Below are 55,684 nucleotides of genomic sequence, written 5' to 3' on the forward strand. Positions count from 1 at the left end.
ACACGCTCCTCCAGACAAGGCTCATCAGGATCCAAGGCGCGGACAGCCGCCTCGCCCGCGCGATCCGGAGCGACGCGAAGGGCAAGTGGTCCCTCGCGATCTACGTGGTCGGGTGTGCGGGGGCATTTGTCTCCGTGTGGATCAGTGCCGCGGCCTACGTGGGGGTGGCGGCCATGTGGATCATTCCCGACAGGCGCATCGAGCGGGCCGTCTCGGGGCAGAGCGAGACCGAGGGTTAGACAGAGGCGGGGCTCCGGCCTGTCCCCCCGGCCTGTCGCCCGCTCCGGCTTATCCCCCGCTCCAGCCCGTTTCTGGGGCGCCCGAACCCGTTTCTGCCGCGACGCGCCGCGCCCCCGACCGATTGGGAAAACACAACCGGGCGGGAGCGCGGCCTGGGTGTGGCCGGCGCCGAGGGTGGCCGGCACCTCGCGCGGTCAGTGCTGCGGGAGAACCTTCGTCCCCTCGATCTGGACTGCCTGGAGCGCGTTCACGTTGAGGCCGAGCTCGCGCAGGATCGTCGGAGCGATCTGAGTGGTCTCAACAGTGCTGCTCACGGTCGAGGCACCGGAGTCGGAGCCCTGCGAGACGACGATCGGCACGTGACGGTCCTGCGGATCAGCGCCGCCGTGCTCCGCGATCTTGCCTTTGCCGCCCGTGTAGACGACGCCGTGCTGGACGATTCCGAAGATGTCGGGAATGCGCGAATCAGAAGCGGCCGTGTGGAAGAAGTCCGCGACCTGCGAGCCGGCGTAGACCGTGGCGAGGCCGGAGTTCTGGACAGTGAGCGGCGACCCTGCGACGTTGTTGCCCGCGGCGGAGTGCGAGAGGAGGTACTGCTTCGCGAAGTCGGCAGCCGCCTGCGTGTGCTGGGTCAGCCAGAGCTGCATGACATCGTCATCAGTGGAGAAGGCGACGAGGTTGCCCGTGTGGCCCGCTGCCTGCCAGGCCGCGTTGAGCCCGTCGATGATCGGCCCGTCGTCGACGCGCTTGAGCGAGGCGGAGTCGGTGGGCGACTGGCCGTGCTTCGCGGAGAGGATCACCGTGGTCTTCTTGGCGTCCGGGGTCTTCGCAATCGCTGCGGTCATCTGGCCGACCTCGGTGTTGATGTAGTCGAGCGCCCGCGTCAGGAGCGGGCCCGGGGTCACGCCGTCGGCGAGGTAGCCACCGGCGAGGCCGTCAGAGGCGGGGAGCTTCTGGGCGGTCGAGACGGTCTGGAAGTTCATGCCGAAGATGCCCGGTTCGCCCACGCTCTGCGTACCCGAGTGGCCCTTGCCCGCGATCTCGTTGAGCACGGCCTGGACCTTGTACGTGTCGTACTGCTGGGTCGCGGCGTTGTCCGTGGTCCAGTCGCCCGAGTAGCCCGCGATCGAGGAGTCGGAGTTGATCTCCGGCGCGAAGAGGTCATCGATGCCCGTACCGGACGGCCCGCTAAGGATGTCGTACGCGACGTGCTTGTCCGACCATGCGGTGTTCAGTCCGGCCTGCTTCGCGACCTCGAAGACCGTGTTCACCTTGAGGTACTGGTTCGGGTACACCGGCTTGCACGTCGTGGGGTCCACGGGCAGCGCGGCCGGGTTGAGGAGCGACTTCGCATTCCCGGTCATCTGGAGGATGCTGTTCGGCAGGCCGGCGAGGCCCTGGCCGGCGTCGAGCGCGTTCTGGTTGAGGTCGGCCGCCTCGGTGAACGCGACCTCAGCGCCGGGCGTTGCGCCCGCGCAGTTGGTGGTGCCGGCCGGGAGGAGGGCGCGGTTGTACGTGTCGTCGTAGTAGACGCCGGTCGTGCCGGGGTTGCCGCCGGTGACCTGGGCGACCATGCCCGGGAACGAGTCCGACGGGATGGGCGTCTGCGCGTTCGTGTAGCTCGTGCCGTGGCCCACGAGGGCGGCGAGTGCGGAAGCGGGGTGCGTCCTGACGTACCAGTCGAGGTCCGACTGGTGCAGGCCGTCCACCGAAAGGAGGAGGACGTGCTTGCCTGCGTTGGCACGCTGCGCAGTGGCCGCGGCAGGTGCCGCGACGGCAGCCGTCGCGGCACCGCTTGCCACCGTCGCCGCAGTGAGCGCCGCGCCGAGCACGGCCGCGGCGGCACGTTTCGTAGTGCTCTTCATGATTCTCCGTTCCGGCGCCCGCAGCGCCTCATGCCTGACGGCCCTCGCGATGGACCCGCCAGAGATCGTGCCAGCCGTGAACGAAGGGACGACGCCGGAGAGCGCCTCGGGCGGGAGAGTTCTCCCAGACTTCGGCTCCGTTTTCCCGTTCTCCCAGAAAACTCTCGGGAAATTCCGAGCAGTTTCCCCTTTTCGCTGGCCTTACCGCGCTGGTGGCCAGGCGCCGCGAGCAGTGAGGACCTCCCGCAGTATGTCCGCCCGGTCGCTCATGAGCCCGTCCACGCCGAGGTCCAGCAATCGAACCATGTCCGCGGCATCGTTGACGGTCCACACGTGGACCTGCCGTCCGAGAGCGTGGGCCCGGGCGAGGAACCGCGGGGTCATGACGGGGAGCCGCCCCTGCCGCTCCGGAACCTGGAAGCAGTCGACATCGCGAAGTGCCCAACGGAGCAGGCCGGGCGGGAAGGCTGGCCCCCCGTAGGCGAGGAGCGCGACCGTCCGCATGCCGGCCGACGACGGGACCCGGCGCGAGAGCCGAGCGAGGACGCCCCGTCGTCGTGCGTCCGAGGACGAGGCGACGAGGACGCGGTCGTGGAGGCACATCCTCTCGATGGCAGCGGCCAGGGGGACCACGGCCGCGGCGCTCTTGACGTCGACGTTCAGATACGCGTCCGGGAGGTCCTCCGCGAGCTCCTCGAAGCGCGGAACCCGCTCGCCGCCGCCGACCCGGGCGCGTGAGACCTCCGACCACGCGAGGCCAGCGATCGGGCCCGTCCGGTCCGTCACGCGATCGAGCGTGTCGTCGTGGAAGACGGCCAGGACACCGTCCGCAGTTGCGTGCACGTCCGTCTCGAGGTGGGTGAAGCCGAGGTTCCATGCCGTGCGGAAGGCCGTGAGCGTGTTCTCTAGACCCTCGGGCGAGAAGCCGCGGTGGGCGAACGCTAGTGGAGGCAGGTCCAGGTAGCTCACGCGCCTCACGGTACCGCGGGTAGGCTCAAATCCATGGAAAAGCTGGAGGATCTCAGCCCGGTCAGCCGGGAGTACTTCCGCACTCTCCCCCGCCGCCGCGTGGCCGCCGGCCTCGTGATTCGCGACGAGGAAGGCTGCGTCCTGGCCGTGAAGCCCAACTACAAGGAGGGGTGGCTCATGCCGGGGGGCACAGTCGACCCCGGCGAAGCGCCCCGCACGGCGGCGCGGCGCGAAGGCCGCGAGGAGCTCGGGCTCGACATCGAGCCGGGCTCCCTGCTGCTCATCGCGCATTCGGCGTTCCCCGACCCGGTCGGGGACGGCCTCGTCTTCCTCTATGACGGAGGGAGCCTCCCCGACGCCGCCGAGATCGTCCTCCAGGAGGAGGAGCTGACCGAGTGGAAGTTCGTGCCGCCCGGCGAGTTCGAGGACTACTTCGGCGAGCATGGGGCGGTGCATGTGAGATCCGCGCTCACAGGGCTCGCGGAGGGCCGGACGCTCGAACTCGAGGACGGGGTCGAGCTCGTATGAGCCGCAGGTTCAGCCAAGTCGACGTCTTCACCTCAGAGTTCCTGCGCGGCAACCCCGTCGCGGTCGTCCACGACGCCGCGGGGATCTCCGACGAGGATATGGCGGCGTTCGCCCGCTGGACGAACCTCTCCGAGACGACGTTCCTCCTCCCGCCGGCCCAGCGGGGCGCCGACTACCGGCTCCGCATCTTCACGCCCGGCGGCGAGCTGCCCTTCGCCGGCCACCCGACGCTCGGCTCGGCGCGGGCGTGGCTCGAGGCGGGCGGGGTGCCTGCCGCCCCGGGGCGGCTCGTCCAGGAGTGCGGCGTGGGCCTCGTGACCATAGCCGACGACGGCGGGAGGCTCGCCTTCGCGGCTCCGCCGTTGCTGCGCTCGGGACCTGTCGACCCGGCCGAGCTCGCCGTCGTCGCGCGCTCGCTCGGGCTTACCGCGGACGACGTCGTTGACGCCGCGTGGGTGGACAACGGTCCAGGTTGGGTCGGGCTGCTGCTCCAGGACGCTGAGGCCGTCCTCGGTCTGCGGCCGGACTTCGCCGCGATGGGCGGCTACCAAGTGGGCGTGATCGGGCCCTATGGCGAGGCTGCTCGAGCCGAGAATTCCGGGCCGGCGTTCGAGGTCCGCGCCTTCTGCCCCGACCTCGCGGTTCCGGAGGACCCCGTGACGGGCAGCCTCAACGCGGGGCTCGCCCAGTGGCTCATCGGGAGGGGGCGCGCGCCGTCGTCGTACGTTGCCCAGCAGGGGACGGCGCTCGGGCGACGTGGCCTCGTCCGAGTCAGCGCGGATGAGGCGGCCGGGGACGGCGGGGAGATCTGGATCGGCGGAGACACCGTTGTGGGGATCCTCGGCGAGGTCGCGTTTTAGGAGAACCTAGTTCTCGAAGGACCTAGTTCTAGAAGAACCTAGTCGACGAGCTCGGCCGGCTCGGCTACAACATCGACCATCGCCTCGCCGCGGAGGACCGTGATCTCCGTCCGGCGCCCGATCGCGTCCTCGAACATGTGCTTCTGAAGCGATTGGGCGTCCGCGAGCGGCGCGCCGTTGATGGCGAGCAGCAGATCGCCGGGGCGGATGCCGCTCAACGCCGCCGGGCTTCCCGCGACGACCTCGGCGACGCGGAGCGCTCGCCTCCGGCCCGTCCGCGCTGCCCACCGGTCATCCAGCGGGGTCGGGACGCTCACGAGCCCCAGGTACGCGCGCCGCACCCGTCCGTCCTCCCGGAGCGCCCCCAGAATGCGACGCGTCGTCGCGTTGATCGGAACGGCTAGTCCGAGCCCGACTCCTGCCACCGCCGTATTGATGCCGACCACCCGGCCCTTGGAATCCGCGAGCGCGCCGCCCGAGTTCCCTGGGTTGAGCGCGGCGTCCGTCTGGATCACGTCCTCGATGAGGCGGGAGGCGGTGCGTCCTTGCGCGGGCATCGAGCGACCGAGCGCGCTCACGACGCCGGCCGTCACGCTGCCTTCGAGTCCGAGAGGGCTTCCCACGGCTACGACGAGCGAGCCGACGAGGAGGCGGTCCGCGTTACCGAACTCGGGCGGCTGGGGAACTGCGATCGTGGTGCGCAGGACGGCAAGGTCCGAGAGCGGGTCGCGGCCCACCACGTAGAAGCGACCGGACGAGCCATCCGCGAAGGCGACTTCGCCCTCGGAGAGCCGCCCGACCACGTGCGCGTTGGTGACCAGGTGGCCCTCCGAGCTCATCACGACGGCCGACCCCGAGCCGCGAACGGTCCGGACCGAGGCAACCCGGGGCGTCAGATGCCGTGCCACACCCGTGACGACCTCGGAATAGGCGTCCAGGACTTCGTCATCGCTCACATGAGCAAAACGCTCAGGATGCCAAGGCCGATTCCCTTGATCGCCGCAGGCGAACCCAAACCTTCGAAGGTCCTCCCGTTTGAAGAAAAACAATACGGGTATCAATTGGACACGTATCCACTAACCGAACCGAGGAGGCCACCGTGCTGCTGTGGATCGCTATTATCCTTTTCGTCCTCTGGCTTCTGGGCTTCATCGCCCTCCCGACGCTGGGCGGATGGGTGCACATTCTGATCGTGCTCGCCGTGATCGCACTCATCGTCCATTTGGTGAGGGGGCGGCGCGCGGTCTAGCAGCGGCGCGCTGACTGCCCCGGCCAGAACGGCCCGCCGAGGTGCTGCCAGACGGCACCTCGGCGTTGCCGTGTCTGGGACCATTCGAAATATGGTCTCAGGGCCGGGAGAACGCGCACAATGTGCGTGAACATGTAATCCGCACAGGAGGTTTCACGTTGCTCTGGACCGCGATCGTGCTTTTTGTCATCTGGGTTCTCGGCGTCATCGGAAACGTCGGGCCTGGTATCCACTACTTTCTTTTCATGGCCGTTGGCTTCTTCATCGTCTGGTCCATGAAGCGGGCGGGTGCGCACCGCTACGAGGAGGTCGAACACACCGTAGTCACGACGCAACCCGCCGTGGGCGCGGGGGGCCCGCACCGGACTCGCGGAATCAGGAAATAGGGCCTTATCCCGCCTTGCGCAGCCCGGCGAGCTTGCGCTCGAGGACCTGCGCAACGCCGTCGTCCTCGATGCCCGGGGCGTGGAGCTCCGTGGCAGCGAGGGCGCGGGGGTGGCCCGAGGACATCGCGTAGCCCTCGCCCGCCCAAGTGAGCATCTCGACGTCGTTCGGCATGTCTCCGAACGCCACGACGTCCTCCGCCGGGACGCCGAGCGCGTGCGCGTATTCGGCAAGCGTCACGGCCTTGTTGACGCCGAGGGGCGCCATCTCGAGCATCGTCAGGTCGAGCGCCGAATGCGTGACGGACACAAGATGCCCGATGTGGGGGGCAACCGCCCGGAAGTAGTCCTCGGCCGACATGCCCTCGATCTTGGCCATGAACTTCACAACCTCGTCGCCCGTCACGAGGTCCTCGAGCCTCCCGTGGCGCACCTCCCCGAGGAGATGGCGGTGGCGAGGCTCCGCGAATCCCGTCTCCATGACGAACTCTTCGGCCGTCTCCGCGGCGAATGACGTCTTTGGGAACAGGCCCCGGACAATGTCCCGCACCTCGAGCATTGTGTGGCGCGAAATGCCCTGCGATGAGACGACGGACATTGTCGAGAGGTCGTAGACGAGGGCGCCGTTCGAACAGATCACGGTGCCCGTGTGCTGGAGCTGCTCGCTCAGCGGAGTGAGCCAGCGGGCCGGGCGCCCGGTCACGAAGACCACGGCGATCCCGGCCGCCTCGCAGCCTTGGAGGGCACGGATCGTCCGCTCGGAGATCCGCCCCTCCCGGCTCAGGATCGTTCCGTCGATATCGCTTGCGACAAGCCTCACTGGACCTCGAAGTGACCGGTCAGCTGCGCCCGGCCGAGCGTGTGGAAGAAGAGGTTGAAGCCGAGGAAGGCCGGCGTCGCGTCGGGGCCGACATCGAGCCGGTCGACGTCGACCGCGTGCACGGTGACGATGTAGCGGTGTGGGCCGTGCCCCTTCGGCGGGGCGGCACCCACGAAGCCCGCGTATCCGGCGTCGTTCTTGAGCTCGATCGCTCCCTCGGGGAGGCTCGCATCGGAATCGGACGGGCCCATCCCGTCCGCGCTGCCGCCCGCTCCCTCGGGGAGCTCGTCGACAGTCGCGGGGATGTTCGCGACAGCCCAGTGCCAGAAGCCGCTCGCGGTCGGGGCGTCGGGGTCGTAGACCGTGACGCAGTAGCTCTTCGTGCCCTCGGGCGCGCCCGACCAGCTGAGCTGGGGTGAGAGGTCCTTCCCGCCCGGCACCTGGAAGACGCCGCTCACCTGGTTCGGCGCGAGCGTGCCTCCGTCCTCGATGTCCCCCGAGGTGACGCTGAAGGACTCGACCTGAGGCAGATCGTCATACGGATTGTGCTTGGCCATGAACACTCCTTGCTCACGTTGCCCCGCTACAGCGGGAGGATGTCCCTCACTTCGGCCCGGGTGGGCGGGTTGGCGCCCGGCCGGGAGACGGTGACCGCGGCGGCCCGCGCCGCGAAGTCGAGGATACGCCGCAGCTCGTCGGCGTCCACCCGGCGCAGCTCCGAGCGCCGCTGCGCGCCGTCTAGCTCGCGGTCGACGACGCCGCTCAGCAGCGCCGACATGAACGAGTCACCCGCGCCGACAGTGTCCGCGACCCGGACCTTCGCTGCGGGGACCTCTGCCTCGCCGTCCGCGCAGATGCCCCATGGCCCGTCGCCGCCGCGCGTGACGACGACGATCGAGGGCTCCTCGGGCGCGCCGAGGGTCTTCCAGCGGCGGGCGGAATCGAGCGGGTCGACGCCCGGGTACAGCCACGCGAGGTCCTCGTCCGAGGCCTTGACGACGTCGGCGAGCGCCACGAATCGTTCCACGAGCGGGCGGACCGCCTCGCGGTCTGTCGTGATGGTGGGGCGGCAGTTGGGATCGAAGCCGATGGTCGCGCGGGGCCGGGCACGTTCGACGGCGGAGAGCACCTGGGCGGCCCCGGGCTCGAGGACCGTCGCGATCGACCCGGTGTGCAGGAGCGTCGTGGCGCCGAGGATCGTGGAGAGGCGGTCCCGCAGGTCGGGGAGATGCCAGTCGAGGTCGAACATGTAGGTCGCGGCGCCCTTGTGATCCAGCTCGGCGATCGCAGTGGAGGTCGGCGTCTCGTCCGGAGGAAGGGGTACGAGGACGCCCGAGGATTTGAGGTGCTCGGTGAGGAGGCGGCCGTTCGCGTCATCGCCGTAGCGACCGATGAACTGCACCGGATGGTCGAGCCTTGCAAGCCCGATCGCGACGTTGAGGGGACTGCCGCCCGGATGCGCCTCCGTGCCCGTCGGCTTGCGGACGACGTCGATGAGGCCCTCGCCGATGACAGTGAGCATGGGGCCTACGGTAGCAGTCTGTCGAGGAGCGCGCGGCACGTTTCGTAGGCCTCCTCGCCCGGGCTGATGAGGGCGGAATGATCACCGACTGTCTCGAGGAGCTCGGCCGGATCGCCTGCCGCTCGCGCGGCCTCGACGTACGCCTCGGACAGTTCGAACGGCACGGCGTCGTCCGCGCGCGAGTGGACGGCCAGAACCGGGACGCCTGTGGGCAGCCGGCGCATCGGATCGGCGAGCGCGTACTCCTCGGGAAGCGCGGATTCGGGGCCTCCCATAAGGTTCACCGCGGCGTCGTTGCTCAGGCGCAGGCGGTGAGCGGCGGAGAGATCGAGGACGCCGGCCTGGCTGACGACGCCGACGAGCGGCACTGCCGGCGACTCGCCGCCCGCCCGGGCGGCCTGCGCTGCGCGGCCCGCTGCCCAGACCGCGAGGTGGCCGCCGGCGGAGTGGCCGAGGGCGGCGACGCGCCGTGGGTCGATGGCGCCGTCCGTGAACTCCGCGAGGTTCGCAAGGTGATCGATGCCCATGGCGACGTCCCGAAACGTGGCCGGCCAGCCGCCGTCGCCCGCCTTTCCGCCGCTGCCAGCGCGCCTGTATTCCAGGTTCCACACTGCGTAGCCGCGCTCGACCAGGTCGAGAGAGGCTGGTACGCCCAGCTCCGCCGTCCATTGGTCGCGCCAGTAGCCCCCGTGGATCACGACGACGGTGCCGCGCGCCGTTTCGGTGTTGCCACTGGGCAGGAAGAGTTCGCCCCACTGGTCGCGATGGGGCCCATAGGGGATACGTTCGCGAGTAGCCACGCCCATCACCCTACGTTGCACAAGGGAAGAGGCCGTGGGTGTCGGTGCCGATTGCTACCGTGAAGGCATGGCCACCAACTATGACCGCTTGGACGCGGGGCAGCGCGCGATCGTCGATGCGTCCGTCGAGACGTATGCCCGGGTGCGCCCGGCTCTCAAGGCGGTCACGAGCGACGTCCTGCACACCCTGCGCGACATGTTCAAGGACAGCGAGGAGGCCGATCCCCTCTTCGTCACGGGCCGCACCAAGACGGTGGAGTCGTTCAAGGAGAAGATCTCTCGCCTCGATCCGCCGTCAGAGCCCGGCGGGACCCCGACCCTCAAGTTCCCAGACCCGTTCCGCATCCTCAACGACATGGTCGGCGTCCGGGTCATCACGCGGCTACCACGCGACAACGCGATCGCGGCGAACCTGATCAAGCGGCAGCGCGACATCTTCGACTGCCGTGGCGACCGTGAGAAGGCGATCGGCTCGATCGAATCCGGCACCTACGGCTATTCGAGCCGGCACCTGATCCTGCGCACCCTGCAGAACGACGCCGTCAAGGCCTACCAAGCGGTCTTCAACCCTGAGCTGCCTTCCAACGGCAGCTACTTCTTCGAATGCCAGATCCGCACGATCTTCGCCCACGCCTGGAGTGAGATCGAGCACGACATCCGCTTCAAGAGCAGCGACCCGCGTGCCTGGAGCCCGCAGTTCGACCGCCAGTTCACTGCGACGGCCGCGATGCTCGAGGTCGTCGAGAAGGAGTTCGCTGAGCTGCACGAACGGTACGAGAAGGTCCGCAGCTTCTGGAACGAGGCCGGCGAGGGCGGGCAGCCGCTCACCCCGGACCGGATCCGCGATGTGTGGCAGACACTCCTCCCGCACGTGGACCGCAAGGTCGACGACGACTGGGGCTGGGCCGCGGAGCTCGTTGCCGCGCATGGTTTCACGCACACGTGGCAGCTCGTCGAACTGCTCGACGCCGAACGGATCACGGAGGTCCGCAAGGCGCTGGACCACCGCTACTCCCCCGGTCCGGACAGGCTGCTCGACGACCTTCTGCTGTGGCGGTTCGGCCGCGACCACATCGACCTCACCGCCGAGCCCGCCGAGTCGCCGGTTCACCCCCGGCGGGACAGCCTCCAGCGGCGGCTGAAGCAGATTGAGCGGTACAGGCTCAACTGACGGGCGGAGAGGTCGAATTCTCGGTGCGGCACAACGTCTCGGGAGCCGTGGTCGCGGCGTGGCTCGCGCGGAGTCCTGTGCGATGAGCGCTACGTGCCGTAGATGAACGCCTCTGCGTGGGCGACTGCCTTGCGGAAGGAGTCGTTGCGCAAGGCGATGGCGTGCTCATTCGTCGGACTCCCATTGGCCACGGCCTCGATGTAGCTCGAAAGCCCTGGGGGTCTGAGGACCCAGATTCCGCCATGCGGCGGCAGGTAGAAGACTGCGAACGAACGCGCAGAGGAATCGTCCTCCCAGACGGGAACGACGGCGACGGCCGCGCCGGTGTCCACGTTGATCCACTGGGCGCGGGGCCTCGGCTGCTCCTCGTCGTAGACGCTCGGATCGAGGAACGGCGCCGTCCCTTCGCCCCATTTCTCCTCGAATCTCTCGTGGAAGACCGGGAACAGCGCGTGGTCGTAGCGGCGCCAGCCGCCGCCTGTCGGGCTCACTGAGCTCCTCCTTTCAGGGGAACCACGGGAACAGGATCCTCAAGAGGTCTGGTTCGTCGAAGACCGAACGGGCCGGCCATGCCTCGCGTCGCGGCTCGGGCAGGCCGAGCCACAGGTTGAACGTGGCCTCGGCGCGGCGCAGCGCCTGGTCGTAGGCGGCGCGGCGGTGAGGGTGGCCGAGGACCGCGTACGCCTCGAACACCGCTCGGAGCCTATCCTCGTCGGCGCTACCTGCCTCGGACGTATCCGGATGAAGCTCCCTCACGAGACGGCGGTAGGCGCGCCGGATCTCCTGCTGGCTCGCCGAACGATCGACGCCCAGTATCTCGTAGAAGTCCGCATGAGCCATTGGACCCACCACCCATGCGGCTGGGCGGGCGCTCCGGCAGGGCCCAACTGCCAGCCCTGCCGGAGCGCGGGGACTCAGGCCGCTATCTCTCGCTTTGACTTCGATGTGCCGACGCTGATCTTGCGCGGCTTCGCCTGCTCAGCGATCGGGATGCGCAGCGTCAGCACGCCGTCCTCGTAGTTGGCCGTGACGTTCGCGGTGTCGAGGGAGTCCCCGAGGATGAGCTCCCGGCCGAACACGCCGCTCGGACGCTCCGCCGCGACGACCTCCGCTTCCTCAGGCCGGTGCGACTCTCTCTGCGCCCGCACCGTCAGCACATTGCGTTCGACGTCGACATCGATCGAGTTGGGATCGACGCCGGGAAGGTCGAATTCGACCACGAACTCGCCGTCTGCGCGCCACGCCTCGAGCGGCATCGTCGTAGGCCGGGAAGTGTTACCGAAGACCTGTTCGGTCAGGCGGTCAAGTTCGCGGAACGGATCAGTACGCATCAGCATCGTTGCCACCTCCAAGGGTTCGATATAGGGTCAAGTACCTACTGTCTTCTCGACATCTAATCTGTTTCCGAAGACGTAGATATCATAGATCCAACCCCATAGATCAACGCAAGAGGATTTTCTTCCGGAGAGGAGCTGGCGGTGGCGTCGAAGCGTGATTCGTCGGACGGCGTCTACGCCATCTCGGTAGCGGCAGAGCTCTCCGGCCTGGGGCTTTCGAGCCTCCGCCTGTACGAGCGCAAAGGCCTCATAGCCCCCGCCCGCACCGAGGGCGGCACGCGCCGCTACAGCGAGGACGATATGCAGCGCCTCGAGCACATCAGCGAACTCGTGGACGCAGGCCTGAACATCGAGGGGATCAAGCTCGTCCTGGAGCTCGAGGCTGAGAACGCCCGGCTACGCGCTCAGCTCGCGAAGGCCCGGGCCGCCCCACCTCGCTGAGGGGTCGTTCGCGCCCACCCTTCCACGACGGCCGTTTGTGTGCTGGGCTGGCAGGGTAGCGACCGAGCGAACCGAGGGAAAGGTAGGCGCATGAAGGCTTCCGACGAACTCGCCCACGGGCTGCAGGCCATTCTCGTGGACCTCATCGACCTCTCACTTGAAGGCAAACAGGCTCACTGGAATATCGTGGGCAGCAATTTCCGCGACCTCCACCTCCAGCTCGACGAGGTGGTCGCCGCCGCTCGCCTGCACGCGGACGAGGTTGCCGAGCGGCTGCGCGCTCTCCACTCAGTTCCCGACGGCCGGGCGTCCACAGTGGCAAAGACGACGAGCCTCAAAGAGGGCAGCGAAGGTCTCGTGACAACAAGCGACGCGATCGATCGTGTCGTCGCCGCGCTCGAAGCCACCTGCTCGACCGTGCGGGGAGTCTACGATGCCGTCGAGAAGGACGACGCCGCAACAACGGACATCCTCAACCAGATCATCCTCCAGCTGGAAAAGCTTGCCTGGATGGTCTCGGCCGAGAAGGCCAACACCGCGACGGCATAGTTCTGGGCCCGGCCAGCGCAGAGCCCGCGCTCTGGCCCATTTCTGGAGCTGCCAAACCGCGCCCTTCGGCGACACACCGGGATCCGGACTGATTGGGAAAACACAACCGGGCGGGAACGCGGCGGAGGCGGCCTCGCTCACGGCAGGCGGCCCCTCGCTCACGGCAGGCGGCCCCTCGCTCACGGCAACAGCTCGCGGGCGGCCTCTTCGAGCACCGTCCGGACGGCCACGGTGACCGGGTGGCCGGTGCTCGAGGCCCGCATCGACGTGAAGACGGTGCGCTGGGGGGAGCCAGCAAGCTCCACGAGACGGGCCGACGGCGTGCGGCCCACCCAAACGAGGTCAGGGAGGAGAGCGACGGCATTGCCCGACTCGACGAGCCCGACGTGGGCCTGGAGGTCCGCCGTTTCGTACCGCACGTCCGGTTCGAACCCGGCGGAACGGCAGGCCTGTTCGGCCCAGTGGCGGGAGGCCGCGTCACGAGGCTCCATGACCCACGGAAGGCAGGCGGCGTCCGAAAGGCTCCGCACACGGTCGAATCCCTCTCCGTTCCCCGCGGCCGGGACGGCGAGCCGAATGGAATCGCTCGTGAGCGGCTGCCGGTCCAGGCTCGGGTAGTGGGGCGCGGCATGATGCGGATACTGCTCGGCGACGACCAGATCGAAGTCGCGTGCCCACGTCTCGTGCAGGGCGGTTTCGGGCTCGTGCTGGACCATCTCGACCCGCAGGGCGGGATGCCGCTCCCGAAGGGTGCGCAAGGCGGTTGGCATCAGGGCGAGCGCGGCAGTCTGGAAGACCGCGAGCCGGACCGTCCCGCGCACCTCGCTCTGGCTGGCTGCGAGCGCCGTTTCGGTACGTTCGAGGGCGTCGAGCAGTTCGCTCGTGTGTTCGACGAGCACGAGGGCCTGAGGCGTGAGGATCACTCGACGGCCCGACTTGCGGAGCAGCTCGGCGCCGACCTCCTTCTCAAGGAGCGCAAGCTGCTGCGAGACCGACGACGGACTGTACGCGAGCGCGTCGGCCACCTCGGCGAGGGTCCCCCGGATGCTGAGTTCGCGCAGGAGCCGCAGGCGTCGGATCTCGAGCATGAGGACCACTCCATTCGTTCAGTTTTCCTCACGATTATGCGTCGAAAAACATCGCTTCTGCTTCTGTAATTCACGGCACATACTGGCAGAAGACCCCGCAAGACCGACGAGACCCGTCAAACCAACCGGACAGGACCCACAACGATGACGACGCCGACCCGCGCAACTGGCACCGAAGGAAACCGCGCCCCTCACGTGCGCCCGCAGGATCTCGCGGACGAAGCAGTCGCCCAGGTGCGGCGGTGGCTCGCCGCAGCGGCGACATTCCCGGTCGACCCGGCCGCCGAGCAGCTCGCCGCCGTCCTGAAGGACCCGCACGGGCTCGAGTTCACGGTCGGGTTCGTGGACGGTGTCGTCCGCCCCGAGGACCTCGGTGTCGCGGCCCGAAACCTCCGTGCCCTCGCGCCCAAGGCGCCGGGCTTCCTGCCGTGGCCGCTCAAGCGCGCCGTGCAGCTCGGGGGATCGCTCGCGCCAGTGGCCCCGGGGGTCGTGGTGCCCGTTGCTCGCCGTGTGCTTCGCGAGATGGTGGGGCACCTGATCGTCGATGCGTCGGACGCGCGGCTGGGCCCGGCGATCGCCAAGATCCGCAAGCCTGGCATCCGTCTGAACATGAACCTCCTCGGCGAGGCGATCCTCGGCCAGGACGAGGCCTCCCGCCGCCTCGAGGGGACCCGCCGCCTCCTTGCCCGGGACGACGTGGACTACGTGTCCATCAAGGTCTCGGCGACGGTCGCGCCCCACAACCACTGGGCATTCGATGAGGCCGTGGGCGACATCGTCGAATCGCTCGCACCGCTCTACCGCCTCGCAAGCGAGAGCACGCGGGCGGGCAGGCCGAAGTTCATCAACCTCGACATGGAGGAGTACAAGGACCTCGACCTGACGGTCGCCGTCTTCACGCGCCTCCTCGAGCGCGAGGAGTTCCGCGACCTAGAGGCCGGGATCGTGCTCCAGGCCTATCTCCCCGACTGCCTGGCCGCGATGATGAGCCTCCAAGAGTGGGCGGCCGGGCGGGTAGCCGACGGCGGGGCTCCGATCAAGGTCCGCGTCGTCAAGGGCGCGAACCTCCCCATGGAGCAGGTCGACGCCGAGATCCACGACTGGCCGCTCGCCACGTGGGGCTCGAAGCGTGAGACGGATACCTCGTACCTCGCAGTCCTCGACTACGCCCTTCACCCTGATCGGCTGGCCAACGTGCGCATCGGCGTCGCCGGGCACAACCTCTTCGACATCGCCCTCGCGTGGCTCCTCGCAAACGCTCGCGGAGTGGAGAATGGAGCCGCCACGGCCGACGCGAATCGGCTGGTCGAGTTCGAGATGCTCCTCGGCATGGCCTCGGCCCAAGCCCAGGCTGTCCTGGCCGACATCGGCCACCTGCTGCTCTACACGCCGGTCGTGCACCCGAGCGAGTTCGACGTCGCGATCGCCTATCTCATCCGGCGCCTCGAGGAGGGCGCGAGCCAGGACAACTTCATGAGCGCCGTCTTCGAACTCGACACGAACGATGTGCTGTTCGAGCGTGAGAAGAAGCGCTTTATTGCCTCGCTCGAAGCGCTCGACAAGCCGCCGTTCGCCGGCGGGCAGGTCCCCGAACCCCGCCGAAACCAGGACCGTCGCCAGACGAACAAGGGGCTCGCAGCGCACGACGACGGAGACGCCCCGGGCGGTTCCCGCGCCTTCTCGAATACTCCTGACACAGACCCTGACCTGCCGGGGAACCGCGAATGGGGCCGCGCGATCCTCGCCCGCGCCGAGCATTCGACGATCGGCGCAGAGGTCGTCGAGCGCAACACGGTCTCCTCCGCATCCGAGCTCGATTCGATCATCGCCGCGGCCCTCGACGGAGCCGCGACCTGGCATGCGTTCACGGGCGAGGAGCGGGCCGCGATCCTCGATGAGATGGGACGCTCGCTCGAGCGGCATCGTGCGGACCTCATCGAGGCGATGGCGAGCGAATGCGGCAAGACGATCGACCAGGGCGATCCCGAGGTCTCGGAGGCGATCGACTTCGCCCACTACTACGCGACCCTCGCCCGGGAGCTCGACACGATCGACGGCGCGCAGTTCGAGCCGAGCCGCCTCACTGTCGTGACGCCGCCGTGGAATTTCCCCGTGGCGATCCCCGCGGGCTCGACGCTCGCCGCACTCGCCGCGGGCTCCGCCGTCGTGATCAAGCCCGCCAAGCAGGCGCGCCGTTCGGGCGCGGTCATGGTGCAGGCCCTCTGGGAGGCGCTCGACGCCGTCGACATCCCGCGCCGTGTGCTGCAGTACGTGCAGCTCGAGGATCGGAGCTTGGGGAAGCAGCTCATCGCGCACCCCGACGTGGAGAGGGTCATCCTCACTGGCGGGTATGAGACCGCGGAGCTGTTCCGCTCGTTCCGCCATGACCTGCCGCTCCTCGCCGAGACCTCGGGCAAGAACGCCATCATCGTGACGCCGAGCGCGGACCTCGACCTTGCCGCGAGGGATGTCGCCCAGTCCGCGTTCGGCCACGCGGGCCAGAAGTGCTCGGCGGCGTCGCTCGTGATCCTCGTCGGGTCGGTCGCGCACTCGAAGCGCTTCCGCAACCAGCTCATCGACGCGGTGCGGTCGCTGCACGTCGGCTACCCGTGGGATCCACGGAGCCAGATGGGGCCCGTGGTCGAGCAGCCCGGCGAAAAGCTGCAGAGGGGGCTCACGCAGCTCGGCGAGGGCGAGCACTGGGTGCTCGAGCCGCGCCAGCTCGACGATTCGGGGAAGCTCTGGAGCCCCGGCATCCGCGCGGGCGTCCGCCCCGGTTCCGAGTACCACCTCGTCGAATACTTCGGTCCCATCCTCGGCGTCATGACCGCGTCCTCGCTCGAGGAAGCTGTGGCCCTCGCGAATCAGGTCGACTACGGACTCACCTCCGGCCTGCACTCGCTCGACCCAGCGGAGATCGGGTACTGGACCAAGCACATCGAGGCCGGAAACCTGTACGTGAACCGCGGAATCACGGGGGCGATCGTGCGGCGGCAGCCGTTCGGCGGTTGGAAGAAGTCGGCCGTGGGAGCGGGTGCCAAGGCTGGGGGTCCCAACTACCTCATCGGCCTCGGTTCGTGGGCCGACGCGCCAGTGCACGACGGCGCGAAGGCGGCCGTGTCGGGGGCTGCGGCGGAGCTGCTTGCGGCCGTCAGGGATGAGCTGACAGAGGACGACGCCGCGTGGCTCGCCGATGCGCTCGCCTCCGACGCCGCTGCTTGGGCTTCTGAATTCGGGGTGTCCAAGGATGTGAGTGGGCTCGAGTGCGAGCGGAACGTCTTCCGCTACCGCCCGGTGCCTGTGACGATCCGCTTTGACGGGCAGACGTCCGGGCACGGGGAAGCGGAGCTTCTCCGCGTGGCGGCCGCCGGACTCCGTGCTGGCTCCCAGGTCCTCGTGAGCTCCGCCGCCGCCCTCCCGGGCAACGCCGCCGCCGTCCTCGAGCGTCACGGTGTGCAGCTTGTCCGCGAGGAGACGCCGCAGTGGCTCGGACGCGCCCGGAGGATGCAGTCGGGACGGATCCGCCTCATCGCCAGCCCCGTCTCGCCGACGGCTGCTGAGCTCTCGGAGGTGCTCGGCGGCCGCCCGGATGTGGCCGTCTATCGCCATCCCGTGGTCGGATCCGGCCGGGTCGAGCTCCTGCCGTTCCTGCACGAGCAGGCGGTGTCCCTCACGATGCACCGCTTCGGCAACCCGAACCCTCTCCTAAACACCGTGACGCTGTAGCAGGTGACGAAGGCAGGCGGCCGCGGGAGGACGGCCGCTTGCCTTCGGGAAGGCGCGGCCTCACTGGACGCGAATGGCCCAGGAACAGCTGAAGTGGCCGGATTCCACTCGCTTCGGCCGATCTCGTTAACCGGAATCTGCGTCTCGTCCTCCTCGCGTAAAGTCCGAAACTGCCCATTAACCCACCACAGCGCGCTGGCCCGCTCGAGAACGTGGTCACCGATGCGGGCTCCGGGGGGACTCGCGGGCGGAGGGACATATGGACGCAGACCAACTGAGGACGATGATCCCGTCTCCGTTGAGGAACTGCTGCCAGACGGTGAACAAGAAGCGAGGGTCGCTGCTCCAGCCGCAATCGCAAGAGTCTTGAGTAACCCTAGGCCGTCAGCAGGAGAAGCGGCCATCACTTGTCGTCCTTCCCACGTGGTTTCGTCCACCCACGAGTGCCGAATGGTTGGAGACCGCCCGCCATGTCTGGGTGCAGGAAGCAGAGGAGCGGAAACCGCTCGTTGACGTAGGGACGTCGGTGGGAACCAGCGACGTCCCGGGAGCTCCTGGTGGGGCTTCATCTGAAGAAACTGGGGCTCCGGGAGCCGCGGCAGAGGCAGCCGAGAGAGAGGAATCCTATAGCCAAGGCTGTAACAATGATGGGCTTCTTCGTGCTTTTCACACTCTCTCCGTTTCTCGAAACGATCGACAAGCGCTCCGGTGGGTCGTGGCTTGAGGGTAGGCAGTTTTCGTGGCACGTAGATCCCCGTTCGCTGCCACCTAGGTGGGGCGGCGTCCGCGATACGCACGCTCCCTATAGCCTGTGTGCATGGAGAAAGCATGACCGCGCGGAGTGCCGGCCTCCTGCTGTACAGGCGCCATACCCAGTCCCCGTTCGAGGTGTGGATCGCCCACATGGGAGGTCCCTTCTGGAATCGCAAGGACGCTCGTGCGTGGTCGATCCCCAAGGGCGAATACCTCGACGGCGAAGACCCGCTGGCTGCCGCAGTGCGTGAATTCGCCGAGGAGATGGGCACTCCCCCGCCTCCCGTCGACTATGCCCACCTCGGCGACTTCCGGCAGCCGTCCAGAAAGGTCATCACGGTCTATACCGCGGAGGCCGAATTCCAGCCGGATCGGATCGAGAGCAATACGTTCCCCCTCGAATGGCCGAAGGGGTCCGGACGGATCCAGGACTTCCCCGAGATCGACCGAGCGGAGTGGTTCACCGAAGAGGTCGCACGTACGAAGCTCGTCGCGGGCCAGCTGCCGATCCTCGACGCGCTCGCCCGGCGCCTCGAGCCCTGAGGGCCTCGGGGCCTAGGACTTCAAGGCCTAGGACTTCAAGGCCGCCTGAGGGCGACTCGAGTCCCGAAGGCCCAATCAGATTGGCTCCCATCCCAACTTCTTGCACCATTCTTGTTCCGCCGCCCAAGCGAGAACGGCTCGGCCGCGCCTACGATGGAGCACATCCCGCCCGGCAACGTCGCCGGGTGGGCTTCGAACTTCAAGGCATCAACGAGGGACACGATGGGTTCAGTCAACGTCGACGACATCCTGGAGGACCTCCCCGCTGGACTCGGCAGGCTCGCCACCCGGCCGCAGCCCACGGACACCCCGGTCTCCCAAGTACTCATCCTCGACTCCGAGGACTCGGACCGAGACGTTTCAGGCGCACTCGTGTGCCTCATGGGCGTGCGCGGCAGGGAAGCCCTGCCCATGGTGCGGCGCCTCGCGGTGAGCCGACCGGTCGCCGTCGTCCTCAAAGCAACGGCAGGCGAGGCCCAGGAGGTCGAGGAGCTCCTCCGCCCTGCCGGCGTCGGGCTCTTCCTCATCGAGCCGAGCGCGGGATGGGACACGGTCCTTTCGGTCGTGAACGGCCGCATCCAGAACACGGACTACCACAGCGACGTCCTCACGCTCATCGAGGAGGACCTCTTCGCCATCGCGCAGACGACAGCGCGCCTCACGTCGAGCCACGTCGTCATCGAGGACGCGGCGAACAAGGTCCTCGCGTACTCGACGGTCTCGAACGACATAGACGAGCTCCGCCGGGCCTCGATCCTGGCCCGCCGCGGTCCACGGAAGTACGAGGTGCTCCTCAAGGACCTCGGGGCGTACCGCGAGCTGCACCGCACCCGCGGCGTCATCCGCGTCCCCGAGCGCCCCGAAGACGGGCTCAAGGAGCGGGCCGCAATCGCGATCTTCGCGGGGGACCGCATCCTCGGGTACATCTGGCTCCAGGCAACGGGCTCGGGGTTCACTCCGAACGTCGATGACCTCCTCCTCGGAGCGGCCCGCCGCACCTCGGCGGAGCTCGTCCGCCACCGCAATCAGCAGTCGGTCCACCTGCGCGAGGACCGAGTCGCCCGCCTGCTCTCCGGCCCCGACGAGGTCGCCGCGAGCGCGCGCTTCGCCCAAGTGGATCCGGAGCGTCCGGCGTGCCTGCTGCTCGTCGGGCTGGCTCTCGAGGACGCGCGGGCAGCCGAGGCCGAGCTCAAGCGCGGTGAGCTCGCGAACCTCGCCGCCCTCCACGCCGCGGCCTTCAAGGACTCCGCCGTCGTCGGCCAGTACGGGGGCGAGACGACCGTAGTGGTGCCCGGACTGCGGTCCGGCGACGCCGCAGGTGGGCTGCGGCAGCTCGCGGAGGCGATGGTGAAGGACGCGCGGCGGCTCGGTGTTCGCGTCTACGTGGCGATCGGATCGGTGGTCCCGAGCCTCTTCGAGCTGCGTTCGACGGCGGGCGAGGCCGCCGCGGTCCTCGCGTGCGCCCGGCGCGCCGGTGGACCGCAAGTGGCCACCCTCGACGACTTCGAGGCCGAGGTCCTGCTCGAAGCAACGGTCCGCAGCTTCGAGGCCTCTCCCTTCCGCCACCGCGCCCTCACGAGGCTCTTCCTCGAGGACGAGGAACTTGCGAGCACGCTCGAGGAGTACCTGGCGGCCGGGCTCGACGTCACCGCGTGCGGGCGGAGCATGAACGTCCACAAGAACACCGTGTACTACCGGGTTGCCAAGGCCAGCCGCCTCACGGGCCTCGACTTCGGCAATCCCGTGCACACCGCGATTGCGCTCCTGCACCTCGAACTCTGGAAGGCCAAGCGGTTGACGACGACGGGCGGTGCCGCATGAAGGCGCTCCTCGACGAGCTCGTCGCAACGCACCGCCCGCCGTCGCCCGTCGGCCGCCTCCCCGAGTCGATCCCCCACCTCGCCGACGTCGACCCGCGGGCCTTCGGCATCGCCGTCGCGAGCGTGGACGGCACGATCGCAAGTGCAGGTGACGCGGACGTCCCGTTCTCGATCCAGAGCATCTCGAAGCTCTTCTCGCTCGCCCTCGCCCTCCGCGAGGAACCGCGGGAAGCCCTGTGGGAGCGGGTGCTGCGGGAACCGAGCGGCACCGCGTTCAACTCGCTCGTCCAGCTGGAGGCGGAGGCAGGGATCCCGCGCAACCCGTTCATCAACGCGGGCGCGCTCGTCGTCACCGACTTCCTCGCCGAGCTCCTCGGGGACGCCGCCGGAAGCGTGGTCGGCTTCCTCCGCGACCTCTCGGGCAGCTCCCGCCTCGCAGTCGACGAGAGCGCGGCGCGAGCCGAGCTCGCAAGGAGCAGCCGCAACCGTGCGCTCGCGAACTTCCTGGCCGGTTTCGGCAACCTCCACAATCCGGTCGAGACCGTTCTCGAGCACTATGTGCGGCACTGCTCGATCACGATGAGCTGCCGGGAGCTCGCGCGGGCTGGGCTGTTCCTCGCCAACTCCGGCGAGGGCGGGCCGGGGGGCGCGCCGGTGCTCCCGGCGGCCCAGACCAAGCGGATCAACTCGGTCCTCCTCACGTGCGGGATGTACGACGCCGCAGGGGAGTTCGCCTACCGGGTGGGGCTGCCCGGGAAGAGCGGTGTGGGCGGCGGGATCCTCGCGGTCGTGCCGGGCCGCTACACCGTGTGCGTGTGGAGCCCGGGGCTCGACGCGAAGGGCAATTCGGTCGCAGGGACCGCGGCCCTCGCGGAGCTCACCGCGCGGACGGGATGGTCCATCTTCTAGCCTCTAGTCCGCGAGCGGCAGGCGAAGCGTGAAGACGCTCCCCACGCCGAGCTGGCTCGTCACCTCGAGGTGACCACCGAGCAACTCGGCCACCTCCTGCGCGAGGGCGAGGCCGAGGCCGGTTCCGGGAACGCCCGAGCGCAGGGCCGCGTCTCCGCGTTGGAAACGGGTGAAGACCCGGCGTTGGTCCTCGGGCGCGATCCCGAAACCCTCGTCGATCACCGAGCACACGGCCCATTCACCGTCCCGCTCGGCTGCGAGAGTCACCTTCGTCCCCGAATCCGAATACTTGAGGGCATTCGAGACGAGGTTGTCGAGGATGCGGACGACGCCGGAGCGGTCGCCGAGGATGGGCAGTGCACCGTCCGCTTCGACGACGAGGGCGATGCCGTGGGCCTCCGCATCCGGGGCGGCCGAGGCGGCGGCCTGCTGCATGAGGCGCGCGAGGTCGAGCCGAGTCCGGGGGAGCTCCGGCGTCGAGCCCTCGACGGAGGCGGCGAGGATGTCGTCCACCATCTTTCGGAGGTGGCGCGCGTTCCGGCTCATGACCTGGAGGTCGGAGAGCGCTGCCGGGCTGAGCGACGGGTCGTCGAGGAGGAGTTCGGCATAGCCGAGGAGGCTCGTCAGCGGCGTGCGGAACTCGTGGGACATCGCGGCGAGGAAGCTGTCTCGGGCGCGAACGGCCGCGACGACCTCGGTGACGTCTGAGCACGCGAGCACAGTTCCTGCACGCTCGCCCGTCGCATCGTTGAACTCGCGCGCCGAGATGGAGACGGTCCGGGATTCTGGGCCCCGGCCGAGCCGGAAGATCTCATGAGTGAGCTGCTCGCCGGCAAGGGCGCGGTTCATAGGCCGCTCCTCCGCGGGAACAAGCTGCTCGGACCCGTCCCGGTAGAGGAGCAGTTCGGACTCATCCACGTCGGCTGCGCTGGGCGGGACGCTTGCAAGGTAGAGCTGGCGCTGCTTCGTGTTCATGAAGACGTCCTTGCCTTCGCGGTCCAAGACGAGGACCCCCACATCCACAGTGTCCAAGACGGTGTCGAGGAGGCGTTGGCGCGTCTCACTCCTCGCGAGGAGCTCCTCGACCCGCCGCTGCTGGGCCACGCCGCTCATCGTGAGAACGGCGATGGAGACGGCCACCGCCACGAGCATGAAGGGCACGACGATTTCCGAGACGAGGCTGTGCGGTTCGGCCGCGCCGAGAACCAAGAGCGGCGACCAGACCATCAGCAGGGACGCGAGCGCGCTGAGGGCCACCGTGAGGCGTGGGCGGTAGCCCGACCCGGAGAGCCAGATGACCGGAAACACCGCGAGGAGCCCAAGCCCCGAGATGACGCCTCCCACGCTCGGACGGATGAGCGCGAGCGGAAGGAAGTCGAGCAGCGGGATCGCCAGGACCGCACACCGCGGCAGCCGCTGCCACGGCACGGCGGCGCACAGTCCCAGAAGGGCCAGGAGGATCGCCTGGGCGGCGAGAAATCCCGGGGCCGTGAGGGAGCTGGGATCGACGATCACGAGGACGACGGTGACAAACAGCAGCGTCAGGTTGAGCGGGAGCTGGCTCAACACGGCCTTCCTCCGCATCCCCAGATCGTGGAAGCGATTCTGAGCCCGCACCAGAACGTCGAGCAGCTTCTCCACTTCGTCTCCCGTCACCTACTTGATAATCCACAGACAAGTTTGTGACATCAGCGGTAAGAAATGGTTGAGTTGTCCTGCGAAGGGAGAACGATGACACGTCGCGCGCTCATCATCGAAGACAACCCCGATATTCGGAGGCTGCTCGAGGCGACGCTCATGCGCCAGGGGTTCGAGGCGACCAGCGCCGGGGCAGGCTACCCGGCCCTCGAGACCGCGCGTCGCATCACGCCCGACCTCATCACGCTCGACCTCGGTCTCCCCGACCTCGACGGCCTCGAGGTCTGCCGGACCCTGAGGGTCTTCAGCAACGCCTACATTCTCGTAGTCACGGCCCGCGCGGCCGAGGCCGACCGCCTCGAGGCCCTCGAACGGGGCGCCGACGATGTCCTCGCCAAGCCGTTCAGCCCGCGAGAGCTCCAGGCCCGAGTCGAGGCCCTCTTCCGCCGGCCCCGTGCGGCCTCCATGCCGGAGAGCGAGCTGCAGACGGCGGCGCGCGTCCAGCAGGGCCTGCTTCCCGAGAGCGCCCCGAACGTCCCCGGCTACGAGGTGGCCGGCGCCTGCCACCCCTCGCGGAGTGTCGGCGGGGACTTCTTCGACTGGGAGTCCGACGGCTCCTCGCTCGCGTTCACCCTCGCGGACGCGATGGGCAAGGGCATGGGGGCGGCCCTGGTCGCCGCTACCGCGCGAGCCGTCCTGCGCCCGGGGCGCCTCGAGCAGGGCCCAGGTGCCCTCGTCGGCGCTGCGGCGCGTGCCCTCGAACCCGACCTCCTCCGGCTCGGCTCCTTCGTCACGCTTCTGCACACGCGCCTCGACGCGGCGACGGGTGAATTCACGTATGTCGACGCCGGGCACGGCCTCGGGCTGCTCATCCACCCTGACGGGATGTGGGAGCGCCTCTCCACCTCGGGGCCGCCCATCGGCCTCCTGCAGGGCGCCGAATGGACGGCGCACGACAGCAAGCTCGAGCCCGGCGGGGCGCTCGTAGCCCTGAGCGATGGCCTGCTCGAGGCGTTCCCGCGGGTCGACGAAGCGCTCAATGCCGCGGCAGCCGCGGTCCTCGAGGCCCCCGATGCGGACGCAGCCGTGCGGGCCATCATCGAGCTCGACTCGACAAGCCAGGACGACACGACCGCGATCGTCGTCCGGCGCGGAGAGACGACGGCGGGCCTCGCTTCGGGATGACGCGCCTCGTCCTCCGCATCCTTGCGACCCTCGCTGTCCTTGCGGGCCTGAACTACATCGTGTGGCGTTGGACCGCCTCCCTCAACTGGTCCGCGTGGTGGATCGCCGTGCCCCTCGTCCTCGCCGAGACGTACTCGATCATCGACGTCATCCTCTTCTCCCTCACGGTCTGGCGCCTGTCCGAGCGGGAGAAGCCGCCGGCTGCCCCGAAAGGCCTCACGGTCGACGTCTTCATCACCACGTACAACGAGGATCCCGAGCTCGTGCTCGCCACGACGGAGGCGGCGCTCGCCATGCGCTACCCCCACACCACCTGGGTCCTCGACGACGGCTCCCGGCCCGAGCTGCGCGCCGCCGTCGAACGCCTCGGAGCCGGGTACCTCTCGCGAGGCGAGGAGTGGATCGGCAAGCCACGCCACGCGAAGGCCGGCAACCTCAACAACGCGCTGCAGGAGACCCAGGGCGAATTCATCCTGATCCTCGACGCCGACCAGGTGCCGTACCCCGAGCTCCTCGACCGCACGCTCGGCTACTTCAACGACCGCCGCGTCGCGCTCGTCCAGACGCCGCAGTACTTCGGGAACGTCCCCGAGGACGATCCGCTCGGGAGCCAGGCTCCCCTCTTCTACGGTCCGATCCAGCAGGGCAAGGACGGCTGGAACGCCGCCTTCTTCTGCGGGTCCAACGCGATCCTTCGTCGCGAGGCCCTCATGCAGCTTGGCTTGACCAACTACGTCTCGGACACCGAGCGTCGGGTCCGCCGGGCCCTCGCCGCCGGCGGCCGGGTCGTTCGGCGCGCACGACGCCGGCCCGAGGCCCAGGAGCCGAACGTCGCCTCGCTGCTCGAGAGCGTCGAGCGGGCCATCGCGGAGGGTACCCGGCGTCTCGTGACGGGCGGCTCGATCGGCGAGGCCACGTTTGCGGTCCAGGCCCACGTCGATTCGGCGGTTCGCGAACTCGTCTCCGATGACCTCGCCCGCATGACCGGGGACCTCGCGACGCTCCGGGCGGAGCTCGGGGTCGACGACGACCTCGGTGACGACCTCGCGGCCCTCGACACCGCCGTCGACCGCCTCGCCGCACGCGACCTCTCGCCGCTCGGGGCCCTCGAATCCGTCAAGGCGGTCCTCGACGCGGTGAGCGTCGAGCGGCTCCACGAAGCGCAGCCCATCATGCCGCTGTCCACCATCTCGGTGACTGAGGACATGTCGACGTCGATGCGCCTTCACGCCTCGGGGTGGCGGAGTGTCTACCACCACGAGATCCTCGCCGTCGGCCTTGCGCCGGAGGACCTGCCGTCGATGCTCACCCAGCGGATGCGGTGGGCGCAGGGCACGGTACAGGTCATGCTGCGGGAGAGCCCGCTCACGATGCGCGGCCTCTCCTGGGGCCAGCGGCTCATGTACTTCAACACGATGTGGAGCTACCTTTCGGGCTTTGCGGCGATTGTCTACTTCGCCGGCCCGCTCGCGTACCTCCTCTTCGGCGTGCTGCCTGTCAACGCGCTGAGCATGGACTTCTTCGCGCGGTTCATCCCCTTCATGGTGCTCAACCAGCTCATGTTCGCCTGGGCGGGCCGCGGCGCGAAGACCTGGCGGGGCCAGCAGTACAGCCTCGCGCTCTTCCCCACGTGGATCCGCGCGTGCACGACCGCAGCTGCGAACGTCTGGTTCGGCCGGCCGCTCGGCTTTGCCGTAACCCCGAAGGCCCGGCAAGAGGGCGGAGTCAAACCCCTTCGACTCGTGTGGCCGCAGGCGCTCATGGCGGCCCTGCTCGTGATGGCGAGTGTCATCGGGCTAGTCCGATGGGTGCTCGGCGAGAGCCAAGGGCTCGGGACCGTCGTCAACCTTGCGTGGGCCATCTTCGATCTCGTTCTGCTGAGCGTGCTGATCGCTGCTGCAAGGTACCGCGGCTACGAGCCGGTTTCCCACACGAACTCACGACCACAGATGAATTCTGGATCCCAGACGAAGGAGGAGCGATGAAGTTTGCCGTCGAAGATCGGGCCGGCTACACGGAAGTGGCCGCCGAGGGGCGCCTCAATATGGTGAGTGCCCCCCTGCTGCGGACTGCCGTCGCTGACGCGATCGAAGCGGGGCACCGCCTGCTCGTCCTCAACCTGAGTGGCACGGACTTCATGGACTCGTCCGGCTTGGGGGCGCTCGTCGGGTGCCTCAAGGCGGCCCGGCAGGCGGGAGGGGACCTCCGGATCTCGAACGTGGGCGAACAGGTCCAGATGGTGCTCAAGCTCACGAGCATGGACCGGATCCTCACCCCGTACAGCAAGCCCGAGGACGCGTTCAAAGATGCCTGAGCTGCTCGCCCAAGGCCACGTGCGAGGCCCAGCCGCGCCGCACATCGTCGATGCAGTTCAAGACGAGCTCTCCCGGGTGTGGGAACAAGCGCTCGTGATCGACCTGAACGACCGTATGCCGTTCGAGCTCGCCGTCGTCGAGGTCGTGACCAACGCCGTCAGGCACGCGAAGCCGGCCACGGACGAGGTCGAGCTGGACCTCGAGGTCGAGGTGCGCCCTGACCTCCTGCTCGCTCGCCTGTTCGAGCTCGGGGCTCAGCCTGCGGACATCCCGGAGAGCGCCGGAACGATGCCCAGTCCCGACTCGGAAGCGGGCCGCGGGCTCGCGCTCGCCCGCCAGCTCCTCACGACCATCACTTGCGAGCGACGCGACGGCGCCAACGTGTGGACGCTCACGCGCTCGGCGGACGGGAAGTCCTGACGGCGGGATTAACGCGCACGACGACGCCGGGCGCCGTGGCCCTTCGCAGCGCCACTCTTCGCCTTCCCAGTGCCGCTCTTCGCCCTCCCTGCGCCAGCCTTGCCCTTCCCGGCACCAGCCTTGGCTTTGGCCGCGCGCGAGGCGTCATTGCGCGCCTTAGCCTCAGCCGACTGCGCAGCCGCCCGGTCGGTGCGCCTTTGCTGCGCAGCCTCCTGCTGCCCGCGCTGAACCGAGGCCTGCCTCGAGCTGCTCGCGGACCTACCGCGCACGATGCCGATGAACTCCTGAATGGCCTCGCTCTCGTTCTCGCGCAGCCACGCGACCCCCACCTCGTACCCCGGCACCCCGGTCACCGGCCGGTAGCGCAGCTCAGGCCGATTCAGATGGCGCACCACGCTCATCGGCAGGATCGCGAGCCCAGCTCCACCCTCGACGAGGTCCAGACGCTCGGAGGGCCCGCCGTCGTACTCGAAAAGCTCGTCCTCGATCTCAGCGAACGCCACCTCCTCGAAGGCCTGGATCTCGTGGCCCTTCGGGGCCACGACCACGGGAAGCTCCTCGTAGAGCGGGATCAGGTGTAGCCCTTCGCGATCGATCGGAAGCCGTACGAACGCGATGTCGGCCCGGCCCTCACGCAGCACGGCGAGCTGCTCGCTGTCCTCGACGAGCTCCGAGGCGAGGGCGACGTCGGGAAAGCGATCCTCCCAGCGTCGGAACCACTTGCCGGGCGCGACCCCCGCGACAAAGGCAACGCGCAGGGCGGCAGAGTGCTCAGAATCCATGCGTCCACGGTACCGGGCTAGGCTTGATCCATGACTTCCCGCAAGCCCCAGTCCATGAAGCCGGCCACCGCCGCGAAGAAGCTGGGCATCTACCTGCCGGCGACCCCTCAGGAGTTCCAGGAGGGCGAGGTCTCACGCGAGGAGCTCGACGAACTGCAGTCGAACCCGCCGGAGTGGCTCGCCGAGCTCCGCCGCAACGGTCCCCACCCTCGACCGGTCGTGGCGCAGAAGCTCAACGTCACGATCAGCGGCCTCGCCCGTGCGGGAGTGACCGAGGCGCTCACGACCGAACAGATCGGCGAACTCCTGCAGAACCGTCCGCAATGGCTCGTCGACGAGCGAGCGAACATGGCCGCCGTCCGCGAAGAGCAGAAGCGCGTGCGAGAGGCCGCAGCCGCGAAGAAGAGCAAGGGCGCGTCCCAGCACTATCACTGATGCCGCTGAACGGTCCCGTGGGTCAGTCACCGCAAGAGTAGTCGCCATCGGCTGCGGAGAGGTACTGAGCCAGCATGACCCTGCGGCGGCCACTCGACGGGCGAGAAGTGACCACTCGACGGGGAGGGTGGACGAGTGGCCACTTCTCAACGAGGGAGTGGCCAGATCTCAACGAGGGAGTGGCCACTTCTCGCGCCGCCTCGGACCCGTCGCTTGGGTCGGCCCCCAGTCCTAGCCCTAGTCCCAGCCCTAGTCCGAAAGCTCACGCTCCGCGTACGCGCGCAAGGCATCTCGGACGAACTCCGCACCCTCCGTGCCCCCGTAGTTCGCGGCGAAGCGCTCGTCGGCGACGTACATCTCGGCGAGCCCGAGCACGTAGGCCTTCGCGGGCCCCTCGGGATAGCCGGGGGTGCCAGGGATGCTGCGGAGCCAATCGACATGGCGGGCGGCCAAGGTCTGAGCAGTGTCGCTCTCGGGCGACGCGCCGCTCCCGGCGGCCGCCTTCCAGTCGGCCATGAGCCGCGCAACCCGCTCCTTCCACTGGCCCTGGCCCTCCGCGCCGAGTCCGCGCCACCACTTGTCGCTCTCCTCGTAGGCCTTCGAGCCCCAGCGGGCCTCGACCTCGTCCTTGTACTGCGTGTGGTCGAAGCCGTCGAACATGTCCTGTGCCATGAGCTGGCCCCCTCCTTCCAAGTTCCGAATCGTTTCTTCGACTGCGCGCGCCTGCCGCGCGAGCCGCTCCTGCTCCTGCCGCAGCCACGCGAGATGCGTCCGCAGTGCAGCGGCTGGGGCCGTGTGGTTCTCGAGGACCTCCGCGACGGCAGCCAGGCTCAGGCCGAGTTCGCGCAGCAGGAGGATGCGCTGGAGCCGCACGAGCGACTCCTCGTTGTAGTACCGGTAGCCGTTCGCGCCCACGCGGCTCGGCTCGAGCAGACCGAGGCTGCCGTAGTGGCGCAGCGTCCGGCTTGTCGTTCCCGCGAACCTGGCGACTTCTTGGATGCCCCAGTCCACGCACGCCCTCCTGCCCTCGAGTTCCTTGTCCTTCGAGGGTAGAAGTTGACGTTGCGTCAAGGTCAACTGAGGCACTGCGCTAAGTGGGCGCGGATTCCGACCTGGATTGCCGTCATCGGGCCCGCCGCACCCGGCGTGTCGTGGCAACTCGCCGCAGGTCGGGCGCCAATGACGGTCGGAATCCGGGGCTACGCCGTGCCCGGCCCCTTCCCGGTCCGCCCGCTCAGGCGGTCGACGACGGCGAGCAGCTCCCCGACGGAGGTACCGAAGGTCTTCTCCGGCCACGAGCCCGCGAGGGACGAGTAGTGATACAGGCCCTCGCCCATGAGCATGACGGCGGTCGCGATGGCGGGGTTCGGAACCTCGCGGCGGATGAGCTCGAGCCACGCAGCGTCGATCTCCTCGAGGACGGCGAGGGCCCCCGCGTGCCCGGTCTGGGCGAGGCGGACCGCCGCGACGAAGAGGGCGTCCATATCTGTACCCGAGTTGACCGAAGTCCGGACGAAGTACCTCGCCGGGCCCTCAGGGTCGGCGGCCATGCGTTCCCGGTCAAGCTCAGCGGCGTCCCGCAACGCGGCCAGGAGCGCCTCGGCGAGCGCGTCCTTGCTCTTGAAGTGGTAGAGGAGTCCACCCTTCGAAACGCCTGCGCGCGCCGCGACGGCGTCCATCGTGGCCGCTCGTTCCCCCTCGGAGACGAGCAGGTCGCGGTAGGCGGCGAGCAGGGCTTCGCGGGCCTTGGGCGGTCTGGGCATAAGGCCACTGTACGGGGGTTGTAACTAAACCGTCCAGACGGTATAGTTACAACGAAACCACCGGAAAGGAGATGTCCATGTTCCAGACCGCCTCGCACACTCGTGCCCGCGTCGCGTCAGGATCGGCGTGGCGATGGCTCGCGCTTGCGACGCTCATGTTCCCGGTGTTGCTCATCGCCGTCGACAACACGGTCCTCGCCTTCGCACTCCCCGAGATCTCGCTCGCCCTGCAGCCCAGCAGCACCGAGGCGCTCTGGATCGTGGACGTCTACGCGCTCGTGCTCGCTGGGCTGCTCGTGCCAATGGGCAGTATCGGCGACCGCGTCGGCCGGCGGAGGATCCTCCTCGTCGGCGCCACTGGTTTCGCCGCTGTCTCCGCCATCGCAGCATTCGCCACGACCCCGGCACAGCTCATCGGCGCCCGAGCGCTCATCGGGGTGTTCGGCTCGATGATCATGCCAGCCACCCTCTCGCTCATCCGCAACATCTTCCCGGACGACGCCGAGCGTCGCCTCGCCATCGCCATCTGGGCAGCCACATACTCGGGCGGCGCGGCGCTGGGTCCCCTCGTGGGCGGAGCCCTCCTCGAGCACTTCGCGTGGGGCTCCGTGTTCCTTCTCGCCGTACCAGCGCTCGTCCCGCTTCTCGTGCTCGCCCCGGTGCTCGTGCCCGACTCGCGCGACCCCGCGCCGTCGCCCGTCGATCCGCCGAGCATCCTCCTCATCGCCGGGGCAGCGACCGCGGTCGTCTACGGGGTCAAGGAACTGGCGCACGACGGCGGCGCCCCGGCTGCGCTCATCCTCGCCGCCGGCGTCGTGGCTGGCTGGGCCTTCATCCGGCGCCAATTGCGGAAGCCGCAGCCCATGCTCGACGTCCGGCTCTTCCGCAACCCCGCGTTCAGCTCCGGACTCGCCGCGAACCTCCTGAGCATCTTCTCGCTCGTCGGGTTCACGCTCTTCCTCTCGCAGCACCTTCAGCTCGTCGCGGGAGAGTCACCGCTGCACGCGGGGCTGCTCATGCTCCCGGGCCTGGCTCTCACGATCGGGACGGGGCTCGCGGCCGTGCGCCTTGCCGCAAGGTTCTCCGCACGGTCCGTCATGGTCGCGGGCCTGCTGCTCAACGCGCTCGGGTACGGCGTGGTTCTCGCCTTCGGCCGGGACGGCTCCCTTCCGGCGCTGCTCGCGGGCTTCGCGATCGTCGGCGCGGGAGTGGGACTCGCCGAGACCCTCTCGAACGACCTCATCATCGCAAGCGTCCCGCCCGCGAAGGCCGGCGCGGCGTCGGCCATCTCCGAGACCGCCTACGAGCTCGGGGCCGTTCTCGGAACGGCCATCCTGGGCAGCGTGCTTGCGGCGGCGTACCGGCTCAACATCGCCGTCCCTGCGGGGCTTCCATCCGACGCCGCCGGCCGCGCCCGGGAGACGCTCGGGGGAGCGGTCGACGCCGCGCCGCTCCTTCCGAGCGGCCCGGCGTCAGAGCTGCTCGCCTCGGCTTTCCACGCGTTCGACTCCGGCGTCGCGGTGACCGCAGCGATCGGCGCCGTGCTCATGCTGGCCGCTGCCGCCGTCGTCCGCCACGCGCTCCGCGCCCGCTAGCGGACCTTGTCCTTGAGGAACTGCACCGCCCGCGACCACGCGAGCTTCGCCGCCTCGGGACGATAGTTGCCCTGAGGGTTGGAGTCGTTGGCGAAGGCGTGGCCGGCGTCGTAGAAGAAGAACTCGACCTCGGTCCCCGACTCGCGCCGAATCTGCTCCTCCTGCTTCCGGGCCTCGGCCGCCGGATAGCCGCGGTCGTGCTCTCCGTAATGCCCCTGAATGGCGGCGCGCACACCGGAGAAGTCGTTGGGCACGCCCTGGCCGACGCCGTAGAACGGCACCGCCGCGCTCACCCGCTCGCCCTGCTGGGCGGCGAGCTGCAGGACGAAGCCCCCGCCCATGCAGAAGCCGATCGCGCCGACGGTCGAGCTCGTGACCTCGGGAAGGGAGAGAAGGTAGTCGACGGCGCCGGCGAGCAGGCGGGCGCCCTCCTCCTCCGGGAGGTCGCGCATGATCCGGGCTGCCTCCGCACCGTCGTGCGCCACCCGGCCGCCGTAGAGGTCCGGCGCAAGCGCGACGAAGCCCTCGGCCGCGAGACGATCGGTGATGTCCCGGATGTGGTCGACGAGCCCCCACCACTCCTGGATCACGATAACGCCCGGCCCCGAACCGGACTCGGGCCGAGCGAGGTATCCGTGGGCCTCCCGCCCGGTGAAGGGAACGTGACATTCTGGAAAGGCCGCTGTTCGTTCATGCGACCACGCTAGTCGGATGCTGCCCGCGCGCGTAGCCGCAGCGTAGCGTGGGTATATGGACTGGGTGCTCTGGTTCAGCGCGCCAGACTACGAGCTGGCAAGAATTGTGCTCCAGCGGGGCGTCGCCGCCCTGTACTTCGTTGCGTTCCTCTCGAGCCTCAATCAGTTCCCTGCCCTGCTCGGCGAACGCGGCCTGCTCCCGGTGCCGGACTTCGTCTCAGCGTTCCACCGCCTCCGCCGGCCCACGCTGTTCCGCTGGGGGTACTCCGACCGGCTGCTGCGCTGGATGTGTGCCGGCGGGCTCGTCGTCTCGGGGCTCATCGTCCTCGGAATCCCCCAGCTCGGGCCGCCATGGATCCCGCTCGTCGCGTTCCTCATCCTGTGGGTCCTCTACATGTCGATCGTGAACGTCGGCCAGACGTTCTACGGCTTCGGATGGGAGATGCTCCTGCTCGAGGCGGGGTTCACGGTCGCGTTCCTGGGCTCCGATCAGAGCCCGCCGCCCACGGCGATGCTGCTCGTGACGGCCTGGCTCGCGTTCCGCCTCGAATTCGGGGCGGGGATGATCAAGATTCGCGGCGGCCAGGAGTGGCGCGACCTCACGGCCCTCTACTACCACCACGAGACGCAGCCCATGCCCGGGCCGCTCAGCCGGCAGTTCCACCTGCTGCCAAAGCCTCTGCACAAGGTTGAGGTGGTCGGGAACCACTTCGCGCAGCTCGTGGTGCCGTTCTTCCTGTTCGCGCCGCAACCGCTCGCGACCATCGCGGCCGCGATAGTCGTCGTGACCCAGCTGTGGCTCATCCTCTCGGGCAACTTCGCATGGCTCAACTGGTCCGCGATTGTGCTTGCGTTCTCAGCCGTGAGCGATCGCGTGGTCCACGCCGTCCTCCCGTTCATGCCGGTGCAGTATTCGTCGGAATCGTGGGCTGTGGCGGCGTCGCGGTCCGACGGCGTATGGTCAGGCGGCCTCTTCGCGGGCGGCCTCGGCGAGCCCACCGGCTACCCGGGCGACGTCTTCTCCTGGATATGGTCCGTCGTCGCCCTCGCCGCGGCGGTCTTCCTGGCCGTCCTCGGCTACCAGCCCCTCAAGAACCTCTTCTCGCGCCGCCAGCTCATGAACGCGGCCTTCAACCGCTGGATGCTGGGCAACACCTATGGGGCTTTCGGGAGCGTCACCAAGCGGCGGGTCGAGATCGTGGTCGAGGGAACGCTCGACGACGACCCCTCCGACGACGCCGACTGGCGCGAGTACCGCTTCAAGGGCAAGCCCGGGGAGCCGGGGCGACTTCCCCGCCAATGGGCGCCGTACCACCTTCGCCTCGACTGGCTCATGTGGTTCCTGCCGCTGCGCACGGTTCACGAGGAGTGGTTCTACGCGTTCCTGTTCAAGCTCCTCGAGGCCGACCCCGCCATCCTCCGCCTCCTCCGCGCCGACCCGTTCCACGGGGAACGTCCTCGGTGGATCCGCGTGCGCAACGCGCTCTACGAGTTCTCGAGCCGCGAGCGGTTCCGCGAGACGCACGAGCGCTGGAACATCACGCCGCTCCGCGTTCTCATCCGGCCGATCGAGCTGCGGGACGTGGCGGCGTAGGGCGCCGGTCCGCCGCAGGGGCGCCGGTTTACCGCAGAGGCGCCGGGCCCCACCCCCGCCTTTCCGGCCAACCCCCTTCCCCGACGTGTTTCCGCCGGTTCCCCACGGGTTTGCGCCGGTTTCCCCAACAGGGGCGCCGGTTCACCGCAGACGCGCCGGGCCCCACCCCCGCCTTTCCGGCCAACCCCCTTCCCCGACGTGTTTCCGCCGGTTCCCCACGGGTTTGCGCCGGTTTCCCTAACAGGGGCGCCGGTTCACCGCAGACGCGCCGGTTGACCGCAGACGCGCCGGGCGCCACCCCCTCCTTTCCGGCCAACCCCCTTCCCCGACGGGTTTCCGCCGGTTCCCCCCAACGGGTTTCCGCCGGTTTCCCCAACAGGGGCGCCGGACCGGTGCAGAGGCGCCGGGCCCCACCCCCGCCTTTCCGGTGAACCCCCTTCCCCGACGGATTTCCGCCGGTTCGCCGAGGATGACGAAGGGACGGCGTAGGGCTCGGGTTCGGGTACCGACACGTGACCACGCAACCACCGTGGTGCCCGAGACCTGGACACCGTGGTGCCGGACACCCACATCCGGAAACGATCCCGGACACGAAAGAACCCCCGGTCTCAAGACCGGGGGTTCACTGTGCGCGAGGCGGGATTTGAACCCGCACGCCCTTTCGGACACTGGCACCTGAAGCCAGCGCGTCTGCCGTTCCGCCACTCGCGCTCACGTTCCACAGGCGGCCTGAAAGGCCTGATCCCGCGAAAGCAGCGAGCTCAAGCATAGCCGAGCCAAAGACGGATACGAAATCGACACTTGGGTCTGGGGGCACAACCGAGGCTGCGAATCGGGAGTTTTCAGAACAGCCCAGTAGTATCGGAGAAGCATCGAACGCACGCGCAGCGCTTCGCCGCGCGCTCCGACTGACGGCGAGCCGAGAGGAGGACGGCCATGGGACTGCTCGATCGCCTCGAGCTCGGCATTGAAAAGGCCGTGCACGGCGTCTTCTCGCGAGGCAACGCCCAGATCCAGCCTGTCGAGATTGCGAGTCGCCTGCGACGGGTCATGGACAACCAGGCCATTGCTATTTCACAGGGCCGGACGCTCGCGCCGAACATCTTCGAGGCGCGCCTCGGGGACAACGACTTCGACCGCGTCCAGCAATGGGGCCAGCCGCTGGCCGAGGAGCTGTGCGACGTCGCCGTCCAGCACGCCCGCTCGCAGGGCTACACCCTGCAGGGCCCCGTCCGCTTCTCGTTCAAGCACGACGGCGACCTCAAGCCTGGCGCTTTCGAGGTCACCGCGCGCTCGGAGAAGAGCTCGGCCCCGCCGCCCATGGCGGCAGCACCCCGCCGACCGGTCCCGCCCGCGCCCCCTCGCGTGCCGTCCGCGCCGAACCGCTTCCCTGCCGGGGCGTTCCCCGGGGGTGCGACCATGCAGCAGCCGCTCCACCTCCACCCCGTCCTCGAGATCGATGGGCAGCGGTATTCGCTCAACGCCGACTCGGTTGTCCTCGGCCGTTCGTCCGAGGCGGATGTCGTCGTGGACGACACGGGAGTCTCGCGCCGCCACCTCGAGATCCGTCGGAACCAAGGCCGCGTCTACGCCGTCGACCTCGGCTCGACCAACGGCAGCTACGTCAATGGCGAACGGGTCAACGGCTCCGTCGAGCTCCTGGACGGCGCGACGATCGCGATGGGGCGTACGCGCATAGTCTTCAGAATGCTGCCGGCCCCGCTAGGAGGGTCCGCGTGAACGAACTGACGCTCACCGTCCTCCGTCTCGGCTTCCTCGTGCTCATGTGGGTGCTCGTCTTCAGCATCGTCGGCGCGATGCGGCGGGACCTCCTGGTCGGGCGGCGCCACAAGACGGGAGCACCGAGCGCGCGCGAGGTCCGCAAGAACCCCGCCCTCGCGGAGCCACCGCCGCCGCGGCAGCAGGCGCACGAACTCGTCGTCGTCGAGGGACCTCTGGCGGGGGCCAGCATGGCGCTCGGCGAGAGCCCCATCCTGCTCGGCCGCGCGCAGGAGGCCACGCTCGTGCTCGAGGACGACTATGCCTCGGGGCGCCACGCACGCCTGTTCCCCCAGGGAAGCCGCTGGTTCATCGAGGATCTCGGCTCGACGAACGGCACCTATCTCGCTGACCGCCAGCTCACCCGTGCCCAGCCCGTCGAGCTCAACGTCCCGATCCGCATCGGGAAGACCGTGATCGAGCTGAGGCCCTGAACTTGCCGGATACCCAGCTGATCCTGCGGTACGCGGCCCGGTCCGACGTCGGCAGGCTGCGCGCCAAGAACGACGACTCCGCCTACGCGGGCCGTCACCTAGCCGTCGTCGCTGATGGGATGGGCGGCCACGCGGGCGGCGACGTAGCCAGTGCCTCCACGGTCCTCGACCTGGTCCACCTCGACCACGGCGGGTACGGAGACAGCGGCGAGGCAGGCACCGTGCTCGCGGACGAGATTCAGACGGCGAACTCCCTCCTCTCGGAACTCGTGGCCGCCAATCCCAAGCTCGCGGGCATGGGAACGACTGTCACGGCGATCCTCCTCAACGGATCAAAGCTCGCGTTCGCGCACATCGGTGACTCCCGCGCCTACCGCCTGCGCGGCAACAAGTTCGAGCAGATGAGCGTGGACCACACGTTCGTCCAGAGGCTCATCAACGAAGGCCGCCTGCGTCCCGAGGAGGCGGAGACCCACCCGCACAAGAACGTCCTCATGCGCGTCCTGGGCGACGTCGACGCAAGCCCCGAGCTGGATCTGACCTCCTTCGACGTCGAAGAGGGCGAGCGCTGGCTTCTGTGTTCGGACGGGCTCAACTACGTTCCCCACCCGATCGTCGAGCGGACCGTGCACGAGATCGAGGATCCGGGCGAGTGCGCGGACAAGCTCATCGCGCTGACCCTCGCGGCGGGGGCACCGGACAACGTGACCGTGATCGTGGCCGACATTGTCGCGGGCACCATGGTCGACGACGAGAGTGGGATCGACGACGAGAAGCCCGTCGCCGCCCCCGCTGCCGCTGCCACGGTCACCGCCTCCGCCGCGGCACGGACGCCCGTGACGTCCGCCGCCCGCGCCGAATCCCCCACAGGCAAGGCGGCTTCCGGGGCGCCGGCCGGCGAATCCCCTGCTTCTGCAGGAGCAGGGGCAGCAGCTGGATCAGGCACAGCGGCAGAATCAGGCCCAGGTGCCGCGAAGGGGCCTGACGACCCCGAGAGCGGCGAGCTCGGCGAGGACGAGTCAGCCCGCCACGAAGTCCCGACGGATCCGAACCTCGGCGCCCATCTCTCCGCGGAAGTCCTCCGGCGCGAGCTGGACAGCCGCCCCCACGAGCTCGTTGGGGCAGCAGCCGCGGCCGCCGAGAGCGGTTCGCTCCCCTCTGTTGCGAGCAGGACGGCGGCACGCCGCGCCGCGGCCCTCCTCACCCACGGCGCCGAGCCGGAGCCCGAGGTCGAAGAAACCGAGGCTGAGGCCGACACGACGCGGCGCCGGCTTCGGCGGTGGGTCAGGATCATCCTCGCGGCGGTCGTGGCCGTCGCGATAGTGCTCGGCCTCTGGCTCGGCTATGCGTGGACGCAGACGCGCTACTACGTCGGGGCGTACAACAACCACGTAGCGATCTTCAACGGCGTCTCCCAGACGCTCGGTCCGATCTCGCTCTCGAAGGTCTACACCACGACGGACATCACCATGAACTCGCTTCCGGACTTCCAGCAGCAGCGGCTGCAGGCGGGAGTCGCAGCCAACAGTCTTTCCGAGGCTCAGGACATCATTGCCAACCTCCGCAACAACCCCGACAGCTGCCTGAACTCGCCGTCGTCCTCCTCTCCGACGGCTTCAGCCACGCATTCTGCCTCCGCTTCGGCGTCGGCGACGGCGATCCCGCCCGGGCACCCCACGCCGTCGCCCTCGGGATCGCATCCCTCGAGCAGCCCCTCGAGCAGCCCCTTGCCCACCAACCCGTGCTTGGGAGGCCAATAGTGAGCGCTGTCGACGCCGCCGTGCGCCCACGGCGCAACATCGAACTCGTCCTGCTGATCCTCGCCCTCATCGTGGGGTGCGGCGCTAACGCCCTGACCGCGCTCAACGAGGGCACGCCGCTCGGCAACAACTTCTGGCTCGAGAGCCTGACGATCACGGTTGCATCGCTCGCTCTGCATGTTTCCCTGCGGTTTCGAGCGAAGTATGCCGATCCGCTCATCCTTCCGATCGTCGTGGCCCTCAACGGGCTCGGCCTCGCAATGATCCACCGGCTCGACACGCCCCAGACGGACTACGGCAACGCGCAGGCCCGCTGGACCGTGATCGGCATGGCCCTCGCGGCCATCGTCATCTGGTTCCTCAAGGACCACCGGACGCTTCGCCGCTTCACGTACATCTCGCTCATCCTGAGCGCCGTCCTGCTCGTGCTCCCGCTCGTGCCAGGGATCACTGCGGGCGACATCAACGGCGCCCAGGTGTGGATCCGGGTCGGCTCGGCCTCGTTCCAGCCGGGCGAGGTCGCGAAGATCACGATCGGCATCTTCTTTGCGGGCTACCTCTCGACCAACCGCGACCTCATCCTGCTCGCGGGGCGGCGCATCGGCAAGCTCCAACTCCCGCGCTTCCGCGATCTGGGGCCCATGGTCATCGCGTGGCTCGCGAGCATCGGAATCCTGATCTTCCAGCATGACCTCGGCATGTCGATCCTCTTCTTCGGGATCTTCATCTCGATGATCTACGTCGCGACGAGCCGGGCAAGCTGGGCGCTTCTGGGCATCATCCTCATGTTTGCGGGCTCGGTGGCCGCGGGCTCGATCTTCCCGCACATCGCCCTGCGCGTCGACGGCTGGCTCAACGCGTTCGACCCGAACGTGTTCGGGCGCCAGTACGGCGGCAGCTACCAGATCGTGCAGGGCCTGTTCGGCATGGCCAACGGGGGTCTGATCGGAACGGGGCTGGGCCAGGGCCGGCCGGACCTCGTGCCCTTCGCGAACTCGGACATGATCATCGCCGCGTTCGGCGAAGAGCTAGGGCTCGTGGGCCTCTTCGCGATCGTCATGATGTACGCCCTGCTCGTCACCCGCGGCATGCGTGCCGCCATCGGCGCCCGCGACGCGTTCGGCAAGCTCCTCGCGTGCGGCCTCTCGGCCGGGATCGGGCTCCAGTGCTTCGTCGTGATCGGCGGCGTGACGCGGCTCATCCCGCTCACGGGCCTCACGACGCCGTTCCTTGCGGCCGGCGGCTCGTCGCTCCTCGCGAACTGGATCATCGTGGCCCTTCTCCTTGTCATCTCGAATGCTGCCCGTCGTCCCGTCGACACGACGCCCATCGTGCCGGACGAAGCGTCCGGCAACACCTCGCCGTCGTCCGGCTGGCGGAGCAGCGCGCCCGAAACGTCCCTGACCCAGGCGGTGAAGCAGCAGTGAATCAGGCCATCAGGAACGCATGGATCGCCATCGCCGCCATGTTCGCCCTCATCCTGGGCTCCATCAGCTACGTCCAGGTGGTCGACGCCGACGCGCTCGACTCGAACCAATGGAACAACCGCGCCATCCTGCAGACGTTCTGCCAGGACCGCGGGACGATTCTCGTGGCGGGCCAGCCGATCGTGCAGTCGGTCCCGACCGGCTCGGAGACGTGCAAGTACCAGCGGCAGTACCTCCAAGGGCCCCTCTACGCGGGGCTCACGGGCTACTACTCGAACATCTACGGCTCGACCGGCCTTGAGAAGAGCATGAACTCGACGCTCACCGGTACGTCGGACCAGCTCCTCCTCGACCGGATCAAGCAGCTCTTCCTCGGGCAGCAGCCCAAGGGAGCATCTGTCGAGCTCACGATCGATCCCGCGATCCAGCAGCTCGCCTACAGCCTCATCCCGGATGGCATGCGTGGATCCATCGTGGTGACGAACCCGAAGACCGGGGCGATCATCGCGATGGTGTCGAAGCCGAGCTATGACCCGAACCAGATCGCGACGCAGGATCAGGCGGCGGCGCAGGCTGCGATGACGAAGCTCCAGGGGATCCCGGGCATCAACCTCAACCAGAGCGTGAGCGGACCCACCGGAAACCTGCTCGCGCCGGGCTCGGTCTTCAAGCTCGTCGACACGGCCGCCGCGCTCGCCTCGGGCAAGTACAACAAGGACAGCGTGCTGCCGAACCCTGCCCAGATGCAGCTCCCGGGCAGCACCGCGACGCTGCCGAACTATGCGGGCGGCAACTGCTACACCCAGAGTCAGGCCTCGTTCGACTTCGCCCTCGAGCAATCCTGCAACACCCCGTTCGCGTCGATCGCCCTCGACCTCGGCCAGGACGCCATCGGCAAGCAGGCCTCCGCCTTCGGCTTCGGCCAGGACGCGGGCGATCTCCTGCACCTCGACTACCAGGGCGGCGTCTGGCCGACGAACCTCAACCAGGCCCAGCTCGCCCAGTCCGCAATCGGCCAGTTCGACACGAAGGCCTCGCCCCTGCAGATCGCTCTCATGACGGACGCCATCGCGAACGGCGGAGTCGAGATGAAGCCCTCCCTCGTCAAGACCGTCCGCGGCCCCGACCTGCGCATCGTTGACGAGCCGAAGCCCGAGGTGCTGCGGACGTCGACCACCCCGGCGATCTCGGGCCAGATCACCCAGTGGATGACCGAAGTCGTCTCGAACGGCATCGCGAAGGGGGCAGCCGTCCCCGGCATCAGCGTTGCCGGCAAGACGGGAACGGCCGAACTCGGCACGAGCGGCCTGAACAACTCCTGGTTCACCGGCTTCGCCCCAGCGGACAATCCGCAGGTGCAGGTGACCGTAGTGATGGAAGGCGTCGACGTGATCACAGGCGCCAAACTGACCAGTCCGAGCGCGAGCAAGATCTTTGAGGCGGTGTTGAAGAAGTGAGACCCACATCGGGCATCACCTTGGGCGGCAGGTACCACCTGGAGAGCCGTATCGCCATCGGCGGCATGGGCGAAGTGTGGAATGCCCGTGACGAGGTGCTGGGGCGCAACGTCGCCATCAAGATCCTCAAGGAGGAGTACGCGGGCGATCCGGGCTTCCTCGAGCGCTTCCGCAACGAGGCCCGGCACACCGCGCTGCTCAACCACAACGGGATCGCGAACGTCTTTGACTACGGCGAGGACAGCGGCTCCGCCTATCTCGTCATGGAGCTCGTGCCGGGCGAGCCGCTCAGCTCGATCCTCGAGCGCGAGAAGGTCCTCTCCCCCGACCGCACGCTCAACATCATGGCGCAGACTGCGCGGGCCCTCGCGGTCGCTCACGCGCGAGGGCTCGTGCACCGCGACGTGAAGCCGGGCAACCTGCTCATCACGCCGGACAACCGGGTGAAGGTCACCGACTTCGGCATCGCGCGGCTCGCCGATCAGGTCCCCCTCACGCAGACGGGCCAGGTCATGGGCACCGCCCAGTACCTCGCTCCGGAACAGGCGACCGGCCAGCAGGCTACAGGCTCGAGCGACATCTACTCGCTCGGCGTCATCGGCTACGAGTGCCTCACCGGCCACCGCCCGTTCTCTGGCGAGAGCCAGATCGCGATCGCGCTCGCCCAAGTGAACGACGCTCCGCCGCCGCTGCCCGAGCAGGTCCCCGCACCCGTGCGCGCCCTGCTCATGTCGATGCTCTCCAAGGACCCGCGCAACCGGCCGGCCAACGCGATCAAGCTCGCCGAGGCCGCCGAGGCCATCCGCCGGGGCGACATCCGTGCGGCCCAGGCCGCCGTGCCGGGCATGCTCCTGCACGACGACTCGACGGAAGCGATGACGCAGCCGGTGCGCCAAGCGACGGCGCCCACCGCCGTCGTCGGCGGCGCTGCCCTCGCAGCCGGCGCTGCGGGCCTCGGCGCGGCAGCGGCCGGTGCCCAGGCCGCACACGCTGCCTCCCCTGCGACCGCCGCGCTGCCCCTTGCGTCTGCGGCGGACGACGGCGCAACGGCGGTGGAAGGCGACCATCCGGCGGGCGGCCGCTCGCCGCTGTACGCCCCTCTCGACGAGGAAGACATCGCGCCCGCACCGGTGCAGAAGCAACGCCGGCGCCGCGCGCTCACGTGGCCGCTCGTGGCCCTCGTGCTGCTCCTCATCTTCGTGCTGCTCGGCATCCTGCTGAGCAACCTCGGCCTGTTCTCCTCGCCTGCCAAGAGCCCGTCCTCGAGCCCCGTTTCCACGCCGTCTCAGACGCCCACCGTGACGGCGACGCCCACTCCGACGCCCACGCCGACGCAGACGCCGACGATCAACACGATCAATGTCGCCGCGGGGGACTACGTGGGCCGGAACTACACCACGGTCCAAGGGGAGCTCGAGAGCCTGGGCTTCGTAGTACAGCTCTCCCCGGTTACGCAACAGCAGACGCAGGCGTTCCAAGGCGAGGTTCTGACGCTGAGCCCGACCGGCGCCCTGCCCGTCGGATCGACGATCACGGTGACCTACGCAGTGGTTCCTGCGCCCACTCCGACCGCCACGCCGACCCGGTCGGCACCCGCGACACCCTCAACGGCGCCGACCTCCACACCTTCTGCCACAAAGTAGGTCCACACTGGACTAACACGTCCTTCTGCCGGGGAAATAGAGGTCATGACGCAGCCCACCCATATGCCGCTGGAACGAGAGGACGAGCCTATGCCGCAGCCCGTCGTCCTCTCGGGCCGCTATGTGCTGGGCAGGCTGCTCGGCCGCGGCGGGATGGCGGACGTCTTCGAGGCGCAGGACACGCGCCTCGGCCGGACGGTCGCCGTCAAGATGCTGCGCGCCGATATGGCCCGTGATCGACAGCTGCGCGTCCGCTTCGAACGGGAGGCGCAGGCAGTCGCGGCGCTCAACCACCCCAACATCGTGGCCGTCTACGACACGGGCGAACGTTCCGCCGACCCGCTCAACCCCGGCTCCGTCGAAGTGCCGTTCATGGTCATGGAGCTCGTGATCGGCAAGACCCTGCGCGAGCTGGTGCGCTCTGGACCGATCGAGCAGGAGAAGTCGCTCGAATACGTCCAGGGCGTGCTCTCTGCGCTCGAGTACAGCCACCGCGCCGGCATCGTCCATCGGGACATCAAGCCCGCGAACGTGATGGTCTGCGACGACACGGGCAGCGTCAAGGTCATGGACTTCGGGATCGCGCGGGCCGTCGCGGAGTCCGGTGCGACGATGACCCAGACCCAGGCCGTGGTCGGGACCGCCCAGTACCTCTCCCCCGAGCAGGCTCAGGGCCAGACCGTGGACGCCCGCAGCGACCTCTACTCGACCGGCTGCCTCCTCTACGAACTCCTCACGGGACGGCCGCCTTTCCTCGGCGAGTCGCCGGTCTCGGTCGCGTACCAGCACGTGCAGGTCGAGGCGCCGAAGGCGCAGGAGTTCAATCCCGAGATCAGCGACGCCGTGGAGAGCGTCCTGGACCGGGCGCTGCAGAAGGACCCCAACCGGCGCTTCCAGGACGCGGGCGCCTTCCGCCGCGCGCTCCGGGCAGCCAGTGCGGGCCGCATCCTTCCCGGCATCGCATCGGCGGACGACGACGAGCGGACCGAGGCGATGGCGGTCGCCGCCGCGGCTGCCGGAGTCGGGGCATACGCCGCGCCCCTCGAAACCCCCGAACCGGCCTCCCCGCATCTCGGCGACACGGGTGAGTTCCCGGCCGTGGTCCCCGCGGCGGAGGAGGGATTCCTGCCGTTCGAGGATGAGGCGGAGGAACCACGCCGCCGTCGTCGCGGTCACGGCGGCTGGATCGCCCTGCTCGTGGTCCTTGTGCTCCTCATCCTCGGCGGCGGCGGCTACTGGCTGTACAGCTATCTGAACCAGCCGCCCGCGATCGTGTACGTGAGCGTTCCCAACGTGGCCAACATGCAGGACACGGACGCGTTCGCCAGGCTGACACAGCTCGGCCTCAACCCGGAGTTCTCGCAGAAGCCGAGCCCGGACGTTGGCAAGGGCCTTGCAATCGACACGATCCCCGCCGCCGGCTCACAGCTCGCGAAGAACACGAAGATCGTCATCGAGATCTCGACGGGCCCCTCGACGGCCGTCATTCCACAGGCCATCATCGGCAACACCGAGGCGGGTGCGCGGGACATGCTGCGGTCCATCGGCCTCGTCCCCGCAGACCAGTCCAAGTCGGCGAACAGCGCGACGGTGCCCTATGGGCACGTCATCAGCGCCGACCCCCCTGCCGGGCAGACCGTTGCCATCGGCTCTCAGGTCACGTTGACAGTGTCGACAGGCAACGTGACCCTGCCCGACCTCCGCGGCCGCACGATCGACGAGGCCAAGGCAGCCTTGGCCGATCTCAAGCTCGGGGTAGTCGTCGCCAACCAACAGACGACGGCGGCGGCCGCCGGCACGGTCATCGCCCAGGACGTTCCGCCAAACGGCTCGGTCGCTCAAGGTGGGACTGTCACCCTGACGGTCGCCGTTGCCCCTCCGCCTCCGCCTCCGCCAAGCCCGTCCCCGACTCCCACACCCACCCCCACGCCGACGCCGACGCCGAGCAACAGCGGGAACGGCAACGGGAACGGCTCGAGCAACGGCGGCGGGCCCGGCAACGGGAACGACAACCCCAACGGCGGCTGACCCAGCCCGTCAGCACTGACCCAGCCCGTCAGCGAATCGGCACGCCGTCGAGCTCCTGGTAGAACGCCTCCCTCGCGCAGTGCAGGGCGGAGCGGAGCCCGCAAGCCGCCAAGAGGACGCAGTCACCCTTCGAGGAGCGGCAGTCCGGGACATCCTCACGGTCGTCGAGCGCCCGGAGCACCCGGCCGATCGTCGCGGTCCGCCCGGCCTCAGTGAGGCGCACCCCGCCGTTGCGGCCGCGACGGGCGTCGATCAGGCCGAGCTGGCGCAGGCTCGTGATGGCCTTGCTCACGTGGTTGTACGGGGTCGCGACGCGCTCGGCGATGGTCTGCGTGGTGATCTGGGCGTCCATCTCCGGGGAGTTGAGCACCGCCAGAACACGCAGAACGAGATCGTCGAACGCCCGGATGCGCATGGCGGGGAGTCTACTAACACCCGTTATGGAAATCCACGAACGGGGAAAGGGTCGGCCCTTCTAGTGGGAGTCCTCCGCATGGATGAGCGGGCTGAGCGTGGCCGCCCGCTCGGCGGCACCGGCCAGCCCGAGAGACTCGAGCCAGTTGCCGAGCATCTGGTAACCGCCCTCGGTGAGCACGCTCTCGGGGTGGAACTGCACGCCGCAAAGCGGTGCAGACCTGTGCTGGAGGCCCATGATGACGCCCGAGTGGGTGTGCGCCGTGATCTCGAGGACGTCGGGGATGGTCTCCCTCAGGGCCGCGAGCGAGTGGTACCGGGTCGCGGTGAAGGGGGACTTGAGTCCGGCGAAGACACCCTTGCCCTCGTGTTCCACGAGCGAGGTCTTACCGTGCATGAGCTCGGGCGCGTGTGTGACCTTGCCTCCGTACGCCTCTGCGAGCGCCTGATGGCCGAGGCAGACACCGAGCATGGGCTTCGCGTTCTCGCCGCACCACTTGATCAGCTCGATGCACACCCCAGCCTCAGCCGGGTTGCCCGGGCCGGGCGAGACGAGGACGCCGTCCCGTGCGGCGGCGAGCTCGATCGCCTCAGCGAGCGAGACGTCGTCGTTCCTCACGACAGTGGTCTCGGCTCCGAGCTGCTGGAGGTAGCCCACAAGGGTGTAGACGAACGAATCGTAGTTGTCGATGACGAGGATGCGGGTGCTCATTGCGGTTCGGCCAATCGTGGGAGTGGGTGGGCCGGTGGGCGAGGCGGCTAGACTTGATTGGCTAGACTTGACTGTCAGAACCACTGACCAGCCAGCAATTGACCAGCCAGCAATTGACCAACCAGCATCCGCACCCCGGCTCACCGGCGATGCTTGCAGGATACCAAGCGGGCCCTAGCTCAGCCGAAGCCGGCCCTGAGGAGGACCAGTGCCCGAATCGACGGAGAAGCCCGAGCAGGCAGGCTCGACGCCGAAGGACCTGCCGCCCCAGGCGGTGGCGCCCAGCGTGACGGGCAGCGCAGGCAAGCCGGGCAAGGCCCCTTCGGGCACGGCCGCCTCGAATAAGCCAGCCTCCAGCAAGCCCGCCTCGAAGCCGGACGCGAAGAACGACGTGCGGAAGCCCAAGGCCAAGAAGCGCAAGAAGCGTCGCCCACCACGCACGGCCGGCGGCCCGACCCCCCAGTGGTACAAGTACCTCATGTTCACCCTCATGGTGGTGGGTCTGCTGTGGATCATCGTCTTCTACGTCACCCAGGGCCTCTTCCCCGTGCCCGCGTTCGGCAACTGGAACATCCTCATCGGCTTCGGCATCGCCATCGCAGGGTTCCTCATGACCTTGCGCTGGCGCGGCTGACGTGGCGGCTCATCAGGAGCAGGCCTACTACGCGGATACCTACCTCACCGATTCGCCGGCGACCGTGATCGCGGCCGGTAGCGCCGACGGCGAACCTTGGGTTGCCGTCTCACCCAATATCTTCCACCCCAAGGGCGGCGGCCAGCCTTCTGATGAGGGAACGGTCGACGGCGTGCCGGTCACCCCGGCGCGCGACGAGGCGGGCGTCGTCGTCCTCGCGGGGGCGCCGTCGACGCTCGAGGTGGGCTCCGGCGTCGTATGTTCTGTCGACGCCGAGAAGCGCCGCCTGCACGCCGCCCTGCACACGGCGGGTCATGTGCTCGGTGCGCTCGGCGAGGCGCGGGGATGGCAGCACTCGGGACACAGCCACTACCCGGGGCAGGCGCGCCTCGATTTCGACCCGGAGGGGCACGAGGAGGAGCTCGCGACGCCCGAGTCGCGAGAGGCTGTCCGCGCGGAGCTGCAGGCGGGAATGGACGCCGCTCTCGCACGCGGCGGGGCGGTCACGTCCTCAGTGGATGGGGCCGGGCACCGCACGGTCACGATCGAGGGCGTGAACACGGAACCGTGCGGCGGCACGCATGTCCGCTCGCTCTCCGACCTCGCGAAGGTCCGCATCCTCGAAGTCAAGGTGAAGCGAGGGGCGATCAAGGTCCGGTACGAGGCCGAGCACGCCTAGGCGCTTCGCCTCGCCTACCCCTTGACGACGGTGAGCAGGACGACGCTGTCTTCGATCGCGTCAAGGCTGTGCCGAGCAGGCGGAATGGCAAGGAAGTCCCCCGTTCGGCCCTCCCACGCGTCCTCGTTGGCGTTCAGCCTCACGCGGCCCCGAAGGACGATCAGGGTTGCCTCGCCCGGACTGTCGTGCTCGGTGAGCGAAGTTCCAGCTCGGAGGGCGACGAGCGTCTGACGCAGAGCCTGTTCATGGCCGCCATGGACCGTGGTGGCGCTGCGCCCAGCCGAGCTGGTGGCCGCACGGTCGAGGTGTTCGCGGGCCAGGGCGTCCAGGGAGAACTTCAGCATGGGGATGCCTTTCCGAAGTCGATGCCAGATTTCGATGCTACGGCAGGCCGGCACGGTGAGGCGGGGTTCCGCAGATTTGTTGCTGCCTCCGGGCGGCACGGAATCGCCCGGCGCACGGTGCGCCCTCAGGGAGTGGCCGCACCCTACGGCACCGACAGCGCAGGCGTAGGGTGAAGGGGCCATGCCTTCTGATGCCCCCTTCAGCTTCCGCTCGATAGCCCTGCCGGTCTTCCTCCCGACCCTCCTCTTCTCGACGGGCGAGGGTGCGATCCTGCCGATCATCCCGATCGCGGCGCACAACCTCGGGGCATCGCTCGCTCTGGCTGGGCTTGTGGCGTCGATGGTCATGGTCGGCGAGCTCGCGGGAGACATTCCCGCGGGGTGGGTCGTCTCCCGGATCGGCGAGCGCGCCTCGATGATGGGTGCCGCGTTCGTGGCCCTCGGCGGCATCCTCGTGTGCCTCGCCGCACCCAATCCGTGGGTGCTCCTCGGAGGCGTGCTGCTCATCGGCGTCGCGACCGCCGTCTTCGCGCTCGCTCGGCACGCGTTCATGACCACGCACGTGCCCCTGCGCTATCGGGCCCGGGCGCTCTCGACGCTTGGCGGGATCTTCCGCGGCGGCTGGTTCATCGGGCCGCTCATCGCCTCCGCCGTCATCACGGCCACGGGCACCCCGCAGTCGGCTTTCTGGATCTTCGCCGTCGGCTGCACGGCCGCGGCCCTCTCGCTCCTGATCCTGCCCGACCCCGAACGAAAGATGCATGGCCACGGATCGGCCCGGGCGGCGGCCCAGGCAGCCAACCGTGCGGAGCATCAGGGCCTCTTCCGCACGATCTGGGCGCATCGCGCGGTCCTGCTTCGCATGGGCTCGGGCGTGGCCCTCGTCGGAGCCGCTCGGTCCGCGCGGACCACCCTCCTCCCGCTGTGGGCCCTCAGCATCGGCCTCGGCGAGGCGAACACCGCCCTCGTGATCGGCATCGCGGGCGGGGTCGAGTTCGCCCTGTTCTACACGAGCGGGCACATCATGGACCGCTGGGGTCGGCTCTGGAGCGTCATGCCCTGCATGATCGGCCTCGGCAGCGGGTTCGTCGCTCTGGCCTTCGTGCACGACGTGCCGGGGCGCACGGCCTGGTTTGTCGGCGTCGTCCTTGTCCTCTCCCTCGCCAACGGGATGGGGAGCGGGATCGTCATGACGCTCGGCGCCGACTTGGCGCCGCGGAACAGCCCGGCGGCTTTCCTGGGCGCGTGGCGGTTCGCGGGCGACGGCGGTCAGGCCGCCGCGCCGCTGCTCGTCGCGGGCCTCACCGCGGTCGCCTCGCTCCCCCTGGCCAGCGGAGTGATCGGGGCGCTGTCACTCCTCGGGGCCGCGATCCTGCGCCGGTACATCCCCCGCTACGTGCCGCACCGCCCGCACCCTGCGCGGGAGACGAACGAGCGGAGCGAGGCGGCGTAGACGATCTCGCCCCGCTAGTGGGCCCCGATCCTGATCGCCTCTGCGACGGCCCTTTCGGCGCCGCGCGTCCACGGGTCACCGTGGCCGGGCAGGAGGACCCTCGCACCGGTCGTGGCGATCGCATCGAGCGAGGCGAGGGCTTGGCTCGTGCTCTTCGTGGCGGCGGAAGCTACGATCTGCGCACCGCTGTGGCCCGTGTAGGGATCCAGCGTGACAAGGGCGTCCCCCGTCAGGAGCGCATCACGCTCCGGAAGGTGGAGGATGCAGTGCCCGTCGGTGTGGCCGGGCGTGTGGATGACGGTCGGTGATCCCGGGACGGGAAGCGCACCGCCCGGCCCGAGCGGGCGGGTGTCGGAGATGCCCCTGACCGCGAGCGCGCCGGCCGCCGCCATCCTGCCCAGCTTGGGCAGGGAGCCCGGATGCGTGAACGGGTAGAGGAAGCGATTGCGCTGGGGGCGGTAGCGGTACGGGTGGGCCGCGAGCCGCGCGTCCTCGCGGTGGACGAGGACCGGCGTGCCCCATTCGCGGTGGGCGCGGAGGGCGAAGCCCACGTGGTCGAAGTGCCCGTGGGTGAGGACGAGCGCGCGGATCTCGTCGGGCGTCCGGTTCACGCTCTCGAGGAGTTCGGCCAGCATGGGCCACATGCTGGGGAGGCCCGCGTCGACGAGGGTCACGCCGCCGTCGTCCTCGATGACATAGCAGTTGACGAAGGCGTGGGTGATGAGGTGGACGCCGTCGGCGACGCGAGGGACCAACATGCGGCTTCTCCGATCGACTGGACTCCTGCAACGGATACCCGCGGGCGAGTGCTCGGAAACCTCCGCTAATCCGCCCGGGCGAGTCCGGTCCGCGCGGCGACGACAGCCGTGCCGACGATGATCCCGAGCATCACGACGCCGAACAGGAGCGCCGAGAGCGCGAGAGGCGCCACCTGCAGCACGAGGCCGAGGAACATGACCGGGAGCGACATGCCGATGTAGCCGCCGAGGAAGAGCCCCGCGAGGGCCTCGCCACGCGTCTCCGGCGGCGCGATCCGCACTACCGCACCGACCGCGAACTTGAAGGCGACGCCGACCCCGGCCCCGGCCACGATGCCTCCCGTCACGAGGAACGCGAGCGAGGACGCGAGGATCGCGCCGATGACCAGGACGAGCCCCGCGGCGAGCAGTGCCAAGCCGCCGACCTGCTGCACCGAAGGGCGCAGTGCGGCGGAGAACATCTGGGTCACGGCGGACGAGGCGAACACCGAGAACGAGAGCGCACCGGCCACCACGAACGAGTGGATGCCGAGCTGCCCCGCGACGAACTGCGGGGCGAGCGACGTGAAGAACCCGAACATCGAGAATCCGACGAAGGCGAGGAGCGCCGAAGCGAAGAACCGTCCGCGCTCCGTGGGCGGCACTGCGATCCGCTGCGGGCGGTAGTCCCACGGCGTCTCGTCGCGGCCGACCGTCTCCGGGACGATCACCACGAGGAGGACCCCGGCCACGAGCACGAACGCGAACACCATGTAGGGCGTGTACAGCGGGGCGGGCGCGTACTCGGCGAGGAAGCCGCTTACGAGCGGGCCGAGTCCCAGACCTCCGATGTTGGCGGCCGTGGCGACGACCTCGGCCTCGCGCCCGCTCGCACCCGGCCGGGCGGAGCCGTGGAGCTCGGTGAGGTGTGCCGTGGCCGTCGCCGTGAGCATCCCGACCCCGAGCCCGCTCAGGAACCGCGCGAACAGGAGGCCCGGGACGGCAGGCCAGACGATGAAGACGAGCGCCGAGAGCGCGTTCAGGGCGACGGCGGGTGCGATGACGCGCCGCCGCCCGAACCGGTCCGAGACATGGCCCGCAAGGAACAGGCTGACGACGACGCCGAGAGCATACGCGGCGAACACGAGCGTGACGACGAAGGGCCCGAACCGGTCGGCGCGCTCGTACAGGACGTAGAGCGGCGCAGGCACGGTCGCGAAGGCCATGGTCGCCATGAAGACCAAGGCGACGATCCAGAAGCCGAGGAGGTACCGCCGTCGGACGCTGACCTCGGCATTCATAGCAGCAGCATCGCATTCATACGAGGAGCACCGCCCAGCTCGCGCCGAGCCCAATGAGCAGCCAGACGACGTAGTCGCCGACTTTGCCCGAGTGGACGTGCCGCAGGAACTCGAGGGGCGGGCGGACGAGGAGGCGCCCGCGGCGCAGGCGCTCGGGGATCCGATGGCGGAACACGCCGAACGCCGCCACGCCGACGGCGAGCACGACCGTCAGGAGCCCGAGCCAGATGCCCTCAGGCTCCCACGACGCTGTGCCGTGCTCCGCCGTCGTCGTGTATGCGGACGTGCTGTTGACGAGGCCGCCGTTGAGGACTGCCCCAACGTAGCCGTCCCGGTCCATGAACCGCGCCGCGGCCTGGTTCACGGCCGTGCCGATCTCCGGGAGGAAGCCCAGGACAAGCCCGGCGGCCAGCAGACCGAGGACTGGCGCCATCATCGAGACCGGGATGTGCTCGCGGCCGATGCTGACCTCGATGTGCTCCTCGTCGCCGCTCATCCCCTCGGCCTCGATCCCCTCAGGTGGCGAGCCGACGTCGAGGAAGATGCGTGCGCCTACGCGGAGCACCGCTCCCCCCGTGACGGCAGAGACCGCGATCATGAGCGCCATGAGCCACGGCGCGTTCGCCTCCGAGAGCCCGTGCTCGGCGATGCCCTTGCCGAGGCCGAGCGCGAACGGCGGGGCCCCCGCGAGTGCGACCCCCGAGAGGAGGAACGCGGCTCCCAAGGTCCGCGCGTCCCTCCCACGGCCGTGCAGGCTGAACTCGTCGACGCTCCCGTAGCGGTCGAGGATCACGCCCGACTGCAGGAAGAGCGCGCCCTTGATGGCGGCGTGGCCCAGAATGTACAGCGCGACGCCGCCGAGAGCCTCGGGCGAGGAGAGGCCGAGAACGGTCAGGAACAGACCGAGATGCGACACGGTCGAGTAGGCCAGGAGGCGCTTGAGGTGCCGCTGGAGGAAGCACATGACCCCGCCGACGAGGGCGGTCAGCACGCCGAGCATAAGGAACGCGCGTTGGGCGGCGGGCGCGATGTCGGTCGAGCTGAAGATCGCCCAGTAGACGCGCGCGACGCCGTAGAGGCCCAGCTCGACCATCACCCCGGAGAACAGGACGCACACCGGCGACGGCGCCACGGCGTGAGCGTCGGCGAGCCAGAAGTGGAACGGGGCGATCGCGGCCTTGACGAGGAACCCCGCTAGGAGCAGCACGAAGGCGATCGGCACGAGGAGACTGTGGTCGCTTGCGAGGGCGTGCGAGAGGGCGGCGATGTTCAGATTGCCCGTTCGTGCGTACAGGAGCGCGACTCCCATGAGGGAGAGGTAAGCCGCGAGCGAGTTGACGATGCCGAAGTTGATGGCTCCGTGGACCGCGGAGGGATCCTCGCTCTTTATGCCGGTCAAGGCATATGCCGCTACGCCCATGAGTTCGAAGAAGACGAACATCGTGAAGACGTCTCCAGCGAACGCGAAGCCCGTCATTCCGGCGAGGAAGAGCACCATGAGGCCGTGGAAATGGACGCTCTCCGACTCGAAGTAGCGCCACGCGAAGACGAGCGCCGCCAACATGAGCGCGCTTGCGAGCAGGGCGATGCCCACGCTGACCTGATCCCCGACCAGGGCTATCCCCACCCCTCGGGTGCTGCGGAAGGGCCAGCCTCCCATCCAGTACACGAGGCGGCCTTGGGACGCGTTCACGAGCAGCAAGGCTTCGAGGACGACGGCGGCGAGGGACGCGCCGATAGAGAGGACGTCGGTGGAGCGGCGGGGGAGGATGCGGCCCAGCGACATGAGCGCACACGCGACGAGGATGAGCCCGATGACGATAACCGGGAGCGTGGGGGCGGCGAGCGTCTCGGGCAGCATCGGTTCAGCCCTCCAGGCCGCCGAGGTTGTCCGGATCCACGGCCTTTCGGCGTTTGGCCATCTGGATCACGAGCGCGAGCAGCATGGACGTGACCGCGGCCGAGACCACGACGTCGGTGAGCGTGAGGGCCTGCACGACCGGGTCCACGACCGGAGTCTGCTGCGTGACCTGGTTCCCGAAGATCGGCGCGACTCCGCCGTACTGGAAGCCGACGGCGATGAGCAGGATGTACGTGCTCGACTGCGCGACCGAGAGGCACACGACGGTGTGGACCAGATTCCGGCTCGTCGCCATCCCGATCAGCCCAAGGGCCATGACCGCGGCTGCGACCACGTAGGCGTAGTAGCTCATGAGGCGGACTCCTCCTTCGCGTCGGCGTCCGGCGGATCGCCGCGGGTTCCCGGGTCGGAACGGATGGCGAGTGCCTGGTCGAGGAATCCCGCGAGCAGGATGACGACGCTGCTGCACACCGTCATGCCCACCGCGATGTTGAAGAGCGGAACCGTGCCCGCCGAGATGAAGTCGCTCAGCTGTCCCTGGGGGGCGAAGTTGGCGAACAGGGCGCTGCCGAGGGCGGCCCCCGCGAGGCCGAGCGCGCCGAAGAGGACGACGCCGAGTGCCTCCCCCTGCTCGAACCACTCGAGCGGCCGGAGGCGGCGGAGCAGGGTGAACCGGCCGCCGACGTAGAGGAGGTGGATGCCGGTCGAGAGGACCACCCCGCCCTGGAACCCGCCCCCCGGGGTGATCGCGCCGTGCGCAACGACGTCGGCCGCGAGGACGAGTGTCAGCGGGAACAGGACGTAGACGAGGAGGCTCGTGGATTCTAGGACTTTGCCCCCGCCTCCGACGTCGCGGCGCCGCTCCCGATGCACTGGCCGGAGCAGCGTCGCGACGCCGACCACCGCGCAGAACAGGATCGTCTCCTCCCCGAACGTGTCGAAGCCGCGCTGGTCGAAGTTGATACTCGAGACGCCGTTCGCGGTTGCGCGCGCGAAGGTCGCGACGACGGCGAGGTCGCGATAGGGGTGGAACGTCCCGCCGAATTCGGGAATGCCCGTGAAGGCAGCTGCCATCGCCAGGCCGAAGGCGGCTAGGCCGATCCACAGGAGGGTGAGGCGGGCTCGGCGGCTCATGGCTGCTCCCCCTCTTGGCGCCGGCTCGGCGCCTCACTCTTGGCCTCGTCCCGAATGCTCGCGATCTTCCTGATCGAGAGGACCACGATGAGCGGCACGACGGCCGTTCCGATCGCCACCTGGCTCAGCGCCACGTCCGGCGCCTGCAGCGTCACGAAGAAGATGCTCAGCAGGATCCCGTACACGGACAGCACGACGGCCTGCTTCGACGGCTGGCGCGTGAATACGACGACGGCGGCCCCCACCAGGACGAGGGTGAGGCTCACCGCGATGAGGGCGTTCGTGAGGAAGTCGGAGCTCATTCGGGCGACTCCCCCACATCGATCCCCTGCTCGGCGGCGAGCGCCCGGCCGATCGCCGTCGTCAGCGAAGGCCCGCTGAAGGCGACGACGAGCGCGACGACCGCCACGGCCGCACCGCCCAGGCCGATCCCGAAGAAGATCACGGCGGCGACCCCGAAGAGGGGCACGGCGATGGTCGTGACCGGGGCAAGGAAGTGGAGCTTGGCGAGCGGCGAGCGCGCCATCAGGGCGCCGACACTCGCGTAGGCGACGACGAGGACGGCGAGGACCGCGAAGACGGCTTCCACGACGGTCACCTGGCGTCCTCCTCCGAGTCGATGCGCGGCGTCAGAAGGCGCGTGTAGACAAGGGTTCCCGTGGCTCCGAGGACGGCGAGCACGAGCGGGACGATGAGGTACGAGGACTGGTTGACGATCGCCGAGAGGCCGATGAGCACGAGGCTTCCCGAGGCGCTGAGGAGTTGGAGGCCGATCAGGCGCTGGACATTGCTTCCGCGGGCCGCGAGATACACGGCAGGGGCGACGCCGGCCACGAGGAGCGCGAGGGTGACGGCGGTCCACAGCGTCTGGTCGCTCACTCATGCTCCGATCGGCGGTGGGCAGAATCAGCACTGCCGGCCACGACCTCGTCGAGGTGCGGCCAGCCGTTCACCAGCGAATGCATGCGGATGGTCCCCGTGCGCGTGTCGCTATCGACGACGACGGTGCCCGGCGTCGCGGACAGCGCCACGATTCCGCCGGCGCGCAGGCCGGTCTCGGCCTCGCCGGTCGAGCCGGGCAGGTGCTCCTCGACAAGGTCCTCGGGCTGCCTCCCCCTGAGCCAGGGCACGAGCCGCACCGCATCGGCGACAGCGGAGACCGGCACGAGCGCCGCCCAGCGGAGCCACGCGAGTCGAGGCCTCGCGGCGAACGGGATGGCCCGCCTCGCAAGGCGGGCCAGAACAGCCGCAGCCAACGCAACGGCCGCGGCGACCAGGGTTTCGATGACGGTCAGGGTCGAGGCGGTGGCGAGCCAGAAGAGCGTGCCGCCAGCCCACCAGAGCACAAGTTCAGTCAGGGCCCCTGTGACGCCGCGCGCCCCGGGGAGCCCGAAGTACCCGCGGAGAGACTCGGTCCAGCCCATGGTGATCGAAACGCTAATCCCCCGCTCGGGCCACTTCAATCGGCTAGGCGTCCCTCTCGGCGCGGGCGAGGCCCTCCCTCGCCTCCGCGATCGCCACGGTCAGCTGCCGGATCATGCCCGTCACGAGGGCGATCTGCTCGGGCGTGTACTCGGAGAGGATCGGGAGCATGTGCTGGACCATGGGGTCGAACATCTCTCGGCCCGTCTCGCGCGCGCTCGGGGTCGCCGCGAGCAGCACCTGCCGTCGGTCCTCCGCACTGTGCCGCCGTTCGAGGTGGCCCGAGGCCTCGAGCCTGTCGAGCACCGCGGTCATCGCGGCCGAGCTCAGGACCAGCCGCTCCCGGAGCTCGCCCGGCGTCGCGACGGCACCGGCCCGCTCCGCTTCCACCACGGCATTGATGGCGTGGATGTCGTTGCGTGCGAGGCCGTGCTGGCGCCGCACCACCTCGGAGTAGCGTTCGGCCTCGG

The 55,684-nt window shown here is 68.9% G+C and carries 58 protein-coding genes and 1 tRNA gene (2 of these 59 cut by a window edge); 29 read left to right on the forward strand and 30 right to left on the reverse strand.

Annotated elements, in window-relative coordinates; translation table 11 throughout:
* Positions 1-239: the 3' end of a TMEM175 family protein gene (locus tag L0M17_RS20115; protein WP_241056138.1), read on the forward strand. 355 nt of this gene lie to the left of the window's left edge; 239 of the gene's 594 nt are visible here — the last part of the coding sequence; the start codon falls outside the window, past its left edge; it ends in the stop codon at positions 237-239.
* Positions 240-434: 195 nt separating this feature from the next.
* Here L0M17_RS20115 and L0M17_RS20120 read toward each other — a convergent pair whose 3' ends face one another.
* Both L0M17_RS20120 and L0M17_RS20125 read right to left on the reverse strand, forming a co-directional pair.
* Entirely contained in the window at positions 435-2,105 is a 1,671-nt protein-coding gene (locus tag L0M17_RS20120; protein WP_241056139.1) for an alkaline phosphatase family protein, read from the reverse strand.
* A 201-nt stretch (positions 2,106-2,306) separates the two neighbouring features.
* Entirely contained in the window at positions 2,307-3,074 is a 768-nt protein-coding gene (locus L0M17_RS20125) for a glycerophosphodiester phosphodiesterase family protein (protein ID WP_241056140.1), read from the reverse strand.
* Between the two features lie 33 nt (positions 3,075-3,107).
* On the opposite strand from L0M17_RS20125, the gene L0M17_RS20130 reads away from it, so the two are divergent.
* Positions 3,108-3,602: an NUDIX domain-containing protein gene (locus tag L0M17_RS20130; protein ID WP_241056141.1), complete on the forward strand. Its 495-nt coding sequence runs from the start codon at positions 3,108-3,110 to the stop codon at positions 3,600-3,602.
* The gene (locus tag L0M17_RS20135) at positions 3,599-4,462 is read left to right on the forward strand and encodes a PhzF family phenazine biosynthesis protein (protein WP_241056142.1); all 864 of its coding nucleotides are present in this window, start codon (positions 3,599-3,601) and stop codon (positions 4,460-4,462) included. The genes L0M17_RS20130 and L0M17_RS20135 overlap by 4 nt, the downstream gene beginning before the upstream one ends.
* A 38-nt stretch (positions 4,463-4,500) precedes the next feature.
* Here L0M17_RS20135 and L0M17_RS20140 read toward each other — a convergent pair whose 3' ends face one another.
* Positions 4,501-5,418, reverse strand: coding sequence for a S1C family serine protease (locus tag L0M17_RS20140; RefSeq protein ID WP_241056143.1), 918 nt, complete (start codon positions 5,416-5,418; stop codon positions 4,501-4,503).
* Between the two features lie 143 nt (positions 5,419-5,561).
* Between L0M17_RS20140 and L0M17_RS20145 the strand changes: the two genes are divergently transcribed.
* Both L0M17_RS20145 and L0M17_RS20150 read left to right on the forward strand, forming a co-directional pair.
* Positions 5,562-5,711 (forward strand): lmo0937 family membrane protein, encoded by a 150-nt coding sequence (locus L0M17_RS20145; protein WP_197061919.1) that lies wholly within the window; start codon positions 5,562-5,564, stop codon positions 5,709-5,711.
* Between the two features lie 176 nt (positions 5,712-5,887).
* A complete protein-coding gene (locus L0M17_RS20150) occupies positions 5,888-6,097 on the forward strand; it encodes a hypothetical protein (RefSeq protein WP_241056144.1) in 210 nt (69 codons plus the stop codon).
* A gap of 4 nt (positions 6,098-6,101) precedes the next feature.
* Here L0M17_RS20150 and L0M17_RS20155 read toward each other — a convergent pair whose 3' ends face one another.
* Genes L0M17_RS20155 through L0M17_RS20170 form a run of 4 tightly spaced genes read right to left on the reverse strand, consistent with a single transcriptional unit; the run spans position 6,102 to position 9,236 of the window.
* Entirely contained in the window at positions 6,102-6,914 is an 813-nt protein-coding gene (locus L0M17_RS20155) for an HAD family hydrolase (RefSeq protein WP_241056145.1), read from the reverse strand.
* The gene (locus tag L0M17_RS20160) at positions 6,911-7,471 is read right to left on the reverse strand and encodes a YbhB/YbcL family Raf kinase inhibitor-like protein (RefSeq protein WP_241056146.1); all 561 of its coding nucleotides are present in this window, start codon (positions 7,469-7,471) and stop codon (positions 6,911-6,913) included. Before L0M17_RS20160 ends, L0M17_RS20155 begins: the two co-directional genes overlap by 4 nt.
* Positions 7,472-7,497: 26 nt before the next feature.
* Positions 7,498-8,436: a carbohydrate kinase family protein gene (locus L0M17_RS20165; protein ID WP_241056147.1), complete on the reverse strand. Its 939-nt coding sequence runs from the start codon at positions 8,434-8,436 to the stop codon at positions 7,498-7,500.
* A 5-nt stretch (positions 8,437-8,441) separates the two neighbouring features.
* A complete protein-coding gene (locus tag L0M17_RS20170) occupies positions 8,442-9,236 on the reverse strand; it encodes an alpha/beta hydrolase family protein (RefSeq protein WP_241056148.1) in 795 nt (264 codons plus the stop codon).
* Positions 9,237-9,303: 67 nt separating this feature from the next.
* Between L0M17_RS20170 and L0M17_RS20175 the strand changes: the two genes are divergently transcribed.
* On the forward strand, positions 9,304-10,407 hold the full coding sequence (locus tag L0M17_RS20175; protein WP_241056149.1) for a GTP pyrophosphokinase: 1,104 nt from the start codon (positions 9,304-9,306) through the stop codon (positions 10,405-10,407).
* 89 nt (positions 10,408-10,496) lie between these two features.
* On the opposite strand, the gene L0M17_RS20180 is transcribed toward L0M17_RS20175, so the two are convergent.
* The 3 genes from L0M17_RS20180 to L0M17_RS20190 all read right to left on the reverse strand — a co-directional run bounded on the left by L0M17_RS20180 (position 10,497) and on the right by L0M17_RS20190 (position 11,744).
* Entirely contained in the window at positions 10,497-10,898 is a 402-nt protein-coding gene (locus L0M17_RS20180; protein WP_241056150.1) for a hypothetical protein, read from the reverse strand.
* A 13-nt stretch (positions 10,899-10,911) separates the two neighbouring features.
* On the reverse strand, positions 10,912-11,247 hold the full coding sequence (locus L0M17_RS20185; protein ID WP_241056151.1) for a DnaJ domain-containing protein: 336 nt from the start codon (positions 11,245-11,247) through the stop codon (positions 10,912-10,914).
* Between the two features lie 74 nt (positions 11,248-11,321).
* Positions 11,322-11,744, reverse strand: a complete 423-nt coding sequence (locus tag L0M17_RS20190) for an Hsp20/alpha crystallin family protein (protein ID WP_241056152.1) — start codon at positions 11,742-11,744, stop codon at positions 11,322-11,324.
* Between the two features lie 141 nt (positions 11,745-11,885).
* On the opposite strand from L0M17_RS20190, the gene L0M17_RS20195 reads away from it, so the two are divergent.
* On the forward strand, positions 11,886-12,185 hold the full coding sequence (locus L0M17_RS20195; protein ID WP_241056153.1) for a MerR family transcriptional regulator: 300 nt from the start codon (positions 11,886-11,888) through the stop codon (positions 12,183-12,185).
* A gap of 90 nt (positions 12,186-12,275) precedes the next feature.
* Positions 12,276-12,734 carry a Dps family protein gene (locus L0M17_RS20200; protein ID WP_241056154.1) on the forward strand — a complete coding sequence of 153 codons (459 nt, stop codon included), beginning with the start codon at positions 12,276-12,278 and terminating at the stop codon, positions 12,732-12,734.
* A 179-nt stretch (positions 12,735-12,913) separates the two neighbouring features.
* On the opposite strand, the gene L0M17_RS20205 is transcribed toward L0M17_RS20200, so the two are convergent.
* Complete coding sequence (locus tag L0M17_RS20205; RefSeq protein ID WP_241056155.1) at positions 12,914-13,822, reverse strand: LysR substrate-binding domain-containing protein; 909 nt, start codon at positions 13,820-13,822, stop codon at positions 12,914-12,916.
* Between the two features lie 144 nt (positions 13,823-13,966).
* Between L0M17_RS20205 and L0M17_RS20210 the strand changes: the two genes are divergently transcribed.
* From L0M17_RS20210 to L0M17_RS20225, 4 genes are all read left to right on the forward strand, one after another.
* Positions 13,967-17,548 (forward strand): proline dehydrogenase family protein, encoded by a 3,582-nt coding sequence (locus L0M17_RS20210; RefSeq protein ID WP_241056156.1) that lies wholly within the window; start codon positions 13,967-13,969, stop codon positions 17,546-17,548.
* A gap of 828 nt (positions 17,549-18,376) precedes the next feature.
* Positions 18,377-18,844 (forward strand): NUDIX hydrolase, encoded by a 468-nt coding sequence (locus L0M17_RS20215; protein WP_241056157.1) that lies wholly within the window; start codon positions 18,377-18,379, stop codon positions 18,842-18,844.
* A gap of 222 nt (positions 18,845-19,066) precedes the next feature.
* Positions 19,067-20,665, forward strand: a complete 1,599-nt coding sequence (locus L0M17_RS20220; protein ID WP_241056158.1) for a PucR family transcriptional regulator — start codon at positions 19,067-19,069, stop codon at positions 20,663-20,665.
* Entirely contained in the window at positions 20,662-21,573 is a 912-nt protein-coding gene (locus L0M17_RS20225) for a glutaminase (RefSeq protein ID WP_241056159.1), read from the forward strand. The genes L0M17_RS20220 and L0M17_RS20225 overlap by 4 nt, the downstream gene beginning before the upstream one ends.
* A gap of 3 nt (positions 21,574-21,576) precedes the next feature.
* Here the strand turns inward: L0M17_RS20225 and L0M17_RS20230 are convergent, their stop codons facing one another.
* The gene (locus L0M17_RS20230) at positions 21,577-23,229 is read right to left on the reverse strand and encodes a sensor histidine kinase (RefSeq protein ID WP_241056160.1); all 1,653 of its coding nucleotides are present in this window, start codon (positions 23,227-23,229) and stop codon (positions 21,577-21,579) included.
* 75 nt (positions 23,230-23,304) lie between these two features.
* On the opposite strand from L0M17_RS20230, the gene L0M17_RS20235 reads away from it, so the two are divergent.
* The 4 genes from L0M17_RS20235 to L0M17_RS20250 are packed head-to-tail and all read left to right on the forward strand — an operon-like array spanning position 23,305 to position 27,131.
* A complete protein-coding gene (locus tag L0M17_RS20235; RefSeq protein ID WP_241056161.1) occupies positions 23,305-24,396 on the forward strand; it encodes a SpoIIE family protein phosphatase in 1,092 nt (363 codons plus the stop codon).
* Positions 24,393-26,381 (forward strand): glycosyltransferase, encoded by a 1,989-nt coding sequence (locus tag L0M17_RS20240; RefSeq protein ID WP_241056162.1) that lies wholly within the window; start codon positions 24,393-24,395, stop codon positions 26,379-26,381. Before L0M17_RS20235 ends, L0M17_RS20240 begins: the two co-directional genes overlap by 4 nt.
* On the forward strand, positions 26,378-26,710 hold the full coding sequence (locus L0M17_RS20245) for an STAS domain-containing protein (RefSeq protein ID WP_241056163.1): 333 nt from the start codon (positions 26,378-26,380) through the stop codon (positions 26,708-26,710). Before L0M17_RS20240 ends, L0M17_RS20245 begins: the two co-directional genes overlap by 4 nt.
* Positions 26,703-27,131 (forward strand): ATP-binding protein, encoded by a 429-nt coding sequence (locus L0M17_RS20250; RefSeq protein ID WP_241056164.1) that lies wholly within the window; start codon positions 26,703-26,705, stop codon positions 27,129-27,131. Before L0M17_RS20245 ends, L0M17_RS20250 begins: the two co-directional genes overlap by 8 nt.
* A gap of 8 nt (positions 27,132-27,139) precedes the next feature.
* Here the strand turns inward: L0M17_RS20250 and L0M17_RS20255 are convergent, their stop codons facing one another.
* On the reverse strand, positions 27,140-27,913 hold the full coding sequence (locus tag L0M17_RS20255) for a LysR family substrate-binding domain-containing protein (RefSeq protein WP_241056165.1): 774 nt from the start codon (positions 27,911-27,913) through the stop codon (positions 27,140-27,142).
* Between the two features lie 30 nt (positions 27,914-27,943).
* Between L0M17_RS20255 and L0M17_RS20260 the strand changes: the two genes are divergently transcribed.
* Positions 27,944-28,348, forward strand: a complete 405-nt coding sequence (locus tag L0M17_RS20260) for a DUF5997 family protein (protein WP_241056166.1) — start codon at positions 27,944-27,946, stop codon at positions 28,346-28,348.
* 249 nt (positions 28,349-28,597) lie between these two features.
* Here L0M17_RS20260 and L0M17_RS20265 read toward each other — a convergent pair whose 3' ends face one another.
* The gene (locus tag L0M17_RS20265; RefSeq protein ID WP_241056167.1) at positions 28,598-29,359 is read right to left on the reverse strand and encodes a MerR family transcriptional regulator; all 762 of its coding nucleotides are present in this window, start codon (positions 29,357-29,359) and stop codon (positions 28,598-28,600) included.
* A 188-nt stretch (positions 29,360-29,547) separates the two neighbouring features.
* Complete coding sequence (locus L0M17_RS20270) at positions 29,548-30,111, reverse strand: TetR/AcrR family transcriptional regulator (protein WP_241056168.1); 564 nt, start codon at positions 30,109-30,111, stop codon at positions 29,548-29,550.
* Between the two features lie 71 nt (positions 30,112-30,182).
* Between L0M17_RS20270 and L0M17_RS20275 the strand changes: the two genes are divergently transcribed.
* Positions 30,183-31,706: an MFS transporter gene (locus L0M17_RS20275; protein WP_241056169.1), complete on the forward strand. Its 1,524-nt coding sequence runs from the start codon at positions 30,183-30,185 to the stop codon at positions 31,704-31,706.
* On the opposite strand, the gene L0M17_RS20280 is transcribed toward L0M17_RS20275, so the two are convergent.
* A complete protein-coding gene (locus tag L0M17_RS20280) occupies positions 31,703-32,296 on the reverse strand; it encodes a dienelactone hydrolase family protein (RefSeq protein WP_372498050.1) in 594 nt (197 codons plus the stop codon). The two genes, L0M17_RS20275 and L0M17_RS20280, sit on opposite strands and share 4 nt — an antisense overlap.
* A gap of 160 nt (positions 32,297-32,456) precedes the next feature.
* Here L0M17_RS20280 and L0M17_RS20285 point away from each other — a divergent pair, with 160 nt between their 5' ends.
* Positions 32,457-33,995, forward strand: coding sequence for a lipase maturation factor family protein (locus tag L0M17_RS20285; RefSeq protein WP_241056170.1), 1,539 nt, complete (start codon positions 32,457-32,459; stop codon positions 33,993-33,995).
* Positions 33,996-34,623: 628 nt separating this feature from the next.
* On the opposite strand, the gene L0M17_RS20290 is transcribed toward L0M17_RS20285, so the two are convergent.
* Positions 34,624-34,706: transfer RNA gene (locus L0M17_RS20290), tRNA-Leu, on the reverse strand.
* 225 nt (positions 34,707-34,931) lie between these two features.
* Between L0M17_RS20290 and L0M17_RS20295 the strand changes: the two genes are divergently transcribed.
* The 7 genes from L0M17_RS20295 to pknB all read left to right on the forward strand — a co-directional run bounded on the left by L0M17_RS20295 (position 34,932) and on the right by pknB (position 44,523).
* On the forward strand, positions 34,932-35,735 hold the full coding sequence (locus L0M17_RS20295) for an FHA domain-containing protein (RefSeq protein WP_241056171.1): 804 nt from the start codon (positions 34,932-34,934) through the stop codon (positions 35,733-35,735).
* On the forward strand, positions 35,732-36,208 hold the full coding sequence (locus L0M17_RS20300) for an FHA domain-containing protein FhaB/FipA (protein ID WP_241056172.1): 477 nt from the start codon (positions 35,732-35,734) through the stop codon (positions 36,206-36,208). Before L0M17_RS20295 ends, L0M17_RS20300 begins: the two co-directional genes overlap by 4 nt.
* A 2-nt stretch (positions 36,209-36,210) precedes the next feature.
* Positions 36,211-37,968 carry a PP2C family protein-serine/threonine phosphatase gene (locus L0M17_RS20305; RefSeq protein WP_241056173.1) on the forward strand — a complete coding sequence of 586 codons (1,758 nt, stop codon included), beginning with the start codon at positions 36,211-36,213 and terminating at the stop codon, positions 37,966-37,968.
* A complete protein-coding gene (locus tag L0M17_RS20310; protein WP_241056174.1) occupies positions 37,968-39,395 on the forward strand; it encodes an FtsW/RodA/SpoVE family cell cycle protein in 1,428 nt (475 codons plus the stop codon). The genes L0M17_RS20305 and L0M17_RS20310 overlap by 1 nt, the downstream gene beginning before the upstream one ends.
* On the forward strand, positions 39,392-40,852 hold the full coding sequence (locus L0M17_RS20315) for a peptidoglycan D,D-transpeptidase FtsI family protein (RefSeq protein ID WP_241056175.1): 1,461 nt from the start codon (positions 39,392-39,394) through the stop codon (positions 40,850-40,852). The genes L0M17_RS20310 and L0M17_RS20315 overlap by 4 nt, the downstream gene beginning before the upstream one ends.
* The gene (locus tag L0M17_RS20320) at positions 40,849-42,495 is read left to right on the forward strand and encodes a serine/threonine-protein kinase (RefSeq protein ID WP_241056176.1); all 1,647 of its coding nucleotides are present in this window, start codon (positions 40,849-40,851) and stop codon (positions 42,493-42,495) included. The genes L0M17_RS20315 and L0M17_RS20320 overlap by 4 nt, the downstream gene beginning before the upstream one ends.
* A 90-nt stretch (positions 42,496-42,585) precedes the next feature.
* Positions 42,586-44,523 (forward strand): Stk1 family PASTA domain-containing Ser/Thr kinase, encoded by a 1,938-nt coding sequence (gene pknB, locus L0M17_RS20325; protein ID WP_241056177.1) that lies wholly within the window; start codon positions 42,586-42,588, stop codon positions 44,521-44,523.
* Between the two features lie 28 nt (positions 44,524-44,551).
* Here the strand turns inward: pknB and L0M17_RS20330 are convergent, their stop codons facing one another.
* Both L0M17_RS20330 and L0M17_RS20335 read right to left on the reverse strand, forming a co-directional pair.
* Positions 44,552-44,938 (reverse strand): Rrf2 family transcriptional regulator, encoded by a 387-nt coding sequence (locus tag L0M17_RS20330; RefSeq protein WP_241056178.1) that lies wholly within the window; start codon positions 44,936-44,938, stop codon positions 44,552-44,554.
* A 60-nt stretch (positions 44,939-44,998) separates the two neighbouring features.
* Complete coding sequence (locus L0M17_RS20335; protein WP_241056179.1) at positions 44,999-45,649, reverse strand: aminodeoxychorismate/anthranilate synthase component II; 651 nt, start codon at positions 45,647-45,649, stop codon at positions 44,999-45,001.
* Between the two features lie 208 nt (positions 45,650-45,857).
* Between L0M17_RS20335 and L0M17_RS20340 the strand changes: the two genes are divergently transcribed.
* Positions 45,858-46,283 carry a cell division protein CrgA gene (locus tag L0M17_RS20340; RefSeq protein WP_241056180.1) on the forward strand — a complete coding sequence of 142 codons (426 nt, stop codon included), beginning with the start codon at positions 45,858-45,860 and terminating at the stop codon, positions 46,281-46,283.
* Between the two features lies 1 nt (position 46,284).
* Positions 46,285-46,962, forward strand: a complete 678-nt coding sequence (locus L0M17_RS22795; protein WP_241056181.1) for an alanyl-tRNA editing protein — start codon at positions 46,285-46,287, stop codon at positions 46,960-46,962.
* 14 nt (positions 46,963-46,976) lie between these two features.
* Here L0M17_RS22795 and L0M17_RS20350 read toward each other — a convergent pair whose 3' ends face one another.
* The gene (locus L0M17_RS20350) at positions 46,977-47,306 is read right to left on the reverse strand and encodes a cupin domain-containing protein (protein WP_043122812.1); all 330 of its coding nucleotides are present in this window, start codon (positions 47,304-47,306) and stop codon (positions 46,977-46,979) included.
* A 181-nt stretch (positions 47,307-47,487) separates the two neighbouring features.
* On the opposite strand from L0M17_RS20350, the gene L0M17_RS20355 reads away from it, so the two are divergent.
* A complete protein-coding gene (locus tag L0M17_RS20355; RefSeq protein ID WP_241056182.1) occupies positions 47,488-48,759 on the forward strand; it encodes an MFS transporter in 1,272 nt (423 codons plus the stop codon).
* A 14-nt stretch (positions 48,760-48,773) separates the two neighbouring features.
* Here the strand turns inward: L0M17_RS20355 and L0M17_RS20360 are convergent, their stop codons facing one another.
* From L0M17_RS20360 to L0M17_RS20405, 10 genes are all read right to left on the reverse strand, one after another.
* Complete coding sequence (locus tag L0M17_RS20360) at positions 48,774-49,517, reverse strand: MBL fold metallo-hydrolase (protein ID WP_241056183.1); 744 nt, start codon at positions 49,515-49,517, stop codon at positions 48,774-48,776.
* Positions 49,518-49,582: 65 nt separating this feature from the next.
* Positions 49,583-50,797, reverse strand: coding sequence for an MFS transporter (locus tag L0M17_RS20365; protein ID WP_241056184.1), 1,215 nt, complete (start codon positions 50,795-50,797; stop codon positions 49,583-49,585).
* A 16-nt stretch (positions 50,798-50,813) separates the two neighbouring features.
* Positions 50,814-52,658 carry a complex I subunit 5 family protein gene (locus L0M17_RS20370; RefSeq protein ID WP_241056185.1) on the reverse strand — a complete coding sequence of 615 codons (1,845 nt, stop codon included), beginning with the start codon at positions 52,656-52,658 and terminating at the stop codon, positions 50,814-50,816.
* 4 nt (positions 52,659-52,662) lie between these two features.
* Positions 52,663-53,010: a sodium:proton antiporter gene (locus L0M17_RS20375; protein ID WP_241056186.1), complete on the reverse strand. Its 348-nt coding sequence runs from the start codon at positions 53,008-53,010 to the stop codon at positions 52,663-52,665.
* Entirely contained in the window at positions 53,007-53,792 is a 786-nt protein-coding gene (locus L0M17_RS20380) for an MnhB domain-containing protein (protein WP_241056187.1), read from the reverse strand. Before L0M17_RS20380 ends, L0M17_RS20375 begins: the two co-directional genes overlap by 4 nt.
* Entirely contained in the window at positions 53,789-54,094 is a 306-nt protein-coding gene (locus L0M17_RS20385) for a DUF4040 domain-containing protein (RefSeq protein ID WP_241056188.1), read from the reverse strand. The genes L0M17_RS20380 and L0M17_RS20385 overlap by 4 nt, the downstream gene beginning before the upstream one ends.
* A complete protein-coding gene (locus L0M17_RS20390) occupies positions 54,091-54,390 on the reverse strand; it encodes a hypothetical protein (RefSeq protein WP_241056189.1) in 300 nt (99 codons plus the stop codon). The genes L0M17_RS20385 and L0M17_RS20390 overlap by 4 nt, the downstream gene beginning before the upstream one ends.
* Entirely contained in the window at positions 54,387-54,671 is a 285-nt protein-coding gene (locus tag L0M17_RS22800) for a monovalent cation/H+ antiporter complex subunit F (RefSeq protein ID WP_241056190.1), read from the reverse strand. Before L0M17_RS22800 ends, L0M17_RS20390 begins: the two co-directional genes overlap by 4 nt.
* Positions 54,668-55,216, reverse strand: a complete 549-nt coding sequence (locus tag L0M17_RS20400; protein WP_241056191.1) for a hypothetical protein — start codon at positions 55,214-55,216, stop codon at positions 54,668-54,670. Before L0M17_RS20400 ends, L0M17_RS22800 begins: the two co-directional genes overlap by 4 nt.
* A gap of 43 nt (positions 55,217-55,259) precedes the next feature.
* Positions 55,260-55,684: the 3' portion of a MarR family winged helix-turn-helix transcriptional regulator gene (locus L0M17_RS20405; RefSeq protein ID WP_241056192.1), read on the reverse strand. Its footprint extends 94 nt past the window's final position; the window shows 425 of its 519 coding nt (coding positions 95-519); its start codon lies beyond the right edge, outside the window; it ends in the stop codon at positions 55,260-55,262.

The organism is Sinomonas terrae, assembly GCF_022539255.1.
In the GTDB taxonomy this organism is placed as follows: domain Bacteria; phylum Actinomycetota; class Actinomycetes; order Actinomycetales; family Micrococcaceae; genus Sinomonas; species Sinomonas terrae.

Coding starts and splice junctions, on each gene's coding strand:
- L0M17_RS20120 (WP_241056139.1), bottom strand. CDS start 2,105: ATGAAGAGCACTACGAAACGTGCCGCCGCGGCCGTGCTCGGCGCGGCG.
- L0M17_RS20130 (WP_241056141.1), top strand. CDS start 3,108: ATGGAAAAGCTGGAGGATCTCAGCCCGGTCAGCCGGGAGTACTTCCGC.
- L0M17_RS20135 (WP_241056142.1), top strand. CDS start 3,599: ATGAGCCGCAGGTTCAGCCAAGTCGACGTCTTCACCTCAGAGTTCCTG.
- L0M17_RS20160 (WP_241056146.1), bottom strand. CDS start 7,471: ATGGCCAAGCACAATCCGTATGACGATCTGCCTCAGGTCGAGTCCTTC.
- L0M17_RS20165 (WP_241056147.1), bottom strand. CDS start 8,436: ATGCTCACTGTCATCGGCGAGGGCCTCATCGACGTCGTCCGCAAGCCG.
- L0M17_RS20175 (WP_241056149.1), top strand. CDS start 9,304: ATGGCCACCAACTATGACCGCTTGGACGCGGGGCAGCGCGCGATCGTC.
- L0M17_RS20185 (WP_241056151.1), bottom strand. CDS start 11,247: ATGGCTCATGCGGACTTCTACGAGATACTGGGCGTCGATCGTTCGGCG.
- L0M17_RS20190 (WP_241056152.1), bottom strand. CDS start 11,744: ATGCTGATGCGTACTGATCCGTTCCGCGAACTTGACCGCCTGACCGAA.
- L0M17_RS20200 (WP_241056154.1), top strand. CDS start 12,276: ATGAAGGCTTCCGACGAACTCGCCCACGGGCTGCAGGCCATTCTCGTG.
- L0M17_RS20205 (WP_241056155.1), bottom strand. CDS start 13,822: ATGCTCGAGATCCGACGCCTGCGGCTCCTGCGCGAACTCAGCATCCGG.
- L0M17_RS20210 (WP_241056156.1), top strand. CDS start 13,967: ATGACGACGCCGACCCGCGCAACTGGCACCGAAGGAAACCGCGCCCCT.
- L0M17_RS20215 (WP_241056157.1), top strand. CDS start 18,377: ATGACCGCGCGGAGTGCCGGCCTCCTGCTGTACAGGCGCCATACCCAG.
- L0M17_RS20220 (WP_241056158.1), top strand. CDS start 19,067: ATGGGTTCAGTCAACGTCGACGACATCCTGGAGGACCTCCCCGCTGGA.
- L0M17_RS20225 (WP_241056159.1), top strand. CDS start 20,662: ATGAAGGCGCTCCTCGACGAGCTCGTCGCAACGCACCGCCCGCCGTCG.
- L0M17_RS20235 (WP_241056161.1), top strand. CDS start 23,305: ATGACACGTCGCGCGCTCATCATCGAAGACAACCCCGATATTCGGAGG.
- L0M17_RS20240 (WP_241056162.1), top strand. CDS start 24,393: ATGACGCGCCTCGTCCTCCGCATCCTTGCGACCCTCGCTGTCCTTGCG.
- L0M17_RS20245 (WP_241056163.1), top strand. CDS start 26,378: ATGAAGTTTGCCGTCGAAGATCGGGCCGGCTACACGGAAGTGGCCGCC.
- L0M17_RS20250 (WP_241056164.1), top strand. CDS start 26,703: ATGCCTGAGCTGCTCGCCCAAGGCCACGTGCGAGGCCCAGCCGCGCCG.
- L0M17_RS20255 (WP_241056165.1), bottom strand. CDS start 27,913: ATGGATTCTGAGCACTCTGCCGCCCTGCGCGTTGCCTTTGTCGCGGGG.
- L0M17_RS20260 (WP_241056166.1), top strand. CDS start 27,944: ATGACTTCCCGCAAGCCCCAGTCCATGAAGCCGGCCACCGCCGCGAAG.
- L0M17_RS20270 (WP_241056168.1), bottom strand. CDS start 30,111: ATGCCCAGACCGCCCAAGGCCCGCGAAGCCCTGCTCGCCGCCTACCGC.
- L0M17_RS20275 (WP_241056169.1), top strand. CDS start 30,183: ATGTCCATGTTCCAGACCGCCTCGCACACTCGTGCCCGCGTCGCGTCA.
- L0M17_RS20285 (WP_241056170.1), top strand. CDS start 32,457: ATGGACTGGGTGCTCTGGTTCAGCGCGCCAGACTACGAGCTGGCAAGA.
- L0M17_RS20295 (WP_241056171.1), top strand. CDS start 34,932: ATGGGACTGCTCGATCGCCTCGAGCTCGGCATTGAAAAGGCCGTGCAC.
- pknB (WP_241056177.1), top strand. CDS start 42,586: ATGCCGCAGCCCGTCGTCCTCTCGGGCCGCTATGTGCTGGGCAGGCTG.
- L0M17_RS20330 (WP_241056178.1), bottom strand. CDS start 44,938: ATGCGCATCCGGGCGTTCGACGATCTCGTTCTGCGTGTTCTGGCGGTG.
- L0M17_RS20335 (WP_241056179.1), bottom strand. CDS start 45,649: ATGAGCACCCGCATCCTCGTCATCGACAACTACGATTCGTTCGTCTAC.
- L0M17_RS20350 (WP_043122812.1), bottom strand. CDS start 47,306: ATGCTGAAGTTCTCCCTGGACGCCCTGGCCCGCGAACACCTCGACCGT.
- L0M17_RS20355 (WP_241056182.1), top strand. CDS start 47,488: ATGCCTTCTGATGCCCCCTTCAGCTTCCGCTCGATAGCCCTGCCGGTC.
- L0M17_RS20360 (WP_241056183.1), bottom strand. CDS start 49,517: ATGTTGGTCCCTCGCGTCGCCGACGGCGTCCACCTCATCACCCACGCC.
- L0M17_RS20365 (WP_241056184.1), bottom strand. CDS start 50,797: ATGAATGCCGAGGTCAGCGTCCGACGGCGGTACCTCCTCGGCTTCTGG.
- L0M17_RS20370 (WP_241056185.1), bottom strand. CDS start 52,658: ATGCTGCCCGAGACGCTCGCCGCCCCCACGCTCCCGGTTATCGTCATC.
- L0M17_RS20375 (WP_241056186.1), bottom strand. CDS start 53,010: ATGAGCTACTACGCCTACGTGGTCGCAGCCGCGGTCATGGCCCTTGGG.
- L0M17_RS20380 (WP_241056187.1), bottom strand. CDS start 53,792: ATGAGCCGCCGAGCCCGCCTCACCCTCCTGTGGATCGGCCTAGCCGCC.
- L0M17_RS20385 (WP_241056188.1), bottom strand. CDS start 54,094: ATGAGCTCCGACTTCCTCACGAACGCCCTCATCGCGGTGAGCCTCACC.
- L0M17_RS20400 (WP_241056191.1), bottom strand. CDS start 55,216: ATGGGCTGGACCGAGTCTCTCCGCGGGTACTTCGGGCTCCCCGGGGCG.